38 protein-coding genes and 2 pseudogenes (1 of these 40 running past the window's edge) are annotated in these 57671 nt (G+C 72.5%); 13 read left to right on the forward strand and 27 right to left on the reverse strand.

The window, feature by feature from the left end; all coding sequences use genetic code 11:
* On the forward strand, positions 1 to 2101 hold a 2101-nt coding region (locus tag ABD223_RS38635), incomplete at its 5' end, for a beta-galactosidase small subunit-related protein (RefSeq protein WP_344042400.1).
* Between the two features lie 155 nt (positions 2102 to 2256).
* On the opposite strand, the gene ABD223_RS38640 is transcribed toward ABD223_RS38635, so the two are convergent.
* Entirely contained in the window at positions 2257 to 4983 is a 2727-nt protein-coding gene (locus ABD223_RS38640) for a SpoIIE family protein phosphatase (RefSeq protein WP_344042402.1), read from the reverse strand.
* 835 nt (positions 4984 to 5818) lie between these two features.
* Here ABD223_RS38640 and ABD223_RS38645 point away from each other — a divergent pair.
* Together ABD223_RS38645 and ABD223_RS38650 are read left to right on the forward strand one after the other, a co-directional pair.
* Positions 5819 to 6214: a VOC family protein gene (locus ABD223_RS38645; RefSeq protein WP_344042404.1), complete on the forward strand. Its 396-nt coding sequence runs from the start codon at positions 5819 to 5821 to the stop codon at positions 6212 to 6214.
* Between the two features lie 470 nt (positions 6215 to 6684).
* Positions 6685 to 7428, forward strand: a complete 744-nt coding sequence (locus ABD223_RS38650) for a hypothetical protein (protein ID WP_344042406.1) — start codon at positions 6685 to 6687, stop codon at positions 7426 to 7428.
* Positions 7429 to 7521: 93 nt separating this feature from the next.
* Here ABD223_RS38650 and ABD223_RS38655 read toward each other — a convergent pair whose 3' ends face one another.
* Positions 7522 to 7914, reverse strand: a complete 393-nt coding sequence (locus ABD223_RS38655; protein ID WP_344042408.1) for a MerR family transcriptional regulator — start codon at positions 7912 to 7914, stop codon at positions 7522 to 7524.
* A gap of 295 nt (positions 7915 to 8209) precedes the next feature.
* Here ABD223_RS38655 and ABD223_RS38660 point away from each other — a divergent pair, with 295 nt between their 5' ends.
* Together ABD223_RS38660 and ABD223_RS38665 are read left to right on the forward strand one after the other, a co-directional pair.
* Positions 8210 to 9763 carry an MFS transporter gene (locus ABD223_RS38660; protein WP_344042410.1) on the forward strand — a complete coding sequence of 518 codons (1554 nt, stop codon included), beginning with the start codon at positions 8210 to 8212 and terminating at the stop codon, positions 9761 to 9763.
* A 2-nt stretch (positions 9764 to 9765) separates the two neighbouring features.
* A complete protein-coding gene (locus tag ABD223_RS38665; protein WP_344042505.1) occupies positions 9766 to 11112 on the forward strand; it encodes an NtaA/DmoA family FMN-dependent monooxygenase in 1347 nt (448 codons plus the stop codon).
* Here ABD223_RS38665 and ABD223_RS38670 read toward each other — a convergent pair.
* The 10 genes and pseudogenes from ABD223_RS38670 to ABD223_RS38715 form a co-directional block, all read right to left on the reverse strand.
* Positions 11084 to 11350, reverse strand: a pseudogene (locus ABD223_RS38670) (transposase); the annotation flags it as partial. The gene ABD223_RS38665 and the pseudogene ABD223_RS38670 sit on opposite strands and share 29 nt — an antisense overlap.
* 167 nt (positions 11351 to 11517) lie before the next feature.
* On the reverse strand, positions 11518 to 12537 hold the full coding sequence (locus tag ABD223_RS38675) for a serine hydrolase domain-containing protein (RefSeq protein WP_344042412.1): 1020 nt from the start codon (positions 12535 to 12537) through the stop codon (positions 11518 to 11520).
* Entirely contained in the window at positions 12534 to 13442 is a 909-nt protein-coding gene (locus ABD223_RS38680; RefSeq protein ID WP_344042414.1) for a DUF6895 family protein, read from the reverse strand. Before ABD223_RS38680 ends, ABD223_RS38675 begins: the two co-directional genes overlap by 4 nt.
* Positions 13439 to 14170 carry a hypothetical protein gene (locus ABD223_RS38685; protein WP_344042416.1) on the reverse strand — a complete coding sequence of 244 codons (732 nt, stop codon included), beginning with the start codon at positions 14168 to 14170 and terminating at the stop codon, positions 13439 to 13441. The genes ABD223_RS38680 and ABD223_RS38685 overlap by 4 nt, the downstream gene beginning before the upstream one ends.
* A 64-nt stretch (positions 14171 to 14234) precedes the next feature.
* Positions 14235 to 14420 (reverse strand): hypothetical protein, encoded by a 186-nt coding sequence (locus tag ABD223_RS38690; protein WP_344042418.1) that lies wholly within the window; start codon positions 14418 to 14420, stop codon positions 14235 to 14237.
* Between the two features lie 75 nt (positions 14421 to 14495).
* Positions 14496 to 14795: a peptidase inhibitor family I36 protein gene (locus ABD223_RS38695; protein WP_344042420.1), complete on the reverse strand. Its 300-nt coding sequence runs from the start codon at positions 14793 to 14795 to the stop codon at positions 14496 to 14498.
* A 404-nt stretch (positions 14796 to 15199) separates the two neighbouring features.
* The gene (locus ABD223_RS38700; RefSeq protein WP_344042422.1) at positions 15200 to 16363 is read right to left on the reverse strand and encodes a cytochrome P450; all 1164 of its coding nucleotides are present in this window, start codon (positions 16361 to 16363) and stop codon (positions 15200 to 15202) included.
* 64 nt (positions 16364 to 16427) lie between these two features.
* Positions 16428 to 16637 carry a hypothetical protein gene (locus ABD223_RS38705; RefSeq protein WP_344042424.1) on the reverse strand — a complete coding sequence of 70 codons (210 nt, stop codon included), beginning with the start codon at positions 16635 to 16637 and terminating at the stop codon, positions 16428 to 16430.
* Positions 16638 to 17268: 631 nt separating this feature from the next.
* A complete protein-coding gene (locus ABD223_RS38710) occupies positions 17269 to 18408 on the reverse strand; it encodes an RNA polymerase sigma factor (protein WP_344042426.1) in 1140 nt (379 codons plus the stop codon).
* A 208-nt stretch (positions 18409 to 18616) separates the two neighbouring features.
* A complete protein-coding gene (locus ABD223_RS38715) occupies positions 18617 to 18970 on the reverse strand; it encodes a MerR family transcriptional regulator (protein ID WP_344042428.1) in 354 nt (117 codons plus the stop codon).
* Between the two features lie 121 nt (positions 18971 to 19091).
* Here ABD223_RS38715 and ABD223_RS38720 point away from each other — a divergent pair, with 121 nt between their 5' ends.
* Together ABD223_RS38720 and ABD223_RS38725 are read left to right on the forward strand one after the other, a co-directional pair.
* On the forward strand, positions 19092 to 20060 hold the full coding sequence (locus tag ABD223_RS38720; protein ID WP_380648800.1) for an ABC transporter ATP-binding protein: 969 nt from the start codon (positions 19092 to 19094) through the stop codon (positions 20058 to 20060).
* Positions 20057 to 20923 carry an ABC transporter permease gene (locus tag ABD223_RS38725; protein ID WP_344042430.1) on the forward strand — a complete coding sequence of 289 codons (867 nt, stop codon included), beginning with the start codon at positions 20057 to 20059 and terminating at the stop codon, positions 20921 to 20923. The genes ABD223_RS38720 and ABD223_RS38725 overlap by 4 nt, the downstream gene beginning before the upstream one ends.
* 211 nt (positions 20924 to 21134) lie before the next feature.
* On the opposite strand, the gene ABD223_RS38730 is transcribed toward ABD223_RS38725, so the two are convergent.
* Positions 21135 to 22034, reverse strand: a complete 900-nt coding sequence (locus ABD223_RS38730) for an LLM class F420-dependent oxidoreductase (protein ID WP_344042432.1) — start codon at positions 22032 to 22034, stop codon at positions 21135 to 21137.
* A gap of 34 nt (positions 22035 to 22068) precedes the next feature.
* The gene (locus tag ABD223_RS38735) at positions 22069 to 22497 is read right to left on the reverse strand and encodes a MarR family winged helix-turn-helix transcriptional regulator (protein WP_344042434.1); all 429 of its coding nucleotides are present in this window, start codon (positions 22495 to 22497) and stop codon (positions 22069 to 22071) included.
* Between the two features lie 125 nt (positions 22498 to 22622).
* Here ABD223_RS38735 and ABD223_RS38740 point away from each other — a divergent pair, with 125 nt between their 5' ends.
* The gene (locus tag ABD223_RS38740; protein ID WP_344042436.1) at positions 22623 to 23348 is read left to right on the forward strand and encodes a nitroreductase; all 726 of its coding nucleotides are present in this window, start codon (positions 22623 to 22625) and stop codon (positions 23346 to 23348) included.
* Between the two features lie 539 nt (positions 23349 to 23887).
* Here ABD223_RS38740 and ABD223_RS38745 read toward each other — a convergent pair.
* The 5 genes and pseudogenes from ABD223_RS38745 to ABD223_RS38765 all read right to left on the reverse strand — a co-directional run bounded on the left by ABD223_RS38745 (position 23888) and on the right by ABD223_RS38765 (position 31161).
* On the reverse strand, positions 23888 to 24328 hold the full coding sequence (locus ABD223_RS38745) for a beta-galactosidase (RefSeq protein WP_344042509.1): 441 nt from the start codon (positions 24326 to 24328) through the stop codon (positions 23888 to 23890).
* A gap of 4 nt (positions 24329 to 24332) precedes the next feature.
* Positions 24333 to 24665: pseudogene (locus ABD223_RS38750) on the reverse strand (beta-galactosidase); the annotation flags it as partial.
* A complete protein-coding gene (locus ABD223_RS38755; RefSeq protein WP_344042438.1) occupies positions 24590 to 26620 on the reverse strand; it encodes a cellulase family glycosylhydrolase in 2031 nt (676 codons plus the stop codon). The gene ABD223_RS38755 and the pseudogene ABD223_RS38750, both read right to left, overlap by 76 nt.
* Positions 26621 to 26826: 206 nt before the next feature.
* Positions 26827 to 28275: a cellulase family glycosylhydrolase gene (locus ABD223_RS38760; RefSeq protein WP_344042440.1), complete on the reverse strand. Its 1449-nt coding sequence runs from the start codon at positions 28273 to 28275 to the stop codon at positions 26827 to 26829.
* Between the two features lie 405 nt (positions 28276 to 28680).
* Positions 28681 to 31161, reverse strand: a complete 2481-nt coding sequence (locus ABD223_RS38765; protein ID WP_344042443.1) for a glycoside hydrolase family 2 protein — start codon at positions 31159 to 31161, stop codon at positions 28681 to 28683.
* Positions 31162 to 31398: 237 nt separating this feature from the next.
* Here ABD223_RS38765 and ABD223_RS38770 point away from each other — a divergent pair, with 237 nt between their 5' ends.
* Positions 31399 to 33078: an ABC transporter substrate-binding protein gene (locus tag ABD223_RS38770; RefSeq protein ID WP_344042511.1), complete on the forward strand. Its 1680-nt coding sequence runs from the start codon at positions 31399 to 31401 to the stop codon at positions 33076 to 33078.
* A 253-nt stretch (positions 33079 to 33331) separates the two neighbouring features.
* A complete protein-coding gene (locus ABD223_RS38775; protein WP_344042445.1) occupies positions 33332 to 34522 on the forward strand; it encodes an ROK family protein in 1191 nt (396 codons plus the stop codon).
* Positions 34523 to 34753: 231 nt separating this feature from the next.
* Here the strand turns inward: ABD223_RS38775 and ABD223_RS38780 are convergent, their stop codons facing one another.
* Together ABD223_RS38780 and sbnB are read right to left on the reverse strand one after the other, a co-directional pair.
* Complete coding sequence (locus tag ABD223_RS38780; protein WP_344042447.1) at positions 34754 to 35968, reverse strand: cytochrome P450; 1215 nt, start codon at positions 35966 to 35968, stop codon at positions 34754 to 34756.
* A 23-nt stretch (positions 35969 to 35991) separates the two neighbouring features.
* Positions 35992 to 37026 carry a 2,3-diaminopropionate biosynthesis protein SbnB gene (sbnB, locus tag ABD223_RS38785; RefSeq protein WP_344042449.1) on the reverse strand — a complete coding sequence of 345 codons (1035 nt, stop codon included), beginning with the start codon at positions 37024 to 37026 and terminating at the stop codon, positions 35992 to 35994.
* A 154-nt stretch (positions 37027 to 37180) separates the two neighbouring features.
* On the opposite strand from sbnB, the gene ABD223_RS38790 reads away from it, so the two are divergent.
* The 3 genes from ABD223_RS38790 (at position 37181) to ABD223_RS38800 (ending at position 48649) form a co-directional block, all read left to right on the forward strand.
* On the forward strand, positions 37181 to 42319 hold the full coding sequence (locus ABD223_RS38790) for an amino acid adenylation domain-containing protein (protein ID WP_344042451.1): 5139 nt from the start codon (positions 37181 to 37183) through the stop codon (positions 42317 to 42319).
* 70 nt (positions 42320 to 42389) lie between these two features.
* Positions 42390 to 43475 carry a ketoacyl-ACP synthase III family protein gene (locus tag ABD223_RS38795; protein WP_344042454.1) on the forward strand — a complete coding sequence of 362 codons (1086 nt, stop codon included), beginning with the start codon at positions 42390 to 42392 and terminating at the stop codon, positions 43473 to 43475.
* Positions 43472 to 48649: a type I polyketide synthase gene (locus ABD223_RS38800; protein WP_344042456.1), complete on the forward strand. Its 5178-nt coding sequence runs from the start codon at positions 43472 to 43474 to the stop codon at positions 48647 to 48649. Before ABD223_RS38795 ends, ABD223_RS38800 begins: the two co-directional genes overlap by 4 nt.
* Positions 48650 to 48783: 134 nt before the next feature.
* Here ABD223_RS38800 and ABD223_RS38805 read toward each other — a convergent pair whose 3' ends face one another.
* The 6 genes from ABD223_RS38805 to ABD223_RS38830 form a co-directional block, all read right to left on the reverse strand.
* Positions 48784 to 50136, reverse strand: coding sequence for an NAD(P)/FAD-dependent oxidoreductase (locus tag ABD223_RS38805; RefSeq protein ID WP_344042458.1), 1353 nt, complete (start codon positions 50134 to 50136; stop codon positions 48784 to 48786).
* Entirely contained in the window at positions 50133 to 50408 is a 276-nt protein-coding gene (locus ABD223_RS38810; RefSeq protein ID WP_344042460.1) for a phosphopantetheine-binding protein, read from the reverse strand. Before ABD223_RS38810 ends, ABD223_RS38805 begins: the two co-directional genes overlap by 4 nt.
* A gap of 27 nt (positions 50409 to 50435) precedes the next feature.
* Positions 50436 to 55394, reverse strand: a complete 4959-nt coding sequence (locus ABD223_RS38815; RefSeq protein WP_344042462.1) for an amino acid adenylation domain-containing protein — start codon at positions 55392 to 55394, stop codon at positions 50436 to 50438.
* Between the two features lie 69 nt (positions 55395 to 55463).
* Entirely contained in the window at positions 55464 to 56252 is a 789-nt protein-coding gene (locus tag ABD223_RS38820) for a thioesterase II family protein (protein ID WP_344042464.1), read from the reverse strand.
* 56 nt (positions 56253 to 56308) lie between these two features.
* On the reverse strand, positions 56309 to 57589 hold the full coding sequence (locus ABD223_RS38825; RefSeq protein ID WP_344042466.1) for an MFS transporter: 1281 nt from the start codon (positions 57587 to 57589) through the stop codon (positions 56309 to 56311).
* A protein-coding gene (locus tag ABD223_RS38830) for an ornithine carbamoyltransferase (protein WP_344042468.1) crosses the window boundary here: on the reverse strand, positions 57580 to 57671 show its 3' portion. The gene runs 850 nt beyond the window's last position; 92 of the gene's 942 nt are visible here — the last part of the coding sequence; its start codon lies beyond the right edge, outside the window; the stop codon is at positions 57580 to 57582. Before ABD223_RS38830 ends, ABD223_RS38825 begins: the two co-directional genes overlap by 10 nt.

A 57671-nucleotide genomic window follows, 5' to 3' on the forward strand; every position in this document is an offset into this window, starting at 1 on the left:
CGCCATGGGCAACAGCCTGGGCAACTTCCGCGAGTTCTGGGACGTCATCCGGGCCAACCCGGCCACCCAGGGCGGCTTCATCTGGGACTGGGCCGAGGGCAGCATCCGGCAGGAGGTCCGCATCCTGCCCGACTCGTCCGGGAACAACATCTCCGCGCACCTGTCCGGCGCCCCCGAACTGGTTGACGGCCACCGCGGCAAGGCGCTGTTCATGTCCGGCCTGGACGACTTCGTGGAGGTCTACCGCGACCGCAAGCTCGACATCACCGGCAAGGCGCTGACGCTGGACGCGTGGGTCAAGCCGGAGCGGTGGACCGGTGACTTCCGCATCGTCGGCAAGGGCGACCACCAGTACGCGCTGAAGATGAAGACCGAGAACACGCTGGAGTTCTTCATCCACAGCGGCACCTGGCAGGCGGTGCAGGCGACCGTGCCGGCCGACTTCTACGGCAACTGGCACCGGGTCAGCGGCACCTACGACGGCACGGCGCTGCGCCTGTACATCGACGGCCGCGAGGTGGCGAGCACGCCGTTCACCGGCGCGATCGACCAGTCCTCAGCCGAGGTCAACATCGGGCGCGACTTCGAGACCTCGTGGAACGACCCGAGCAACGTCGGCCGGATGGCGCACGGCGCGGTGGACGACGTCCGCATCTACGACCGCACCCTCACCCCGGCCGAGCTGAACGCGCCGGTGCCGGTGGGCGGCGCGGTGCTGGCCCTGGACTTCGACCGCGTCGAGGAACGCGGCACCCACCTGTCCTACGGCTCCAGCATCTCCGGACTCGACGGCCTGGTCAGCCCGGACCGCGATCCCCAGCCCGAGACGACCCAGATGGCATGGGCGCAGCAGCCGCTTCGATTCGGCTACACCGACGGCGTGCTGTCGGTGCTCAACGAGCGGCAGTTCACCGGCACCGAGGACCTGACACTGCGGTGGCGCGTCACCGAGGGCTCGCGCGTCGTGGCTCGCGGGGACCAACCGTTGCGCGTGGCGGAGAACTCGACGGGCACGATCCGGATCCCCGCACCGCCGAACCCGGCCGACCGGGAACGGTTCCTCACCGTGGAGGCCGTCACCACGTCGGCCGGACCGATGATCCCCGCCGGACACGTACTCGCGCACGACCAGTTCCCCCTCGGCGGCACCAGGATTCCGGGACTCGACCAGGACCGGAGCACTCGCGGCGGCACTGCCGCGATCACGACCGACGACGCGGCGACGGTCACTGCGTCCGCGCAGGGCGTCAGCTACACGGTGGACAAGAAGACCGGGTCGCTGTCGTCGATCAAGGTCCGCGACCGCGAACTGCTGCGCAGCGGACCCAAGCTCGACGCCTGGCGCGCCCCGATCAGCAACGAGACGTTCCGGTGGGGCCGCGCGGAGGGCGAGGACTGGCGAGCGGTCGGACTCGACCGACTCGCCACGACTGTCACCGGCGTCCGGGTCGAACCGGCTCCCACCGGTGCTGTGCGCGTCGTCGTGGACAGCCGGGTGGCCGCTCCCGACGTGACGGGCGCCTGGTTCGACCAGACCATGACCTACAGCGTCGAACGGGGTGGTGTGCTTCGGCTCGGGCACAAGGTCACGCCGCAGGGCGCGATGCGCACGCTGCCCTACCTGCCCCGGATCGGCGTATCGCTGGCGGTGCCGGACAGCTACGACCGGTTCGCCTGGTACGGGCGCGAGGCGGAGAGCTACGTCGACCGCAAGGACGGCACCCCGATCGGCGTTCACTCGTCCACCGTGGACGAGCAGTACGTCGACTACCACCGCCCGCAGGACCACGGCAACCACACCGACAGTCGATGGGCGCTGCTTACCGATGGCAAGACTGGCGGACTGCTCGTGGCAGGTGCGAAGGACGTCAGCGTGACGCCGTACGACGACCTCGACCGGGCCGCCTACCCCTTCCAGCTCCAGCGCAACAAGGGCTGGGTCACCCTGCACGCGAGCCACGCCGTCACCGGCGTGGGCGACACACCCAACCCCGTACGGACCCGCAGCCAGGTCCGACCCGACAGCACTTACGAGTACACGCTGACCCTGCGGCCGTTGAACGCCCAGGAAGCCCGCTCGGGGGCGCCTATGGGTGGATGACCACGGCAGGTGGGCAGCGGGGCCCGGTTCGCAGGAGCGCGCACTCCTGCGAACCGGGCCCCGCTTCACGATCAGCTTCGGAACCCGGCACGGCCGAACACCGGGCTGACCGGCATGACGCTGCCCGGCATGACATCGCCACCGGCTGGTGGTCGTCAGTTCCGGCGGATCACGAGCGATCCAGCCGAGTCCAATCCGTGCAACCCGGACAGGGACAACACCCGGTCGGGCGCGGCCCCCTCGGCGACCACGACGGTCACTGCTCGGCCGGCTCGGGTGGCCGCCGCGGCGGCGTCGAGCAGCAGCGCTATGCCCGAACTGCTGAGGTAGCGCACGTCGGTGAGGTCGATCTCGACGGCGCGGTCACCGGTGCCGGCGACCCGGGACATCACCGAAGCGTGCAACTGTCCGACGGTGGCGGTGTCCAGGTCGCCGGTCAGCCGCACGCTCGCGGTACTGCCGCCCGGATCGGCGAGCAGGCTCGCAGCCCCGTGCCCGGTCGGCGCGATCGGCACTCGTCGCGCGGGGGCGTCGGCCTGTGGGGCGAGGTGGAAGTCGACAGCGGTTCCGTCCTCGCCGTGGTCGAAGCTGACCTGCTCGGCCAAGGTCCGGATGATCTGCATCCCCCGTCCCCGGTAGCCGGGATCCGCGGGGACCGGCCGCCACCGACCGTGGTCGCGGACGGTGACGTGCACGCCGGTGGGGGTGGTGGCCAGCCTGTACTCCACGTCACCGCTGTCCTGGCCGTAGGCGTGGTCCACGACGTTGGCCGCCGCTTCGCCCAGGGCCAGTTGCAGGTCGTCCAGCAGGTCGGCGGGCAGCCCGGCGGTGCTCGACCACGCGGTGACTTCCCGGCGCATGACGGCCAGCGAGGACGGCTGCGCCGGCAGGGTGGTGTGCAGCGGGGCGGGCAGGCGGCGGGCGATGACGAGAGCCACGTCGTCGCTCTGGCCGTCGGAGAGCAGCGCGTCGGTGACGGCGTCGGCCAAGGCGTGCGGCGCTGCGCCGGCCGCGTCCTCGACGACGGTGAGCAAGCGGGTCAAGCCCTGGTCGATCGGGGTGTCGTGGCGTTCCACGAGTCCGTCGGTGTAGAGCAGGACCGTCGCGCCTTCGGGCAGCTCGTCGTCCTGATCGAGGTAGGGCCGCCGCCCCGGTGTGCCCAGCACCGCTCCCCCGCCGCCGGACAGGTACCGCGCGGACCCGGTGTCCACGACCAGGGGCGGCGGGTGCCCGGCCACCGCCCACCTCAGCACCCCGGTGGTGTGGTCGATGGTCAGGCAGGCGCAGGTGCTGCCGGTGGCGCCGTTGACCCGCCGGGCGAACAGGTCCAGGCGTTCCAGCGCCGCGGCTGGCGAGTGCCCGTCGAGCAGGTAACCGGCCAGTGCGGTGCGCAGCTGCCCCATCACCGCCGCCGCGGACGGGCCCTTGCCCACGACGTCGCCCACGCACAGCGCCACCGTGGTCGCGTCGAGCTCCAGCACGTCGTACCAGTCCCCGCCGATCTGCGCGTGCGTCGACGCGGGCAGGTAGCGAGACGCGGTCGCCAACCGGTCCAGGGACGGCAGCTCCCGGGGCAGCAGGCTGCGCTGAAGCGCCTCGGCGATCTCGTGCTCACGCCGCAGCAGCAGCTCGCGCTCGGCCTCGGCGCGCTGCCGCTCGGTGACGTCGCGGCCGATGGCCTGCGCCCCGGCCGGGGTGGTCTGGACGCTCAGCTCCAGGGCGATCACGGTCCCGTCGCCGCGACGCACCCGCCACACCTCGGTGACCACGCGCCCGGCTGTCGGATCGGTGTCGTGACCCGGCGCGCCGGCATCCCGACCGGACACCACCAGGTCCGCGACGCTTGTGCCGAGCAGCTCCTCGCGGGTGCGGCCGAGCAACGCGCACGCGGCGGGGTTGACCTCGACGAACCGGGAGTCGCGGTCGAGGATCCAGATGGCGTCGGTGGCCTGCTCGACCAGCAGCCGGTGGCGCTGCTCGCTCTCGCGCAGCGCCCGGTCGGCGTGCACCCGCTGCAACGACTCCCAGCACCGACCGACCACCACGGAGATCACCTCGACCTCGGCGGGGGTCCAGTGGCGGGCCGAGGCCTGGTGCAACGCCAGACCGGCGACGAACCGCCCGTCGCGCAGCAGCGGCACCGACACCACCGCTCGGATACCGGTCTGCTCGTAGGTGTCGCGGTCACCGCTGGTCAGCCCCGGGTGGTGCGCGGCGTCCGCCACGATCCACGGCTGTCCCGCCCTCATCGTCCGCAACGCGTCCTCGCCGAACGCCGACATCGCGAACCTGCCCCGCAGCGACGGCAGACCGGTGGCGTGGTCGCCACTCATCACGAAGTGGTCCTCGTCTGCTTCCACGCGGGCGTAGGCGCACCGGTCGGCCGCCAGGTGCTCCCGCAACAACCGGGTGACCGTCGCCATGACCTGCTCCGCGTCACCCAGTCGCTGCAACCGCTGCTCCAGGTCGGCGAGGAAGCGGTCGTGCTGTTCCGCGTCCCGGCGCCGGGTGACGTCCGCCAGCATCCCGCGCCCCCGCACGGGCAGACCGCGCTCGTCGCGCACGACCCTGCCCCGGCATCGCAGCCACCTCACCCGCCCGTCCGCGGCGGTGACCCGGAACTCCAGCTCGAAGTAGTCCTGCTCGACGCCGATGCGCCACCCGCGCAGGATCTCGGACCGGTCGGCGGGGTCGACCAGCTCCACCAGGCTGTCCCACCCGTCGAACCAGCGGTCGAGCGGGTAGCCGAGCAGCACTTCGGCGTAGCGGGAGACGAAGGTGAAGCGACGCGTCGCCACGTCCGCTTCCCAGACGGCCACACCCAGGTCGTCCACCAGGCCCGGCAAATCGAACCTCTCCGGTGCGGCGTCTCCCACCGTCACCGAACGCTCGCGCTTCACATCCCCCGCCGTCACCGTCGGTGAACAGTGGCGTATCGGTGGGCCGCAGCAGGGCGTGGCTGGGCCGCGGAGCAGTGCGAATGGGCAACACACCTTGTCACATCGCGTAACACTACTCGCTCAAGGCACACCGCTCCCGTCCGGCGATCTCCACGCGACCAGGTCGCAGTCGGACTCCAGGCCGCACGGTAGGTGCTCGACGTCCTCACCCGGCTCGGACTGGCGAGCACCAAGCACTTCCTCGCCGCGTTGCGCGTCAGCAGGGACACGCTGATCGACGGTGTCCACACCGGTCAATTCCCGGCCGACCAGGTGCTGCTGTCACAACGACGCGGTGTACCACGCTGCGGTCCGCGCCATGACTGCCGCGAGGCAACAACGTGCGAGCCCTCGAAAAGGAAGGCGGCCAGACCCCCTAACCATCCGATCGGGAGCCGGGAGGTGGAGCGGGTTGGGCGGTGCGGATGCCGACACAGCTCCGATCGCACACCAGCTCGACAGCCTCGTACCCCGGCGACGTCAGAATCGTGGCACCGGTTGCAGCCACGACGGGCGTGCCGGGGATGACGGAGAGCGCGATATGTTCCAGAAGGCGATCTTCACGCCGGTACAGTGGCTTGGGCCCGTCAGTTCGCCGCGGACGGGCGCTGCTGTAGCCGTGACGACACCGGTAACCGGGGTGGGGTCGACGTGATCGGCTACGTGGTCGACAACGGCATCAAGTGGCGGGCCCTGCCCGGCATGCACGACCGCGACCCGGCCGCCAACTCGGCGTTCCGGCTACGCCGGACCCCCGACAGGCCTAGAGTCTGGCGACATGCCCGAGATCACCACGCTGCTGATGTTCCAAGGCCGAGCCGAGGAGGCGATGACGCTCTACACGTCGCTCCTGCCCGACTCGGAGGTCCTGACGATCACCCGCTACGGCCCCGAGGGTCCGGGGGCGGAGGGCTCGGTCGTGCACGCGACCTTCACCCTGTCCGGTCAGCGGTACGCGTGCATGGACAGCTCCCAACCGCACGACTTCACCTTCACCCCGTCGACCTCGCTGTACGTGAACTGCGAGACCGAGGAGGAGTTGGACCGCCTGTACGCGGCGCTGTCCGAGGACGGCCAGGCGCTCATGCCGCTCGGCGACTACGGCTTCAGCCGCAAGTTCGGCTGGGTCAACGACCGGTTCGGCGTTTCCTGGCAGCTCAACCTGCCCGCGTGAGATATTGAGCCGAAAGTGTCCGGTTGCCTGCATGGTGGCGCAGCGGACGCGCGGGGCGTGGAAGCAGCCGCGGACGATGTGCGGCTGCCGCTGCCGGTAGGCGCGCCACCGGGTTCCCGCCGACCGAGCAGGGACCCCGGACACCTCCTGCTCCGCAGGGGACGACCGGTGCGCACCCCCGACCTCGACCACGCACGTCAAACCACAGGCAACCGATCACTTTCGACTCGATAACCGCGCCAAGCATTGTTGCGTCCGCCCAACAATGCCACCACGGCCACCATCACCGCCGTCAACCGCGTGACCGTCGCCATGTCGTACGACGCTAGTAGCGTATCGCTGCTTAGTTGTGGTGCTTGTGGCTGAGAGGCTGTTGTCCGGCAGGTCCTTCTCCCTGCCGGACAAGGACTGTTGACATGGCGTCCCGGTTGAAGCGGCCGGTCAGGTTGTCAGCGCGGGATCGTGAGGAGTTGATCCGGCTGATCACCACGGGTGCGCATCCGGCGTCGCCGATCAGGCGGGCCCGGGTCCTGCTCGATCTGGACACCTCGGTGGGCCCTGAGGCCGTGCGCTCCTACACCTCCGCCCTGCCGGTCGCGTTCGCCGGCGTCGCCGAGTTGAACGAGCCCGGCCCAGCCCGCGAGCGGTTGCACACCGACATCCGCACCGCGTGGGGGCACCGGCAGCCGGCGACGTTCAACGCCAAGCGCGCGGCCGTGGCGTCCGCGTTGGCGTACTTCGTCGAGCAGGAGTGGATCGGTGACGCCGAGGCGGTGCTGCACGGGCTGCGCCGCGAGCACCAGCCCACCGACAGCCGAGTGCGGCCGCGCGCCGAGATCGACCAGCTGGTCATCGACCGCCGGTGGCCGCTGGAGGACCGGACGCCGTGGTCGATGCTCTACGCCACTGCGGCCCACGCCGAGGAGGTACTGCGCCTGGACGTCGAGGACCTCGCCCGCGCCAACCGTCGCGCCCGCACGAAGCACAAGGGCGGCAAGCCGGAGGGCCGCACCATTTGCGGTGTTCGAGGTGGAGCGGGTCGCCGACACGAGCCTGCTGGCGTGCGCCGAGCACCTTGGTCCGCTTCTTCAGCATGGCGCCAACGTGCTGTGGCCTCCGGCGGTGAAGTGGTGGGCGAAGGGCCGAAGCCTGCCCATGCCGTGGCTGCCGGCGCGGAGGCCGAGGAGCGCGAGCGGCGGGCACCGACCGGGTGAAGTCGAGGCTTTTGCGGACCGCCCGCGTGGTGGAGAGCAACTGGTCCGGGTCGATATCAAAGCAAGGTCGCTCCGGTCACCCCAGGTCGAGAATCATGTCGGTACGCGGGCCGCAGTCGTCGCAGCGGTGGATCGGTCCATGGCGGCGATGTACCGGGTGAGGGCGTGGCGGTGGTGCTCCAGCAGGGCGATGCGCTCGGCCATCCGGTCGCGCTCACGCACGAGCATCTCGCGCAGCTCAGGATCGGGATCAGCGACAACGATCTCCTGCGACTGGTTGAGGCACGGCAGCATGTCACCGATGATGCGCGTGGGGATGCCGGAGTCGAGCAGGCCGCGAATCTTCTTCACCCGATCCACCAGGTATTCGTCGTACTCTCGGTAGCCGTTCTGCTGCCGCCGGGGCGTGATGAGCCCTTGTTCCTCGTAGTAGCGCAGCATGCGCGCCGGGACCTCGGTGCGTTTCGCCAGTTCACCGATCTTCATGACCACCTCCTCGGCACCTGCGCAACGTTACAGCCGTGTCAAGGTTGACGGGGTGTGAGCGACCCCTCGTCCTTCAGGGTTGACATTCACATGATGTGAAGGTTGCACGATGGTCGCATGGTCCGGGCCAACGACCTCCCACAATGCCGCCCGCAGAGCGCGACACCGCGGACGATGCGGCGCACCCATGTGGGCTTCGCGACGCGTCCCGGACCTGACTCCTGAGCGCCGATGACTTCGCACGTCGCACCGTTTGATCTTCCTCTTCCGGCTTCCTGAGACAGCGAGCACGCACATGAGCACCCCATCAGAATCTGACGTCGCCGCTCCGGCACCGGCGGTCCCCTCCGACGACCGGCTTCCGCCGGGCGTCGCCCTGGTCATCGGGATCCTGATCGTCTCGACGTTCATCGTCTTCCTCAACGAGTTGCTCCTGGGAGTCGCGCTCCCGACGCTGATCGAGGACTTCGGGGTCACCCCGAGCACCGGGCAGTGGGTCACGACCGGATTCCTGCTGACCATGGCCGTGCTGATCCCGGCCAGCAGTTTCGTGATGCGGCGGTTCCCCGTGCGAGCGGTCTTCCTGGTCGCGCTGTCGCTGTTCATCGTCGGGACGGCACTCGCCGCGATCGCGCCGACGTTCGGCGTCCTGGTGGCCGGCCGCGTCATCCAGGCCTCCGGCACCGCCGTCTTCCTGCCCCTGTTGATGACCACGACCATGCGCCTGGTCCCCGTCGCTCGCCGAGGCCGGATGATGGCGATCACCACGGCCGTCCCGGCCGTGGCGCCGGCGGTCGGGCCGGCACTGTCAGGTCTCGTGCTGTCCACGCTGAGCTGGCGCTGGCTGTTCATCCTGATGCTGCCGTTCGCGGTTGCCGCGCTGGCGCTGGGCGCGTGGAAGTTGCGCAACACCACCACCCCGGAGCCGGTGGCTTTGGACGTGCCGTCGCTGCTGCTGTCCGCGCTCGGGTTCGGCGGCCTGGTCTACGGACTCTCCCTGATCGGCGAGGCGTCCTCCGGGCACACCTCTACCTCGCCGTACCTGCCGATCACCGTGGGCCTGGTGGGCCTGGTGGCGTTCGTTCTGCGGCAGATCCCCCTGCAGCGTCGCGACAGCGCGTTCCTGGACATGCGGATCTTCCTCCGGAGGTCGTTCACCGCACCTCTGGTGGTGATGCTCTTCGTCGCGGGCAACGGGATCGGACTGCTGGTCGTGCTCCCGCTGGTGCTGACCCACGTCACCGGCCTGAGCACCCTGCAGCTCGGCCTCTTCCTGATCCCCGGCGGGGCGGCGATCTCGATCGTCGCGGCTGCGAGCGGCCGGGTGTACGACCGCTTCGGCCCACGCCCGTTGATGATCCCCGCCGCGATCGTCTGGCTGGCCGTCCTGTGGTTCCTCAGCCGGGTCGACGAGAGCACGAGCGTGGTCACGCTGATCGTCGCGTGGCTGGTGTTCACCAGTGCGCAGGCCGCGATGTGGGCGACGCTGACGACGAGTGCGATGGGCGGCCTGCGCCCCGAGCTCTACCCGCACGGCGCCTCGGCCTTCGCCACCGCCCAGCAGCTCGCCGGCGCCGCTTTCGGTGCGGTGTTCATCTCGACCTACACCATCGGTTCCGGTGCTCGGGACGCCGGCGTGCTCAGCACGGACCAGGCCACGTCCGCCGGACGCGCCGCCTTCCTGACCGCCTGGGCCATCGGCCTGCTCGTGCTGGTGGGCGCCTTCTTCGTCCGTCGGACACCGAGTCACGCCGCCGACGTGACGGTCGCGGCCGTGCCGGTCAGCGGCGAGGCGGTGGCCGGCGCACCGGCCACCGACGCAGCGGTCGGCGAGACGGTGGCCCGGTGACCATGACGGACAAGCAGCTCATCCTCGGCATGGGGCTGATCGACGGGTACGGTGGCCTGCACGGCGCCTGGCGCGCCCCGCACGTGGACCCGGGTGCGTACGCCGATGTCGACGCCACCGTGCGTCATGCCAGAGCCGCCGAGCGCGGCAAGTTCACCTTCCTGTTCACCCCCGACTTCCCCGCGGTGCGCGGCGACGTCGAGCACTCGACGATCAGCAACCTCATGGACCCGCTGATCCAGCTGTCCGCCGTCGCGCGCGAGACGACGAACATCGGCTTCGTCGCCACCGGGTCGACGACCTTTCAGGAGCCGTTCAACACGGCACGCCAGTTCAAGGCCCTCGACGTCCTGAGCCACGGCCGCGCAGGCTGGAATGCCGTCACGACGAGCGATCCGGCCGTCGCCGCCAACTACGGCAGACCCGTCGCCGACCGCGACGAGCGTTACCGGCGCGCCCACGAGGCGATCCGGATCGTCCAGGCGCTCTGGGGCAGCTGGCAGCAGGACGCATGGGTCAAGGACCAGGAAGCGAACCGCTTCATCGACCCGTCGAAACTCCGACCGATCAACCTGAAGGGCCGGTACCTCGCATCGCGAGGCCCCCTGGCGATCCCCCCGTCGGAACAGGGCCAGCCCGTCGTCTTCACCGCCGGCGGACCCAGCCCGCACCTGCTGTCGATCGCGGGCCGCTACGCCAGCGGCTTCATCGCCGAGGTGTGGACGATCGAGGAGGCGCGCGCCCAGCGCGAACTCGTGCGGAACGCGGCACGCGAAGCCGGCCGCGACCCCGACGAGATCAAGTACATCCCCGGCATCATAACCACCGTCGCGCCGACCGTGCGCGACGGCCTCGACCGGCGCCTGAAACATGCGGGCGACGTCATCGAGGCCCGCCTGCCCCACCTCGGTGCGATGCTCGGGATCCGGATTCGCCCGGACCGGTACGACGAGCCCCTCACCCCGGAGCAGCTCGCCTCCGCGCACGCCTCACCGAGGGACCCGCGCTCGTCGAACACTCTCGCGGTGGCACGCCAGGGATGGTCCCCGCGCGACGTCCTGGCCCACGGCGTGATCGACTTCCACCCCACGGTCGTGGGCCCGGGACAGCTGCACGCCGACCACCTGCAGGAGTGGTTCGAGGCGGGAGCCGCCGACGGCTTCTGGGTCACACCCGACATCTACGAGGACGGCGTCGACGCCTTCGTCGACGAGGTCGTGCCGATCCTGCAGAGACGCGGCATCTACCCCACCGAGTACCCGGGCACGACGTTGCGCGCGAACCTCGGCGTGCCCCACCAGTACGGACTCGACCCGCGCATCACCGAAACGGCGTCCGCGGTCGGCTGACGGCCGCCGCCCCGCATCGACTCGGCCTCGTGAACAGAAACCGGTGCGCGACCGCACGTTCGCCGCCGGTGCCCATCCACAGCCCGAGCACGTCCTTGCGCCCGTCCACCGTGGCACCGATCGCGGTGTGGACCGGACGGTTGGCGAGCTGGCCGTCACGCACTTTGACGTGGATGGCGTCGGGGAACACCGCCGCGTACACCGCGTCGAGCGGCCGGGCGGCCCAGTCGTTCATCTCCGGTGTCCTCCTTCCGTGCGATCACAAGCTCAGCTGTCATCACTAACAGTGCCCATCCCACCGGACCCCAGGCCCGGCGTGTCGGGCCGAACAGACCGATCTTGAAACAGTCTCCGGGTCAGGCCCAGTGTTGGCGTGTCTGTAGGCAGTGGCCGTTCGACAGCGCGTCACTTGATCGCGGCGATGGCTCTGAGCGTCTCGTAGGAGCGTTGGATGAAACTGCCGCGCAGAGTCCCCCCGGCGTTGGTCAGAGCCACCAGCGCGGTGCCCGATTGAGGGCTGAATCCCACGAAGGCGGTGAACCCGCAGGTTCCGCCCGAGTGGAATAGCAGGTCATGGCCGGGCCTCACCCGGCGGAACCACACGAGGCAGAGGTCGGCCGTGTCCGTCAGCGGGATGCGGGGGCGGGTGGTGTCGGCGAGTGCCGAGGCCAGTGGCGTGGCGTCGGGAGTGAGGTGTGCGGTGAGGTAGGTCAGCATGTCGTGGACGGTGGAGCGGAGTAGTCCGGCAGCGGGCAAACCGGGAATGTGCCACGGTGGCAGAGGTCTGCCGCGCCAGTGGCCGACGGCTTGGGGGCTTGGGGTGCCGCTGGTGCTGGTCAACCCCAGGGGCCGCAGGACGCGTCGGTCGAGCAGGTGCTCGAACGGGAGGTCGGCTGCTTCGGCGAGCAACCAGCCGAGCAGTCCGACGCCGATGTTGGAGTAGCGGAACTGCGAGCCCGGTGCCGATCGCAACCGCGCGAGGGCCAGCCCGGCTCGGACCTGGTCCGGGCCGAGGGCCTGGTAGGTGTTGGTGAACAAGGTGGGCAGCACCCTGGGCATCGCTGCGAGCGGTAGTTGTGGCAGGCCGGAGGTGTGGGTGGCGAGGTGCTCCAACGTGATGGGGGCAGGACGTCGCAGTCGCCATCCCGGTGGGAGGTAGTCGTCGACGGGGTCGTCGTAGCGGACCTCGCCGCGTCGCACCATCTCGGCCAGCAGCAACGCGGTGAACGTCTTGGTGATCGACCCGATCTCGAACCGGGTTTCCGGTGTGATCGGCTGTGTCCGGTCGTGAGCGGTGAAGCCGCTCACGCGAAGGGTTGTCCGCTCGCCGCGCACAGCCGCCACCGTCGTGCCGGTCGAATGGGGCGCGCCCGAGAGCAACGGTCGGATCAGCTCGTCCAGGTCGGGAGCGCCGATCGCGGTCATCGGCCGTTGCCCAGCAGCCGGGACACCGCCAGCGTGCCGGCGATCGCCGCGACGGTGGTGGAATGGTGGTGGTCCCAGAAGCGCTGGACCCGGTCGTCGTCGACGGGCGCGCCGTCGCGTGGCATCAGGCCGTCGCTGTGCTGCACGGAGGCGATTCGCGTCCACACGTCGAGGTCGAATCGCGGTTCCGGCAGGCAGGCGTCCACGACCAGCAGTTCGGCGACGAGGTCCCAATCGCCGACTTCGGACCACACGTCCGTCCACACCGGCAGCCAGTTGCCGAGGTAGTCGGCGATGTCGGGCGGCAGGTCATGGGGTCTGCCACCCCAGTCGGTCACGTGGAAGACGGTGTGGGTCACGCTGTACGCGGTGTCCCAGTCGATGGCCCAGGGCGGTGGTGTGGCGCCCAGCCAGGTCGCCCGCAGCAGGGATCCCCAGTCGTCATCGGTGGGTATGCCGCATGTCCGGTAGGCGTTGGCCACCGCGAGCCGGCGGTTGGGGTAGACCTCGGGCGCCGAGCGGACCGCGGCGTTGTGCACCGCCAACCGCTCGAATCGCTCGTGGTGGTGGCCGCCGTGGATGAAGTGGCAGTACACCTCGATCGGGTCGGTCAGCAGGCAGTTGCGCACCTGGCGTTCGTAGAGCAGGTCGCCCTGGCGCAGCCGGTGCCAGGTGAAGTCGATCAACTCGCGCGCGGCGTGCAGTTGTGCGGTGCCCCCCACCCCCTCGCGCAGCACCAGGGCCGCGGCCATCCCGATTTCGGCGATGGGCTTGTAGACGGTGTCCGAGTCCTCCGGCTCGATCGGGATGTCGTCCGGGAAGACGTCGGCGTCCCGATGGTCGTGCAGGTACGTCAGGGCTCGGTGGGCGACGTTGTGCGCGATCGAGGTCAGCGAGGTCGTCATGCCGGTTCCGATCGGAGCAGCCGGCGGGCGATGGCCAGGTCGAGTGACAGCCGTGAGCCGGTGCCGCCGTACAACCGGACGCGCTCGACGAGCAAGGCCGGATCCAATGGCTGTCCCACGCCGCTGCTGCTCGACAACGCCATCCACCGGATCAACCGCGCCGCGGTGACGAAGTCCCGGCGCAGCAGCGCACGGGTGACTCCTCGTGCCAGTGGGCGTGCCCCTTCGAACACCGCCGCCGCGATCGGACCGCCCAGTCCCGGCAGCGCCAGTGGCGAGAGCTGCGCTGCGTTCGCCGACCACTCCTGCCAGGTCTTCGCACCGTCGAGCAGCGCCGTTGCCGTCTCCGGCGCCGCCGTCGGGGCGAGGCCCGGTTCGGCGGACGCCGGGTCGGCGGCGCAGGCCAACAAACGGCCTGTCGCCCAGTCCCGCCACGCGACGACCTGCTGTCGGCGGGTGCCGGCCTGTCCGGCCGGGGGGAAGGCGGCGAAGGAGCGGGTTATGACCGCCGCGTCGGCGTGGTGCACGGGGCGGTCCAGCAACAGGTGCGGAGCGAAGATGTCCGCGCCGATCAGCCGGACCGCCCCCAGGGCGGTCTTCAGGTCGGCACTGGTGTCCACGTAGTCGGCGAGCCCGATGTCCTCGGCGCCGCGTACGGCGCCGAGGACACGGGCGGCGACCTCGGCCGCCGCGTCCGTCAGCGACACTTGCAACCGTTCACCGTTCACCGGTACCTACCAGCCCTTCCACTCGTCCTCACGCCTGCCCCGACCCTCCGGGCCGGGAGCCCTGCTAGTCCTTCGGCTCCTTCGGCAACGGCGGCGACAGCTTGAGCTTCAGCAGCAGCAGCGCCTTGGGCATCTCGACATAACGCGGCACGTCGCTGACACCGGCCTCGGGCTCCGTCATCAGGATTTCCAACGCGCTCCGCTCCTCCGCGGCGGCCACCGCGGGAAGGGACGTGTGCTGAACGAACATCACAACCTCCTTGATTCATCGGAAATCGATGTCGATCGGATGGGTCGACCCGGTCCGGTCACCCGGACGGTCCTGTCAGATGGGGAGGAACCGGACGCTGTAGTGCGGCAAGGCCTCGTTGATGAAGCCGCGAGGGAGGAGCGTGGTGAACAACAAGCTGCTGCAGTTCGGGGCGTTGTAGACCATGGCCGTGTACAGCGTGTCGTTCACGAACGACCTTCGCGCCCCATCGAGGTTGTAGCAGCGACTGGCCTCGGGGTCGACCAGGTTGTAGACGTCCCCCTTCGCGTAGGGCTGCTCCCAGGCGCAGAACGTCGGGATGCTGATGCAGCCCTGAGCCGCCATGGCCGAAGGGGCCGCCACGGTCAGCGACAACAGGACCGATGCTGCCGCGACAACGGCAGCGGCTCGTCGCCTTCTCCACCAATGCATGTTCTCTCCTCGTCCTTGCGGTGTCGCGCCTGTCCGGTGTGGACGGACGACATAGGGGTGTTCCTCGATGACTGCCCGGAAGGGACTGCCACGGCATGTGCGGTGCGTCCCTTCACCCTGTAGACGTCCGAGCACGGCCCACTACTCAGATGTTCATCCGATCGGCCCAGTGCGACGGTTGGCGCCCTGCTGCGCGGGGCCGACGACTGCGACTTCGCCTTCCCCCAGGACGTCGGCGACCGCGCGGGCCGCGGCGGAGCACGCCGGCAGGCCGGCGTACGAGGACGCGGTGTCGTCGTACGCCGGCCTGGACCGCGAGGGTCTGCGGCTCGCGGCGCCGGCGGAGGTCAGTCCACGACCCGCAGCGGCAGCGTGCTCACGCCCGTCAGCTCGGGCGAGGGCATGAACGTCGGCGGCCGGTCCTCGATCGTGCGCAGCAGGGGGAACCGGTCGAGTAGCAGGTTCAGCACGATCCGACCCTCGAGCCGCGCGAGTGGCGCGCCGAGGCAGAAGTGCGCGCCTCTGCCGAACCCCAGGTGCGGGTTGGGTTGCCGGCCCGCGTCGAACCGGTCCGGGTCGGCGAACACGCGCTCGTCCCGGTTCGCCGCGCTGAGCCACAGCATCAGCATCTGGTCCGCCGGGACCCGCTGACCGCCGAGCTCGACCGCCGTCTCCGTCGCCCGCGCGAGTATCGCGGACGGCGTGGACACCCGGAGCGACTCCTCGATCGCGGTCGGCGTCAGCGTGCGGTCCGCCCGCACCCGCGCGGCCTGCTCCGGGTCGCGGTCGAGGCAGAGGACCGTGTTGCCCAACAGCATGGTCGTCGTGATGTGCCCGGCAACGAGCAGCAGGCTCACGAAGTTCACGACCTCGTTGTCGGAGAGGCGCTCCCCGTCGACCTCGGCCTCGACGAGCTGGCTCAGCAGGTCCTGCCTCGGCCGCCGCCTGCGTTCCGCCGCGTGCTCGTGGAGGTAGTCGAACATCGGCTGCACCTGCGCCAGCTGGGCGGCGACCTCGCGCTTCAGCTCCTCCGGGTCGTCGTTCATGGGCAGCTCGTCGAAGTTGATCATCTTGTCCACCCACTGCTTGAACAAGTGGCGGTCGCCGCTCGGCACTCCCAGGAGCTCAGCGATGACGATCACCGGCAGCGGGGAGGCGAGGTCGGCGACCAGTTCGAGCTCGTCGCGCCCTTCGACCTCGTCGAGCAGCTCCGTGGCCAGGTCGCGGATCCGCGGCTCCAGGTCGGCGACGATCTTCGGCGTGAACGCGTGGTTGACGAGCCTGCGCAGCTTGCGGTGCGGTAGGCCGTCCATCCGCACGAGGTTGCCTTCGCGGTACGAGTCGTCCATGACGCCGGGCATGAGCCGGCCGGTGTCGGACGTGTACGTCGCCGGATCAGTCAGCACCTGGAGCGTCTCGGCGTGGCCGTAGACGTTCCAGACCCCCCGCTCCTCGTCGAGTTCGACGGGCCGCCCCGGCCGTTCGCCGGGCAGCCAGAACCGGTCGCTCATCGCGTGCCTCCCGTGGCGGGACGGTTGAGGGCCCTGCGTGCCCACGAGTAGCCGGTCAGCGTGATCACGACGCACCAGCCGAGCGCCGGCACCGCTCGTGCCCGATCGGCGGCGTGTTGCTCGCCTGCTCCGGATCCTCGGTCACGAGCCCGGACGCGGCGGCCGGCCAGGTGAGCGCGAACGTGAGCAGCCCGAGCAGCCCGATGACCGCGAGCCACTCCAGCGCCGTGGCGTCGGGCCGGAAGCCCATCGCCGGCGCGATGTAACCGTTCACCGGCACCTACCAGCCCTTCCACTCGTCCTCGCGCCTGCCCCCACCCTCCGGGCCGGGAGCCCTGCTAGTCCTTCGGCTCCAGCGAACTGGGCTCAGGGCCGTTCAGAGTGCGGACGTCCCCTTGCACGAAGGGCTGCTCCCACGCGCAGAACGACGGGAAACCGGTACAGCCCTGAACCGCCACAGCCGAAGACGCCGTCACGGTCAGCGACAACAGCACCGATGCTGCCGAAACAACGGCAGCGGCCCGTGGGCTTCTCCACCACGCATGTTCTCTCCCCGTCCGGAGGGCGCCACAGCCGTCCGGTGTGGACGGGCAACGACATAGGGGTGCTCGTCGATGACTGCCTGGAAGGGACTGCCACGGCATGCGCGGTGCGTCCCTTCACCCTGTAGACGTCCGAGCACGGCCCACTACGCAAATGTTCATCCGATCGGCCCAGTGCGACGGATTGATCGTCCCCTGGTTGTACGGGGTCGCGTCGCCCGGTGGCCACTCGTCTCAGCAGCCCGGGGACAAGCCCACGATGCCCGGCGCCGACAACACCGAGTTGGTCGCCGCGTGTCGCCGGATCGCCGACCGGTGCCCGGCCCATCGCGGCGGGGCGATCCGCCTGCGCCTGATGCCGGTCTACGGCTCCGAACCCGTCGGGAGATCCGTGGTCGCGGAGCCGGTGGAGGACGACGGCGTCGTGGGTGCTGCCGGCGGGTGGCTGGGCAGCACGGGGGCCGGACAGGACGAGGAGCCCGGCGGGGTGTCGCTGACCGAACCGGTCGGCGCGGTGGGATCGGGCGGGTGCACGGGACAACCTCGTGCGGACGTGGCGATGGACCGCTGCGACCCGGAGGGCAGCCGTGGCGCGGTGGACGGCACGGGCGTGATCGTGGCGGTCGACCGCGCCGAGCCGGTGTCGGCCTTCGGGGACGCCGGTGTGGTGGCGACGGGCCGGGAGGTCGTGGACGGCATGGCCGTGCCGGGGTGGGTGGCGTCGGCGGGTCGTTGGGTGGTCGGGTGGAGGTCGACCAGCTGCGGCTCGGTGGTGTGTCCGTTGTCGCGGGGGGTGGTGGACGCGATGTCCGGGATGGTGGCTGTGGTGAACGGGCCGTGCCGGTCCGGTGTGCCGCCTGTGCGGGGGGCGTGGATCGCGACGGGCGGCGGTGCCTCGTGCGGCAGTGGTGAGTGGTGCGGTAGCAACGTGACCGCGCCGACGGTGGCCGCGGCCAGCGGGACGACCGCCGCGGTGGCGGGGCGCAGGAGTGTGACGCCGGCCGCGGCGAGGCCGGCCGCGGCGCCGGCTGCCAGGTGGCGCAGCAGGCGACGGGCCCGGGTCAGGTGTGATTGGACCGCCCTGGGCGTGACCCCCAGCGACCGGGCGGTCTGTTCCACGTCCGCGCCGGCGGCGGTCAACTCGCACACCCGTCGGGTGGTCCCGGGCAACTGTTGCAGTGACCGCGTCAGCCACGCGGCCAGCGCCCGCTCGGTCACCGTCTCGGCGGGATCGGGCTCGTCAACGGGACGACCTTCGACTCGGGACATGGCCCGGTGCTCCCGACCGGTCTGTCGCAGGTGGTCGAGGAATTTGCGGTGCGCGACCGTGGTCAGCCAGGCCCGCACCGACGTCACGGGCGCGGCGTCCGGGTCGCTCTGGCGGATGAGCAGGGTCAGCAGGGCCTCGTGCACGTAGTCCTCGGCGTCGGCCCGCGACAACCCCGCGCCCTGACAGCGTCGCACCGCCTGATCCGCGGCCTCGGCCAGATCCCCGGATTCCATCACGGACCTCACCACCGGATTCCCTTGTGATGGGCTCCGCAGGGCAGACCCTCGGACACGCCGACCACATAGGCTATATCGTCGCCATGGCCACATCCGTAACCATCGAATGGTCCGTGCCACCCATTCGTGTGTAATCAGGACGGGGAGGTTTATCGGTGCCAAGGATGAAATCCGGACCTTCCTCGCCATCGCCGCGCTCCTTCGCTCACGAACGGTGGATTTTTCGACGATGTACAATACTTGAGGTCTGTGGATCAGCCGGCGAGAAGCGCGCCTCCCTGGTGATCGAGTAGCCGATTTCAAGCAGGTCCGCGTTGGCGCGTCCGCCGGGAGGGCACACCTGTGCCCACGGTCGCCCCCGACCCCGCATCCGGCGATGCTGCACGCCGGAGGTGAGCAGGACTTGGCGGTGGCGCTCCTCGAACCGGCGGTAGCCGAACTCGGACCGCTCGGCCGGGGGCAGCACCCCCGCGTCGAGATGGTTGCGGACCCGCCGGGTCGAGATGCCGGCCGCCCGCGCCGGATCGACCGGGCGCAGCGCGGTCCCGTCCTTGCCCACCTCACTCCCCCTGACCGGGTCGGTTCAACACCGATTCGAAGGTTGGCGCAGCACCGACTCAGTCGATCAGGCAGAACTCGGAAGAAGTACCAACGTATTGTTCAATGATATTCTTCAACACATGGACGGCAACGACGTTCCTCCACCGCGCGCGGATCCCGCCGATATCGGCACCGCGCCGATCATCGAAGTCCACGACCTGCGCATGCGCTACGGGACCAAGGACGTCCTCACCGGGATGCACTTCACCGTGCGACGCGGAGAGGTCGTGGCGCTGCTGGGCCCCAACGGCGCGGGCAAGTCCACCACGATCGAAATCCTGGAGGGCTTCCGCAAGCGCTCCGCCGGTCGGGTCGAGGTGCTCGGCGTCGACCCGGACCACGGCGACGAGGCGTGGCGCGCCCGCCTGGGCATCGTCCTGCAGTCCTGGCGCGACCACGGCCGCTGGCGGGTACGCCAACTGCTGGCCCACTTCGGCCGCTACTACCGCCCCTACGGCACCCCCGACCGCCCGCGCCCGTTCGACGTCGACGACCTGATCGCCATGGTCGGGCTGACCGAGCAGGGCGGGAGCCGCATCGGCGCGCTGTCCGGCGGCCAGCGGCGGCGGCTGGACGTGGCCATCGGCCTGGTGGGGCGTCCCGACCTGCTGTTCCTGGACGAGCCGACCACCGGTTTCGACCCGGAGGCCCGGCAGGACTTCCACCACGTCGTACAGCGGTTGACCGCAGCCGACGACATGACCGTCCTGCTCACCACCCACGACCTGCACGAGGCGGAGAAGCTTGCCGACCGGATCCTGATCCTGGCGGGCGGCGTCGTCGTCGCCGACGGCAGCCCGGCGCAGCTGGCGACCCGGGTGTCCAGCAAGGCCGAGGTGCGCTACAGCATCGACGGCCGCCCCGAGGTCCGATCCGTCGACGACGCGACTGCGTACGTGCGAGAGCTGTTCGAGCGGCACGGCCGCGCCGTCGGGAACCTGGAGATCCGCCGGGCGAACCTGGAGGACGTCTACCTGACCATGGTCCGCAACGCCGTCACCGGCCAGGGGACCGGGGTACCACGCGAGCTGAGCGGAGCGAAGTCATGATCGGCGGTGCGGTGGGCAAAGGCGCGGTGACGCTGCGCGCGGGTTTGGACCGGGCCTGGATCGAATTCCGGCAGACCGCCACCAGCGTGGTGGAGCTGGTCTCCTGGCTGTGGATCCCGTTGGCGGCGCTGCTCATCATGTACTTCGTCGGCGACGCCCCTGTGCCCGGCACCGGGGTCACCCTGGGCGCTCAGGCCATCCCCGGCATCCTCGGGATGAACGTGGTCTTCACCGCGTTGTTGGGGTTGGCGATGGCGCTGACCGCCGACCGCGAGGACGGCACCTTGCTCCGTGCCAAGGCCACGCCGCACGGCATGTCCGCATACCTGGTGGGGAAGGTGCTCAGCAAGGCCGGCATGACCGTGGCGACCGTGGTGATCTTGTTGATCCCCACGACTTTCCTGTTCGACGGGTTGCAGGTGGACCGCGTGTCCTCATGGGTGGACTTGGTTCTGGTGTTGCTGTTGGGGTTGGTGGCGACGCTGCCGATCGGCGCGGTGCTCGGGTCACTGTTCTCCAACGTGCAGACGCTGGGCTTCATCACCCTGTTCCTGATGGCCCTGGTGGCTGTGTCCGGGGTGTTCTACCCGATCACGGCGCTGCCAGGATGGCTACAGCTCGTGGGCCAGATGTTCCCGGTGTACTGGCTGGGGCTCGGGCTGCGGTCGGCTCTGCTGCCCGACGACCTGGCGCTGGCGGAGATCGGCGGAACCTGGCGAGGGTGGGAGGTGGTGGGTGTGCTGGGGCTGTGGGCGGTCGTCGGGTTCATGCTTGCGCCGGTGGTGTTGCGGCGAATGGCCCGCCGGGAATCCGGCTCCGCGGTGGCGGCTCGCCGGGAACAGTTGATGCAGCGCGCCGCGTAGTGGTGAGCTGAGAGTGTTCGGTTGCCCGCACGGTGGCGTGGCGGACGTGTGGTGCCCGGAAGTAGCCGCGGACGATGTGCGGCTGTCGCCGGCGGCGTCTCAGGAATCGGCGGGTCTCACGGGCGACGCGGTCGTTGCCACAAGCCGACGCCCTGCTCGGTACCCGACCGCGAGCGGCGGTCCGGCGCGGCTGGACGCAGTATCGCTCCCGTCACAGCTGAAGAGCTCCGGCGAGTTCGCGCAGCTCGGGCAGCGGGTCGGTGGTCGGTGACTCGACGGCGATCTGCACCACGACGTGGTCGGCGCCGGCGTCGAGGTGTGCGGTCACCGATGCGGCCGCCTCCGCCGGCGATCCCATACCGACCAGCGCGCGGGCCAGCCGCTCGGATCCGCCGATCACCAGATCGGACTCGTCGAATCCTTGTCGCAGCCACGAGTTCCGATAGTTGTCCATCTGTGAGTAGAACTCGAGGTGACTGTGCGCGCGCCGGAGTTGGTCCCGCGCGTCGCCGCCGATCGCTACGGCCTGCTCCGAGATGACCCATTTGCCAGGTCCTAGGATCGCTCGGGTTGCCGCGGTCTGTTCGGGCGTGACGAGGTAGGGGTGGGCGCCGTCGGCGAGTTCACCGGAGAGTTCGATCATCTTCGGTCCGAGGGCGGCCAGCACGCGGGCGGGTCGGGCGCCCTCTTCGATTTCCGCGGGTACCGAGTCCATCCGTTGCAGGTAGGTGCGCATTGTGGCCAGCGGCTTGCCGTAGGTGCCCTTCATGGTTTCCTCCACGAAAGGTGCGTGACTGACGCCCAAGCCGAGGACGAACCGTTCGGGATGCAGGGCGGCGAGGGTGCGTGCACCGGTCTCGGCGGGGATGGGCATCCGGAAGTGGATGTTGGCGATGCCGGTGCCGACGACGAGCCGGTCGGTGGCTGCCAGGAAAGCCGCTGACTCGACAAGCGCGTTCTTGCCGCCGCCCTCGGGCATGAACAGCGACCCGAACCCCAGGGCTTCAATCTCGCGGGCGATGTTCTGCGCCTCGCGGATCGGCCAGGGTTCGCTGTTCCAGAACACACCGACGCGGCCCGGAAACGCAATGGCCACGGTCTTGTCCGTCATAATCGCTCCCATCCGAGAGTTGGTTGAGCGGTGATCAGTCGGCCGCGGGGTGGGCGAGTCCTTCAAGGGTGTGCCGAAGGTCGTCCACGTTCTTCGAGGTGAGCCGACAGGCCGTCTTGATCTTCGCGTTGATTCCGTGAAGATCTGCCTCCAGCGCGCGACCCTGATCCGTCAAATCGACCAGCACGCGACGTTCGTCCGTTCGATCGCGTACGCGGGTGACCATCCCGGCGGCTTCAAGGCGCTTCACCAGGGGTGTGATGGTGCCGGTGTCCATGTCCAGGCGGGCACCCAGCGCACCCACGGTCTGCGGCGCGCCGTCCAGCAAGGCGAGCATCGCCAGGTACTGGGGGAACGTCAGTCCCAGCGGCTCCAGGAAAGGCTTGTGCAACCGGATCACCCGGTTGGCGGCGCCGTACAACGCGAACGACAACTGCCGCCCGAGCTCATCCGTGTTGGTCACTGTGACTCCACCCCCATTGCCTCGATCACTACTGAACAGTACGCTAGACTCTAGCACGCTAGAGAAGTTGCACCGGCATCCCCGGCGATCCCCCTTCGACGAACCGTCCAGAACGAGGAGCTCCGATGGCCACTGCCACCACACCACTCGTCGAGTTGCTGCGGTCGCGGTACTCCGTGCGGAAGTTCCTGCCCGCCCCGATGTCGGCATCCGACATCCAGGGCGTGCTGGAAGATGCTCAGACCTCCCCCTCCAACAGCAACACCCAACCGTGGGCTGTGCACATCGCTTCGGGAGCGGCGCGAGATGCGATCAGCGAGGGAATGCTGACGGCCTACGGCGAAGACCGGACGTCCGCGGACTTCACCTCCGGTTACGGCGACGGCCTCTACGCCGAGCGGGCGCAGCGCCACGGCGCCACTGTCTACGAGGTTTGGGGAGTAGCGCGGTCCGACACCGAGGGCAGGGACGAAGTCGTCCGCGACAACCTGCGCTTCTACGGTGCACCGCACGCGGCATTCCTGTTCATGCCCGTACTCGGTGACGGGGTGCGCACCGCCGGCGACATCGGCATGTATGCCCAGACCTTCCTGCTGTCGCTGACCGCGCGGGGGTTCCACGGCATCCCGCAGACAGTGCTGGGGATGTATGCCGACGTGGTCCGAGAAGTGCTTGGCGTGCCCGAGGACCTGAAGCTGCTATTCGGAATCTCCTTCGGCACAGCCGATCCAGCCGCGAAGATCAACGACCTTCGCATGCACCGGCTTCCGGTCGAGCAGAGTGCGACCGTGCACGAGATGCCTGCTACCGGTAGTTCGTTGACGGCGGATCGTGAATGCGGCAAGCCCTGAGGGGTAGGGGTTTCATGCCTGTGCGAGGTGCGTCATGACCGCATGTCCTCCGTGGCCGTCGGTTCCGGGTCCGTGGGAAGGCCGTGCGGCCCGTGTCGACGACCTGTTCGGCACGCTCGCCCGGCGTCGGCGCTTCCGTGAGCACCTGACAGGTCTGCTTGCCCCGCGGGATCGGAACAAGACGTTGACCTCGCCGGCCGGGTAGATGACCCTTCGACCGAGAGCAAGGCCATCGCCAGGAGCTTCGTGTGCTTGCCTGCCCACCCGCGATCGACCTGAGGTTGTCCCTGGGAACCGGACACCGGATTTCATGCCACGAGGGTGCGGCCTTGACGGTATCCGACGCGGGCTTCGTGCGGGGCGCGGTAGTCGAATGTAGACGGTCGTGGTAGGCGAAGATGTCGCGTCGGGCGTGGTCGCAGGTCAGGCCGCGTCGGGCGGCGAGGTCGACGGCGTCGCGGACCAGTTCGGCGCGCAGGTGGTCGGCCATCGCGTGCCCGAAGACCGCTCGCGTCCGCGCGCGGGTGGCCAGGGACCGATCACGTCACCGATGTCCGCGGTGATGGTGATGGCCACGCCTCTTGCCGCTCCTTCGTCTGTCTTCGGACGAATGTTCGACGGCCGGCGCCCAGCTCCCGCACCTCGCGGCCGGTCTTGGAGTCGGGACCGGCGTGCGGCACCATGCCCTGGAAGAACTGCTCGGCACCCCGCGACGAGGCCCGCCACTGGAAGAACAGCGCACCGTCGGCGCCGCGCGCGACGTGCCCGAGGCTGTCCCGGATCAGCTCGCGGGGCGCCTTGGCCCGGTTGACGCGGTTCCAGGCGCCGCCGCTGACCGAGTGCTCCATGAGCAGCAGGGGCCGCGACCGGGGGACATGCCGCGCAACCGGTCCGCGGAGAAGGCGATGTCCTGCTCCGACAGCGGGTCGTCCGGGATGGTGTAGTGGTCGTTCGCGACCACGTCCACGTGCTGCGCCCAGCCCGGCAGGATCTCCCGGGGTGGGCGGCGTGCAGCCACAGCGGCGGCGAGGCGGTGGGCGTGGCGAGGTCGACCGAGGTCCCGTTGCGGTGCAGCAGGTCGATGACGCGGTCCAGCCACGCCCACTCGAACACGCCGTCGGCCACCTCCAGGGCGCCCCGGCTGAACACGCCGAGGGTCACGATGTTCACGCCCGCCTCGGTCATCAGGCGCACGTCCTCGTCCCACACCTCCGGCGACCACTGCTCGGGGTTTCGAGCAACTAGCTCCTGTTCGCTGTGCCGGTGACCGAGGCACCGGATTTCGTGACGACGTAGGTGATCCGCGCGCCGCTCCAGAAGTGGAAGGTGAGGGTGACGGGTGCGCCATCGGTGACTTCGTCGAACAACGCTTGCTTCAGCAGGATGGTGCCGGAGCCGTGGTCCGGTTGGAACGTGGCGTGGAACTCCTTGAAGGAGGTCCAGTCGTGCGGACCGGCGTTGCTGCCGTCCGCGTACTCGGCCTCCATGGTGGCGAGCTGGTCGCCGCGGAACTCCGTCGGGATCGCGAACGAACCGGTCGAGCCGGTCGCGTCGGTCAGGGACGGCGTGTCGTGGCTGATGATGCCGATCCGCCACGGCACCCCCGTGGAGAACCGGGCTTCGACGGTGGTGTTGACCCCGTGCGCGCGGTCACCGACCAGCCGCGTCACGGCCGCGGCGGTGAGCGTCAGCACGGTGCCCGACAGGGTGTAGTCACGGCCCTCGACCAGCTCGGTCGAACCGTGGCGCAACCCCTGGAAGTCCGTGCCGTTGAGGGTGAGGGTGAGCGACTCGGCGGTGATCGCGCCGGTGCGGGACACGTACACCTGGTCCGAGGACGCCGTGCCGGAGCGCGCGGTCCAGCTCGACTTGATCTGCGCGAACAGGTCCGGCTCCCGCCACGTCAGCGTGGTGCGGTTCAGGAACGAGCCCGCGTCCCACAGCATGGTGGTGATGTTCCTGCTCCGCGCGTGGTGGCCGAGGGCCTCGAAGAACTTCAACACCTCGCCGCGCTGGAGGACGCCCGGCCGGTTGTGGTCGAGGCCGAGCAGTCCGTACTCGCCCAGGATGACCGGGATGCCGTTGGTCACGAACGTGGCGTGCGCGCGTTCGAGGGTGCCGACCAGGTCCTGCTCGACGGCGGCGTCGTAACGGGTGTGCCCGGCGACGTTGACCGCGAACGGCCAGAACCCGTAGTAGTGGACCGTCGCGGCGAGGTTCGGATCGCGCAGCCGGTCGAAGGTGGCCTTCAACGCGTCCAGCCGCCCCTGGTCGGCGTTGGTGAACAGCGTCGGCAGCACCAGCAGCCGGGTGGCGTTGGCGCCGCCCGAAGCCCGGACCAGCCGGTGGAACGAGGTGTTCAGCTCGTCCAGCAACCCGTAGCCCTGCTCGTCCCCCGAGCCGCCGGCGAACAGGGGCTCGTTGACGCTCTCGAACACCAGTCGCGACGAGTGGTCCCGGAACGCGCCCGCGAGCTGGGACCACAAGGCGTTGTACCGGTCGAGCACGTTCGCGCGGTCGGCGGGCATGGTGTTGATCCACTGCCACGAGTCGTGGTGGAGGTTGATCATCACGTAGAAGCCGTCCGCCAACGCCCAGTCGACGACCTCGCGGACCCGGTTCAGCCACGCCGCGTCGATGGTGTGGTCAGGTGCGGGGCCGTGCCGGTTGCTCCAGGTCACCGGTATCCGGATGCTCTTGAAACCCTGGGCGCGCACGTGGTCCAGCAGGGTCTCGGTGACCCGCGGGTTGCCCCACGCCGTCTCGTCGGCGCCGATGGCGTCGAGCGAGTTCCCGAGGTTCCAGCCCGGCTGCATCGCGGCCACGGTCTCCATCGCGTCACGCGGCAGCGGGGACACCTCGCCGGTGCACGCCGTGCCGTTGAGCGCGAACGACCTGGGCGCCGGGTTGGACGCGCCCCACGAACCGACGAACCCGATCGTCGTCGAGGCGTTGGTGCCCAGCGAGCCGTTCCAACCCGTGCCCGCCGCGGTGACCCGGGCGCCGGACTGCGCCCACGTCGCGCTCCACCCCTGGCTCACCCGCTGACCGGCGTCCGGGAAGTCGAACGCCAACGTCCAGCCGGACACCGGCGAACCGACGTTGGTGATCGACACCTGGGCGGTGAACCCGCCCGGCCACCGGCTCTGCACCGCATAGCTCACCGAGCACCCGGCGGTGTCCGCGGATGCGGGCGGCGCGACCGCTGCGAGGCCCGTACCGATCACCGCCGCCGTGATGACGGACGCCAGCACGGTGGGACGACGTTTCATGGGTATCTTCCTCCACGCTGAGGAGCACCATCGCCGGGAGCGCTCCGCACAAGTTGGTCGGCTGAAGTCAGGGGAACCTGCGGTCGGTGATCGCGGGTGGAGCGGTCCGGTGGAGTGGCCTGCCGGCGGAGCCGCCCCGACCGGGCCCTGTTCGGACCGGCGGCCGGGGCGGCTCGACGTGCGGGTAGAGCTGTCCGGGTGATCGGTCAGCGGGTCGCGTAGGGGTCCTGGGTGAGCAGGTGGGCCTTGTAGCCTTCGCCGATGCCGGGCTCGGGTGTGCCGTTCCAGTCCTTGATGAGCACGGCGCCGGTGACGCAACCCCACGGGGTCCAGGTCCACGGCAGGTAGCTGATGTGGTGGGCGTCGGCCCAGTCCACCACCCGCTGCATGTAGTCGAAGTTGCAGTCGTCCTGACCGAACTCACCGAGCACGATCGGGACCTGCCGGGCGAGCGGGGCGGCCTGGCTGTCCCAGCACGCTTCGGTGGCGCAGGCGTTGAAGCTGTAGGCGTGCCAGGAGACGGCGAGGTTGTTCAGCGGGTCGACCGGCTTGTGCGTCAGCCACTCGCGCAGGTCGTTGGCCCACTCCAGGCCGCCCAGCATCAGGATGTTGGTGGCACCGGTGGAACGCACCGCGTCGACCAGGTCCTGCATGCCGGCGACCTCGTAGGGGATGCCGGTGCAGGTGCCGCCGTCGCGCCAGCACTGCCAGCCCAGGGTCTTGTCCCAGTTGGCGGCCATCTCCGGGTACGGCTCGTTGAACAGGTCGAACACCACCGCGTCGTTGCCCTTGAAGGTGTTGGCGACGCCGGTCCAGAACTGCGGGGAGTACTTCGCGTCGGTCATCGGCTTCTGGCACACCGCGTGCTCGTCCTTGCAGTGCCAGTCCGGGCCGGTCGTGTAGGCGCCCCAGGTCCAGTGCAGGTCCAGGATCACGTTGATGCCGTTGGCCACCAGCAGGTCCACGTAGTCCTTGACGGCCTGCTGGTAGGGGGCGCCACTGGGCGAGCCGTGGACGCCCAGCCAGCACTCCTCGTTCAACGGGACCCGCACCGCGTGGATGTTCCAGGTCTTCATCGCGTCCACCGACGCCTGGTCCACCGGACCGCCGTCCCACATGCCCTTGCCCTGCACGCAGGCGAACTCGGCAGTGGAGCGATTCACGCCCAGCAGCCGGTACGGCCTGCCGTCCGCGGTGACCAGCTCGTTCCCGGACACGCGCAGCTCCGGCGCCGGCCCGTCGACCGGCGGAGTGGTCGTGGTGGTCGTCGTGGTCGTCGTGGTCGTCGTGGTCGTCGTGGTCGTCGTCGGGTCGACGCCGGTGCACGCGGCGCCGTTGACGGCGAAATCCGTCGGCTTGGCATTGGTGCCGCTGTAGGAGAAGTTCGCCCCCGCCGAGACGCTGCCCCCGGCCGGGATGGTGCCGTTCCAACTCGCGCTGGTCACGGTGACCTGCTTGCCCGACTGGGACCACGCACCGCTCCAGCCGTGCCGCAGGGTCTGGTTGCCGGCGTAGCTGTAAGTCAGCTTCCAGCCGCTGACCGCCGACGACCCGAGGTTGGCGACGGTCACGTTGGCGCCGAAACCGCTGCCCCAGTCGTTGGTCGAGTAGTCGACCCGGCACGCGAACGCAGCCGCCGCGTTCGCATCACCCACCCACGACCCACCCACCGCCGTCAACAAGGCCGTGCTCGCGACGGACACCACGGCGCCCAAAGCGGCGAACGCGGTACGACGTTTCCTGACTCTTCCCAACATCGGCACTCCTTTGTGCGAATGACGTCCGGCCCGCTGCCGTGCCCACGATTCGGTTCGGCGGTCGAGAGGACCGGTGAGGTGGAGACGGGCCGCTCCGGGATGAGGGGCTCCATAATCCTGGGAGCGCTCCCAGAGCGACCGTAGCGAAGATGTCGCAAAACCTGAAGACCTTGAGCGTGAAACAGCACGGGAGTTCCGTGTCGGGCATTTTCGAAAATTGGTCGTCAAATTCCGGAGTCGTGGCCCGATCACCTCATCGGCCTCTGTCGACTCCGGACTGCGATCCCGGTCGAGCGGGCGACCCTAACGGTCGGGCGAGTTGGTCCGGCGCGTGGTGGACGAGCCTCCCGAGGTGAACGTGTTGGCGCAGCCGAGTACCCGCGGGTGCAGCAGGGAGGTCGGTTCGCGCAATTTTTCCGAGGTGAGGACGAGGAAGTGGTGCGTTTCTCCTGCGGTGAGCGAGACGAGCATGTCGTCGACGACCGCGTCGGCGGCGACCTTGTCGGCGAGCAGGGTGAGGTCGCGGACGTAGGAGCCGGCCCGGACGTCGACGCGGTATCCGCCGGTCACGGGCGTGACGTCGGCGGTGAACGGTTCGGGGTGGTAGTCGAGGTCGAGGTCTTCGCGGAACAGGTGGTGGGTGCGGATGCCGCCGGCGGTGGCGACCAGCACTTCGCGCCTCGGGTCGGCGGGTTCGAGGAGGTCGTCGGGCAGGTCCGACGACGCGGTGGAGCGGGGCGGCACGTCGAGCGGCAGCACGGCGGTGGCCAGCACCTCGCCGGCGAAGTCCTGCCGGGTCACGTGCACCGCACCCGTCCAGTGCTCGTCGTGGTCGTTGACCGCGACCAGGGTGGGACTCCCGTCGCGGGGCTGGACGGTGAGCAGGCGTGGGGCGAAGGCGTGCTTGAGGGCGTAGTAGAGGGGTTTGGGGCGTTCGTCGCTGTCGATGGCGGCCCAGGAGATGGCCGGCCAGCAGTCGTTGAGCTGCCAGACCAGGGCTCCGGCGGTGCGCGGCCACCAGGAGCGGTAGTGCTCGATGCCGAACGCCACGGCACGGGCCTGGTTGAGCTGGGTCGCTCGGTGCCACTGCTCGAAGTCGGTCGGGACCGGCAGGTGGGGCGTGAGGCCGCGGTCGAGGTTGGCGTTGCCGTTGACGGCTTTCTGGTGGCGCAGGAAGGCGGGCGAGGTGGGCGTCAGCGGCTCGTCGTGGATCCACCGGGTGAGGGTGGTCCAGGTGGGCGGCCCTTGGAAGCCGAATTCGGCGCTGAAGCGGGGGACGTGGTCGCGGTAGTGGGTGTAGTCCAGGGAGTTCCAGACGTCCCAGTCGTGGCGGGTGCCGTGGTGGGCGTCGTTGGGCGGCAGGTCGCCGGGGCTGTACGGGCTGCCCGGCGCGTACGGGCGGGTGGGGTCGAGTTCCTCGACGATCTTGGGCAGCAGGTCGTGGTAGTAGCCGTTGCCCCAGCTCCGTCCCTCCAGGCTGTCCTTCCACCCCTCCCAGTCCGTGTAGGCGGGCAGGTTCTCGTTGTTGCCGTTCCACAGCACGAGCGACGGGTGGTCGACCAGGCGGACGATGTTCTCGCGGGCCTCGGCCTCGACCTCCCCGCGCAACGGCTCTTCCTCTGCGTAGAAGGCGCACGCGAAGGGGAAGTCCTGCCACACCATCACGCCGCGCTCGTCGCAGAGGTCGTAGAAGTCGTCGGTCTCGTAGATGCCGCCGCCCCAGACCCGCAGCATGTTCATGTTCGCGCCGACGGCCTGGTCCACCCGACGGGCGAGCCGCTCGCGGGTGACCCGGGTGAGGAAGTGGTCGTCCGGGATCCAGTTGGCGCCCTTGGCGAACACGCGCTCGCCGTTGACGACGAAGGCGAACGGGGTGCCGTGCTCGTCCGGTTCGGTGTCCACGGTGACGGTGCGGAACCCGACCCGGCGCCGGACCGCGTCCACCTGTCGACCATCGGCCAGCAGTGCGACGGTCAGGTCGTAGAGCGGTTGGTCGCCGTGACCCACCGGCCACCACAACCGGGCGTCCGGCACGAGCACGGTGACGTGCGCGGTGTCGCCGGTGATCGCCAGTGCTCCCGTGCGGTCGCCGACCGTGACCAGCACGGTGTAATCGCGATCCGCGGCGCGGTCCAGTGCCAGGTGCACGTCGACCCGGCCGGCGCCGTCGGGGTCGACGGTGACGAGCGGGCGCACCTGCGACAGGCGGGCGGTGTCCCAGCGTTCCAGCCGCACGGGTTTCCACAGGCCGGCGGTTTGCAGGTCGGGCCCCCAGTCCCAGCCGAAGGAGCAGGCCATCTTGCGGATCGCGTTGTACGGGTGCGGGTACGCGCGCTTGCGCCAACCGAGTTCGGCCTCCGCCTGCTCGGCGTGGGCGAGCGCGGACCTCAGCGTCACGGTCAGGTCGTTGTCACCGTCGCGCAGCGATCCGCCGACGTCGAAGCGGTAGCCGCGGTGCATGTTGGCGGTGTGGCCGAGCACCCCGCCGTTCAGCTCGACGGTGGCGACGGTGTCGATGCCCTCGAAGACCAGCTCCACCCGTTCGCCGGCCCGCGGCGCCTCCGCCCGGAACGTCGTCGAGTACCGCCAGTCGACGCGGTGCATCCAGGACAACGCCGCTTCGTTGCCGTCCGCGCACGGGTCGGGGATCAGGCCGGCGGCCATCAGGTCGAGGTGGTTGCTGCCGGGCACCTGCGCGGGCACGTCCCGGTCGACGAGATCGGCGGGCACCGGGCCTCCCACGGCGCGCAGACGCCAGCCGTCGTGCAGGTTCGAGCGCGTCATGGCGGCCTTCTTCCTCGGTGGTCCACGCGACGACGATGCGCATCGAGATGGTTACTCAGATAGGTGAAGTAAGTCAATACTCGGCCGTGCGACTGTCGTAACGCTCCGTGGAGACCTGGTGATGATCCAGCGAAGATGGCCTGTTGACGACTTATTTAGAGGACTTAATAATGGCCGGGCGTAGGGCGGGCAGCGTGGCGCGTCCCGCGACCGCACGTCAAGGAGGACGTCGTGGTGATGTCGAGGAGCCCCGGCGCGCGGGTGCGCGCCGCAACCGCCTTGCTCGTCGTGGCGGTCGCGGCCGCGGGGTGCGGACCGTCGGACCCGTCGGCCGAGGCCGGGAGTTCCACCTTGGTGGCCTACACCGGCCAGTCCGGCGACTACCAGATCAACTTCAACCCGTTCGCGCCGACCAGCATCGGCGGAGGCGGAACGATCTTCCAGACCTTGTTCTTCTACAACGTCCTCCGCGACGCCGAACCGACGCCCCGACTGGGCGCCGAGTTCGCCTGGAACGAGGACGGCACGCAGCTGTCCATCACCCTTCGGGACGGCGTGACCTGGTCGGACGGCGAGGAGTTCACCGCCGACGACGTGGTGTTCACCCTCGACATGATCGCGAAGCACCAGGGCATGAACAGCACCGGCTACGCCGGTCGCGCCGAGGCGGTCGACGACACGCACGTGGTCGTCAGGTTCGACCGGGCGTCGTTCCTGGACGGCCCGTCGGTCCTCGGCAGGACCTACATCGTGCCCGAGCACGAGTGGAAGGACATCGCCGACCCGGCGGTCGCCGTGGTGGAGGACCCGGTCGGCACCGGCCCGTACCTGCTGGAGGAGTTCAAGCCGCAGGCGTTCACGTTCAAGGCGAACCCGACCTACTGGGGCGGTGAGCCCGCCGTCAAGAGAGTCCGGTACCTCTCGCTGTCGGGCAACCAATCCGGCACCGCCGCGCTCGGGGCCGGGCAGATCGACTGGCAGACCGGGCCCGTGCCGGAGGTCCGGGACGTCGGGAAGAACTACCCCGGCTACCGGGCCGGCATCACCCACGCGAACCAGATCGCACTGGTCACGTGCAGCAGCACCGCCCTGGGCTGCCGGGGACCCCAGACCGACCCGGCCGTGCGGCAGGCGATCTACCACGCCATCGACCGCGCCCAGACCAACGCGCTGGCGTTCGAGAACACCGGCAGCGACATCTCCCCGGGCTTCCTGCTGCCGGACCGGGACGGTGACCTCATCTCCGACGACCTGCGGAACCGGACCGCCCCGATGCGACCCGACCCGACCAAGGCGCAGCAGATCCTGGAGGGCGCCGGCTACGCCAAGGGCCCCGACGGCATCTACGCCAGGAACGGCGAACCGGTGTCGCTGACGCTGAGCACCGTCGCCGGCTGGACCGACTACATCACCGCGGTCGACGCCATCGGCCGGCAGCTGCGACAGGTCGGCATCGAACTCACCCAGCAGCAGGTCTCCTGGAACGAGTTCGTCGACTCCCGGGACCGCGGCGCGTTCGAGCTGATCATCGACTCGCTCTACCAGGGCCCCGCACCGGACCCGTACTACCTCTACAACTACTTCTTCAGCACCGCGCAGACCGCCGCGGTCGGCGCCAAACCCGGCCCGAACGCCGGCAGGTTCTCCGACCCGCAGGTCGACCAGGCCCTCGACGCGCTCAAGCTCCTCGACCCCACCGACACCGCCGCCCGGCAACCCCACCTGGACACGATCCAGACCCGCATCGAGCAGGTGATGCCCTACATCCCCGTCCTCACCCAGGGCACGATCAGCGTCTACCACGACGCCAAGTTCACCGGCTGGCCGACGGACCCCGACCTCTACGCCTCCCCGGCGGTCTGGGCTCACCCCGACAACGCGGAAGTCCTCCTGCGCCTCCGCCCCACGGGAAAGTGACTCCCCGCTGCACCTGACACCGACTCCGCGCGCTTCGCGCCCGCCACCCGGGCTGACGGGGCGGCCGCACCCTCCTTTCTTAGTCTCTCGTTGAAAGCGAACGCACTGATGAGGACACCTGAGGCGGGTGACGGTGGTTGACCTGGCGGGCCGGGGAAAGGCTAAGTGAAGTAGCCTGGCGAAAGGGGCGGCAAAGGAGGGAATCGTGGCGAGGAGCCCGGTCTGGGCAGCAAGCCGGCCGAGGACGCGAGGCGTGGTCCTGGACGTGATCAGGGCGGCGCGCTCGATCAGCCGGGTGGAGCTCGCGACGGCGACCGGTCTCACCGGGGCGACGATCTCCGACGTGGTGCGCGAGCTGCTGGGGGACGGGCTGGTCGTCGAAGCCGGTCGTGGTGCGCCGACGGGCGGCAAGCCGCGCACGATGGTCCAGCTCAACCCGCCGGCCCGCTACGGCGTGGGGGTGCAGCTGGAGCGCAACGCCTGCGTCATCGTGGCCGTCGACCTGGCCGGGCGACCGGTGGCCCGGACCTCGTTCCACGGCGTGTCGTCGATGCCGCCGGAGCAGGCACTCCCGCTGGTGGCGTCGCGGGTGGACGCCCTGCTGACGACGGCCGGCGTCGACCGCGAGAAAGTGCTCGGGGTCGGCCTGGTCACCTACGGTCCACAGGACCGGCGCGCGGGTGTGCTGTTGACGCCGCAGCCCACCGAGGAGTGGTACGACCACCCGGTCGCGCCACGCCTCGCGGAAAGCCTGGGCCTGCCCGTGCTGCTCGACAACGACGCCGCGGCGGCCGCGATCGGCGAGTACTGGATGGGTGCGGTGGACCCGCACAGCACCTACGGCTGCTTCTACATGGCCACCGGCATCGGCGGCGGCGTGGTGGTCGCCGGCGAGGTGTACCGGGGCAGCTCCTCGAACAGCGCGGAGATCGGCCACATCTCCATCGACGTCCACGGCGACGACTGCCCGTGCGGCAATGTCGGGTGCCTGGAGAACTACGCCGGCCCGTCGGCCCTGGTCCGCCAGGCGCTGGCGATGCCGGACCTCGCCCGACGGCTGGCGCTCGACCCGGCGGCCGACGACTTCCTGACCGAGTTCGCGCGGATCGCGGCCGCCGCGAACGCCGGCGACCCCGAGGCCCGTGGACTCGTCGAGCGGTCGGCGCGCTACATCGGGCACGCCGCGGTCACCGTGGCGGTCCTGTTCGACCTGGACACGATCGTCCTGGCCGGACAGAGCTTCGCCGTGGCGGGCTCGATCTACCAGGCGGTGGTCCAGCAGGAGCTGGACCGCCGGTTGTTCGCCCGCAAGGCGCACCCGGTTCGCGTGGTGCCCTCGGTCAACGGGTCGGACGCGGCGGCGATCGGCGGGGCGATCCTCGTCCTGCAGAGCGAGCTGATCCTCGGCCACGGCCGCCCCGAAGACGGGACACGGCCGGTGTGACCGGCGGTGCCGCGCCACACCCGGGCTGACCGGCGGGCGGTCCACCTGGATCACAACGCCACCACACCGGTCGACCCACGCGTCGTCGAGGTGATGCTGCCGCACGTCACCGGGTTGTTCGGCAACCGTTCCAGCGGCCCCTGCGCCGAAGTGCCCGGCGGGCATTGTCCGAGGCACGCACCCAGGTCACCTCAGGTTGGAGACCGGGATGACCCCGGACGACGCCGGTTTTCAGGCGGGGAGCAGCCTCACCGGGAGCGAGCACAGGCCGGTCATCAGGTTCGAGTGGATGCGGCGCGGCTCGCCGACCAGCTCGATGCCCCGGACCTGCTCGCGCAACGCGTCCAGCACCTCCCGGACCTCCACGCGGCCCAGGAAGGCACCCAGGCAGAAGTGCGGGCCGTAGCCGAAGGCGACGTGCTTGTTGGGGGTCCGGCCGAGGTCGAAGGTGTCGGGGTCGGGGAAGACGCGCTCGTCGCGGTTGGCCGAGGCGTTCCACAGGGTGACCACCTCACCGGGGGCGATGTCCTGCCCGGCCACCCTGGTCGCGGTCACCGCGGCGCGGCCGAAGTGCATGGCCGGGGTGGCCCAGCGCAGCACCTCCTCGGTGGCGGTGTCCAGCCCCACCTCACCGCCGCGCAGCCTCGCCCACTGGTCGGGGTGCCGGGTGAAGGCGTGCACCAGGTCGCTCGTGGTCAGCCGGCTGGTCTCGTCGCCGCCGAGCAGCAGGCTGTAGCAGTTGAACACCACGTCGTGGTCGTCGAGCGGCGCGCCGCCCACGTCCGCGGTCACCAGGGAGCTGATCACGTCGTCGCCGGGTGCCGCGCGGCGGCGGGCGACCAGGTCGCCGAAGTAGGCCAGGATTTCGTTGCGCGAGGACCACTGGTCCTCGGCGGACCGCCCCGCCTCGTCGGCGCTGAGCGCAGACCTGGACAGCTCGAACAGGTGCGGGCGGTCCTCCTGCGGGACGCCCAGCAGGTCGGAGATGGTGGCCATCGGGACGTGCGCGGCCACCGCGGTGGCGAAGTCGACCTCCTCGCGCTCCACCGCCGCCGCCACCAGGCGGCGGGCCCTCTCGCGCACACCCTCGGCCACCCTGGCCAGCGCGCGGGGTGAGAACGCCCGCAGCATCACGTTGCGCAGGTCCTTGTGCCGCTCCCCGTCGGTGACCGCGAGCATGCTGCCCGCCGCGGCGTCCCCGCCGGCCAGCAGGGTGACCAGCACGTTGCCGCGCTCGGAGGTGAAGTTCCGGTCGTCGCGGTAGACCGCCAGCACGTCGGCGTGGCGGCTGACCACCCAGAACCCCGGCACGTCGCCGCGCGGCGGGTGCCAGTGCACCGGGCGCTCCGCGCGCAGCGCCCGCCAGTAGGCCGCCATGTCGCGGTTGAGGTAGGTGTCGGGGTCGACCAGGTCGACGGTCTCGACGTCGTCCGGTGCGGTGCTCATCAGGTGTCGCCCTCCCGCACCGCTCAGCCGTGCCTGCTCAGGTCGTGGAAGAAGCCGTCGACCTCGGTCAGCCCGCCGGAGCGCGCCAGTTCGTCGTGGACGTACCGGCCCAGCACCAGGTCCAGCACGCCGAGGCCGAACGGGGAGAACACCACCGGCCGGTCGGCGGGGAGCCGCACCCGGCCGGTCATCACGTCCGCGAGGGTGCCCGCCAGGAAGTCGCGGCTGCCGGTCCGCTGCTCCACCAGGTGCGGCGAGGTGTCGGCCTTGAGGCAGTGCTCGACGTCGTCGACGATGTTGACCGCGTTCAGCAGCACGTCGGGCGCCAGGTCGCGCAGCGACAGGTGCAGCACGACCGGGGCGTGCGCGAACAGGTCCGGGTCGTGCACGTGCGGCGTGCCCGCCACGGTGGCGAACACGATCAGGTCACTGGCGCGGATCAGGTCCTCGACGCGCTCGTGCACCTCGACCGGGGTGTCGCCGACCAGGTCGCGCAGGTGCCCGGCGAAGCCGTCCGCGCTGGAGCGGGACAGGTCGTGCACGCCGAGGCGGTCGAACCGCAGGCCGGTGCCCGCCAGGTAGGTGTGGACGTAGCGGGCGATCAGCCCGGCGCCGACGAACCCGACCCGGCGCGGGCGGGGCCGGTCCCGGGTGAGCCGGTCGGCGGCCAGCGCGGCGGACGCGGCGGTGCGGGTGGCGCTGATGATGGAGCTCTCCAGGCAGGCGAACGGGTAGCCGGTGACCGGGTCGTTGAGGATCAGCACCGCCGAGGCCCTGGGCAGCCCGTGCGCCACGTTGGCCGGGAAGCTGGAGATCCACTTCACACCGTCCACGGCGGACTCGCCGGAGACCGCGGCGGGCAGCGCGATGATCCGGGCGCCGGGGCGGTCGGGGAAGCGCAGGAAGTACGAGGGCGGGTTGACCGTCGCGCCCGCGTCGTGGGCGAGGTAAGCGGCCTCCACGAGGGCGGTCACCGCCCCCTCCCGCCCGGTGAGCACGCGGTGCACGTCGGTTCCGGGGATCACGGCGAACGGCGGCGCCTCGAGGGCTTTGGACACGGTCGGCTCCGATGCGGTCGGGACGGTGCGTCACCGGTGAAGCTGCCGGGTCCGGCGATATTCCGGCTATACGGGCGGACGAGCGCGCCGGGTACGGAGGAAATATAGGCGCCGCAAGCACGGTCCCCCGGTACCCACACCAGAGGGAGGACCGATGGCCCACCAGCGGCACCGGGTCCCGACCGCGCCGCGCGCCGGCGACGACGTCGGGCCGACGGCGACCGGGAACGCGGTGCTGCTGCCGCTGTCCACCGCGCAGCGCGGGCTGTGGGTCGCCCACCAGCTCGACGCGACCGGGAACGCCTACAACTGCGCGGTGTACCTGGCGATCGGGGGCCGGCTCGACCACACCGCACTGCGCGAGGCGTGGCGGTTGCTGCGGGTGGAAGCCGACGTGCTGCGGGTGTCGGCCATGGTCGAGGACGACACCGGGCTCCGCCAGGTCGTGGTCCCCGCCGAGCAGGACGCGGACCTGCCGGTGGTCGACCTGTCCGGCGCGCCGGACCCGGTCGCCGAGGCGGACCGGTGGGTGCGCGCGGACGCGACGAGCGCGGTCGACCTCACCGCCGGGCCGGTGTCGCGGTTCGCGCTGCTGCGGCTGGCCGAGGATCACCACCGGGTGTACTACCGGCTCCCGCACGCGCTCGTCGACGGGTACGGCATGAGCCTGCTCGGGCGGCGGCTCTCCGAGCTGTACACCGAGGTCGTCGGCGGTCCGCCGGGCACGCCGCTGGCGCCGCTGCCGGTGCTGCTGGCCGAGGACGCGGACTACCGCGCCTCGGCCGGGTTCGACGCGGACCGCGACTACTGGCTCGACCGGTTCGGCGACCGCCCGGAACCGATGCGCCTGCCCGGCAACCGGTCCGCGGCGCACGACGAGCGGCTGCGCCGCGACCTCCCGTTCGACCCGGCGGTCCGGGCGCGGCTCGGCGCGATCGCGGCCGGGCACGCCACCACCTGGCAGGTGGTGTTCCTGGCCGCGGTGGCCGCCTACCTGCGCCGCGCGACCCTGCGCGAGGACGTGGTGCTGGGCATGCCGGTCAGCGGGCGGCGCGGTGCGGCGGCGCGCCGGGCGCCGGGCATGGCCACGAACACCGTCGCGCTGCGGGTGGCCGTGGCCGGCTCGGCGACCCTGGCCGGGCTGGTGCCCGCCGTGGCCGCCGAGGTGCGCGCCGCCCTGCGGCACGAGCGCTACCAGCTGCCCGACCTGCACCAGGACCTGGGCCTGCGCGGCGGGGCCAACGCGCTGGTCGGCCCGGTGGTCAACTTCATGCCGGACGAACCGCCGCTGCCCTTCGGCGACCTCGCCGCGACCGCGCACAACGTGCTGGCGGGCGAGGTCCTGGACCTGGCGGTGACCGTCCGCGAGGCGGGCACGGCAACGGCGCTGCTGGACTTCCAGGCCAACCCGGAGCACCACGACCTCGCCGGCCTGGAGCTGCACCGCGACGGGTTCGCCGCGTTCCTGGCCGCCGCGACCGCCCACCCCGACCGGCCGATCGCGGCGCTGGACGTGCTCTCCCCCGCGCTGCGCCGCGAACTGCTCGTCACGCGCAACGCCACCGAACGCACCTTGCCCGCGACCACGGTGCCCGAACTGGTCGCCCGGCAGGTGGGGCTGGCGCCCGACCGGGTGGCCGTGCTCGCCGGCGGGACCACCTGGACCTACCGGGAGCTGCTCGACCGCGCCGACCGGCTCGCCGCGCGCCTGGTCGACCTGGGCGTCGGCCCGGAGGACCGCGTCGCGGTCGGTCTGCCGCGCTCCCCCGAGCTGGTGGCCGCGCTGCTGGCGGTGCTGCGCGCGGGCGCCGCGTACGTGCCGGTCGACCTGACCTACCCGGCGGACCGGGTGCGGTACATGCTCACCGACCTGGCCGCGCCGTGCGCCGTCACCGACGGGACCACCGAGCTGCCCGGGGCGACCACCGCGGTGCCCGTGGACGGACCGGCCGGCGCCGTCGCCGTGCCCCGCGTCCCCGACCCGGCGCACCCGGCCTACGTCATCTACACCTCCGGCTCGACCGGGCGCCCCAAGGGCGTGGTGGTGGCGCACGAGGCGCTGCTGAACCTCACCCTGGACTGGGCGGCCCGGTTCGACCTGGGCCCGGGTAGCCGCGTGCTCCAGTACATGTCGCCGAGCTTCGACCCGATGACCGGCGACGTGTGGCCGACGCTGATCTCCGGCGGTGCGCTCGTGCTCGCCCCCGACGGCCAGTCCACCTCCGGCGCGGACCTCGTCGAGCTGATCCGCGCGCGCCGGGTGACGCACGCCTGCGTGCCGCCGGTCGTGCTGGCCCAGCTGCCCCGCGCCGACCTGCCGGACCTGCGGTTCGCGCAGACCGGCGGCGAGGCCCCGAACCCGGCCGTGCTGAGCCGCTGGGCCGAGGGCAGGCGCGGGTTCAACCTCTACGGGCCCACCGAGGTCACGGTGATGAGCACCGCCTGGGAGGTGACGCCGGGCGCGGGCGCGCCGCCGATCGGCCGGCCGATCGCGAACACCCGGGTCTACGTGCTCGACCGCGACCTGGCCCCGGTCCCGCCCGGCCTGCCCGGCGAGCTGCACCTCGCCGGCGCGGGACTGGCCCGCGGGTACCTGCGCGACCCCGGTGCGACGGCCGCGCGGTTCGTGCCGTGCCCGTTCGGCCCGCCCGGCGACCGCATGTACGCCACCGGCGACCTGGTGCGCTGGCGCGCGGACGGCCAGCTGGAGTACCTGCGGCGCGTCGACCACCAGGTGAAGCTGCGCGGGTTCCGGGTCGAGCCGGGCGAGGTCGAGGTCGCGCTGTCGGCGCACCCCGGCGTCCGGGCCGCGGTCGCGGTGGTGCGCGAGGACCGGACCGGGGCGCGGCAGCTCATCGCCTACGCGCAGCGCGCGGCCGGCGCGGCGCCGACCCCGGCCGGGCTGCGCGAGTTCGCCGGCACCCGGCTGCCCGAGTACATGGTGCCCGCCGCCGTGGTGGTGCTCGACGAGCTGCCGGTCACCCCCAACGGCAAGGTCGACCGCGCCGCGCTGCCCGCACCCGGGTTCGCCGCCGAGGTGCCGCACCGCGCGCCCGCCGACGAGGTGGAACGCCTGCTGTGCGGGTTGTTCGCCGAGGTCCTGGGGGTCGAGCGGGTCGGTGTCGACGACTCGTTCTTCGACCGCGGCGGCGACAGCATCAAGGTCCTGCGGCTGGTGACGCGGGTACTGGCCCAGGCCGAGGCGGCCGGACTGCGGCTGACCCCGCGCGACGTGTTCGCCAACCCGACGGTGGCCGGTCTGGCCGGGGTCGTCCGCGCGGCGGGTGTTGCGGCGGCTCCGGTGATCGGTGGAACCGGGTCGGCCCTTGGGTCGGTGTCCGGGGCGGCGTCCAGCGCGGCGTGCGGCGCGCACCCGGTGGACGAGCGGGAAGACGTGTGGGCCAAGGCCCTGCAAATCCCCGACCCCGAGCTCGGCCCGCGCACGGGGATCACCGCGCGCCTGCGGGTCGACCTGCCCGCAGCCGACGCCGCCGCGATAACCCAGGACCTGCCCCGGCTCTACGGCGCGACCATCGCCGAAATCCTGTTGACCGGCTTCGCGTCGGCGTTCGCCCGCTGGCGCACGGCCCGCACCGGTCACCCCGGCGCCGCCGTGCTGTGCGAGGTGCACCGCCCGGGCGCCGGGTCGCACCCGGTGGGCGTCGAGCCGGGCGAGCTGCCGGGCCCGGCGCTGGAGCTGGTCAAGGAACGGGTCCGCGAAGCGGGCGGGCTCGACTACCGCGCGATCCACCCGGGCGCACCGGTGCCCCAGGTCGGTTTCGGCGAACTGGCTGACGACGCCACCGAGCCGTCCCCGCACGCGGTCGAGCTGCGCTTCGCCGCCCGCGACGACCGCGTCACCGCGGAACTGCGCTGGGACACCGGCACTTGCGACGAGCGCGGGGCGCACGAGCTGGCGGAGCTGTGGCGGGCCTCGGTGGCGACCCTGGCCGCGCACGCGTCCGAGCCGGGCGCGGGCGGGCTGACGCCGTCGGACGTGCCGCTGGTGCGGCTCACCCAACCGCAGCTGGACGTGCTCACCGCGCGGTACCCCGACGTGGTCGACGTGCTGCCCCTCTCGCCCCTCCAGGCCGGGTTCCTGTTCCACCACCTCGTCGCCGACGGGCGGCCGGACGCCTACACCTCGCAGATCCGGTTCGACCTGCGCGGCCCGCTGGACCCGGTGGCGCTGCGCGGTGCGGCCGAGGAGGTGGTGCGGGCGCACCCCAACCTGCGGGCCGGTTTCCACCACGACGACGTGTTCCCCGAGCCCGTGCAGGTGGTCCACGCCGACGCGATCCCCGACTGGGACCAGCGGACGACGCGCGACCACACCGCCGAGGAGGCCGCCGAGGCCGCCGCGCACGAGCGGCAGCGCGGTTTCGACCTGCGCACCGCCCCGCTGCTGCGGTTCCTGCTGCTGCGCCTGTCTCCCGACCACCACCGCCTGGTGCTCACCGCCCACCACGTCCTGTGGGACGGCTGGTCGACCGCGCTGCTCGTCCACGAGCTGTTCAGCCGCGCCGCGGGCGGCCCGCCGCCACCGCGCGCGGACTACGCCGACTACCTCGCCTGGCTGGCCGCGCAGGACCACGAGGCCGCCGCGGCGGCCTGGGCCGAGGCGCTGTCCGGGCTCCCCCGCCCCTGCCTGGTGGCGGGCGGGCCGTCGGGGCACGGGGACACCGCCCAGCGGCACCTGGAGCACGAGCTGGACGAGGGGGCCACCGCCTCGCTCGCCGGGCGGGCCCGCGCCGCCGGGGTGACGGTGTTCACCGCGGTCCAGTACGCCTGGGCCCGGCTGCTGTCCCGCGTCACCGGGTCCGACGACGTGGTCTTCGGCGTCTCGGTGTCCGGCCGGCCCGCGGAGCTGGCGGGCGCCGAGCACGTGGTGGGGCTGCTGACCAACACCGTGCCGGTCCGGGTCCGGATCGGGGCGGGTGGGTCCGCGCGGGACGACCTGGTCCGGCTCCAGGCCGAACAGGTCGCGCTGCTGCCGCACCACCACGCCGGCCTGGCCGAGGTCCAGCGGCGGGTGGGTCGGGGCGAGCTGTTCGACACCGCGATCTCCTACCTCAACGACTCGCTCGACATCGCGGGCCGGGCGAGCGTGCCGGGCGGTCCCCTGGTCGACCGGGTCGAGGTGGACGACGGCACGCACCACGCGCTGCGGCTGGCCGTGGTCCCCGGGCCGCGCACCGCCCTGCGGCTGGGCTACCGCACCGACGCGTTCAGCCCGGCCGAGGCGGCGGCGCTGCTGGCGGCGCTGGTGGCCGAGCTGACCGCGGCGGACTGACCGAGCGAACCGACCCGGTGGCCGGCCGAACGGCGGCCACCGCCCGATCCGAGCTGCCCAGGAGACGAGTGTGCGCACGTCCGGTGTTTTCTTCCAGGGACTCGGCGTCCACCTGCCCCCGACGGTGACCGTCGAGGAGGCGGTGGCCGCCGGGTGGTACCCGGCCGAGGAGGTCGAGCTGCACGAGCTGGCGGGCGTCGCGGTCGCCGGCGAGGTGCCCGCGCCGGAGATGGCGCTGGCCGCGGCCCGCACCGCGTGCGAGCGCGCGGGCAGGCGCCCCGAGGAGGTCGGCCTGCTGCTCTACGCCGACTCCTGGCACCAGGGCCCGGACGGCTGGCAGCCCCAGTACCACCTCCAGCGCCACCTCACCGGCGGGGACGCGCTGGCCGTGGAGGTCCGCCAGGGCTGCAACGGCATGTTCGGCGCGCTCGAACTCGGCGCGGCCCACGTCCGCGCGGGCGGGGGCGACCGGCCGGGCACCGCGCTGCTCGTGGCCGCCGACAACTTCGGCACCCCCATGCTGGACCGCTGGCGGATGGGCCCCGGCTACCTGGCCGGCGACGGCGCGAGCGCGGTCCTGCTGGCCGGCGAGCCCGGGTTCGCCGAGCTGCTGTCGGTGCGCTCGCTCGCGGTGCCCGAGGCCGAGGGCATGCACCGCGGCGACGAACCGCTGTTCCCGCCGGGCCCGACGGTGGGCAGGCCGCTGGACTTCGCCGCGCGCAACCGCGACTACAAGCGGGCCGCGCTGGGCGACGGGCGCGGCACGGTCGCGCTGGTGCGGGTCCACCAGCGGACGCTGGAGGTCGTCGACCGGGTGCTGGCGGAGGCGGGCGTCGACCTGGGCGAGATCACCCGGGTCGCCTACATGAACTACTCGCGGGAGATCGTCGAGCAGCGCTGCACGGCGCCGCTCGGCCTGCCGCTGGCCCGGTCCACCTGGGAGTTCGGGCGCACGATCGGCCACCTGGGCGCCAGCGACCAGGTGGTGGCCCTCGACCACCTGCTGGCCGCAGGCGAGTTGGTCCCCGGCGACCACCTGCTGATGCTCGGCGTCGGGCCGGGCGTCACGGTGGCCGCCGCCGTCGTGCGCATCCTGCGCCCCGCCCCTTGGCGGGCCGCCGACGCGTCCCGAGAACGCCGAGGAGACAGCGAATGAGCACCAGCACCGAACCAGCGGGCACCGAGTCGCAGGGCACCGCACCGGCGGCCACCGGGTCACCGGGCGCCGCACCGCCGGGCACCGGGTCGCAGGGCACCGAGTCGATCGACGCCGATCCCGGCGAGCCCATCGCCGTCGTGGGCGTGGGTTGCCGCTTCCCCGGCGGGGCCGACTCGCCCGAGGCGTTCTGGGACCTGCTGGCCTCCGGCCGCGACGGGATCGGCCCGGTGCCCCGCGACCGCTGGCTGGAGTACCGGGACCAGGGGCCCGAGCACGCCGCGGCGGTGCGCCGGGCCGACCGGGCGGGTGGTTTCCTGACCGGTGTCGACGGGTTCGACGCCGCGTTCTTCGGCCTGTCCCCGCGCGAGGCGGAGCTGATGGACCCGCAGCAGCGGCTGCTGCTGGAGGTGTCCTGGGAGGCGCTGGAGGACGCCGGGATACCGCCGACCTCGCTGGCCGGCGGGACGACGGGCGTGTTCGTGGGCATCGGGTCCGACGACTACGGCAGGCGGCTGCTGGAGGACCTGCCCGGCATCGAGGCGTGGACCGGCATCGGCGCCGCGATGTGCGCGGCGGCCAACCGCGTCTCGCACGCGCTGGACCTGCGCGGGCCGAGCCTGGCCGTGGACACGGCGTGCTCGGCCTCGCTGGTGGCCACCCACCTGGCGGTGCGCGCGCTGCGCGCGGGCGAGTGCCCCGTCGCACTGGTCGGCGGGGTGAACCTGATGCTCGCCCCCGGCCTGCCGCTGACCCTGGCCGCCGCGGGCGCGACCGCCCCGGACGGGCGCAGCAAGCCCTTCGACGCCGCCGCCGACGGCTACGGTCGCGGCGAGGGCGCGGGTGTGCTCGTGCTCAAGCGGCTCTCCGACGCGCGCCGCGACGGCGACCGGGTGCTGGCGCTGGTGCTGGGCGGCGCGGTGCGCCAGGACGGCCGGACCAACGGGATCATGGCGCCCAGCGGCACCGCGCAGCGGGACCTGCTGGTGGAGGCCTGCGCGCGGGCCGGGGTCGACCCGGCGTCGGTGGACTACGTGGAGGCCCACGGCACCGGCACCCCGCTGGGCGACCGGCTGGAGGCGGGCGCCCTGGCCGAGGTCTACGGCCGCGACCGCCCGGCGGGCCGGCCCTGCCTGATCGGCTCGGTGAAGGCCAACATCGGCCACCTGGAGGCCGGTGCGGGCGTGGCGAGCCTGATCAAGGCGGCGCTCGTGCTGGCGCACCGGGAGATCCCGCCGAGCCTGAACCACACCACGCCGACCCCGGCGGTGGACTGGGCGGATTCCGGGTTGCGCGTGGTGACCGGGCGCACCCCGTGGCCCGCGCGCGAGCACCCGCGCCGGATCGGGGTCTCCGGGTTCGGCTACGGCGGCACCATCGGGCACCTGCTGCTCGAACAAGCCCCCGAACCCGCCACCGAACCCGCTGCCGAGCCCGCCGTGGCGCAGCCGGCCGGCCCCCGGCTGTTCCCGCTCTCGGCCGCCTCCCCGGAGGCCCTGGCCGAGCAGGCCGGCCGACTGGCCGACCACCTGTCCACACCGGGCGCACCGACCGCCGACCTGGCCGCAGTGGGGCGGACGCTGGCGGCGCGGCGCGCGCACCTGCCCCATCGCGGCACCGTGGTGGCCGAGGACCGCGCCGAGCTCGTCGACCGGCTGCGGTCGCTGGCGCGGGGCGACCGCGGCCGGGAGATCGCGACCGGTCTCGCCGCACCGCGCCGGGTGGTGTGGGTGTTCTCCGGGCACGGCTCGCAGTGGGCGGGCATGGGCCGCGCGCTGCTGGCGGGCGAACCGGCGTTCGCCGAGGTGCTGGCCGAGCTGGAGCCGGTGTTCGCGGCCGAGATCGGCTTCTCGCCTCGACAGGCGCTGTTCGACGGCGACTTCGCGACCGTGGACCGGGTGCAGGGCCTGATCTTCGCCGTGCAGGTGGGGCTGGCCGCGGTCTGGCGGTCGTACGGTGCCGAGCCGGACGCGGTGATCGGGCACTCGGTCGGCGAGCTGGCCGCCGCGGTCGTCGCGGGCGAGCTGTCCCCGGTCGACGGCGCGCGGCTCAGCTGCCGCCGGTCGGTGCTGCTGCGGCGGGTCGCCGGCGCCGGCGCGATGGCGATGGCGGGGCTGCCCTTCGACGAGGTGGCGGTGCGGCTGGCCGGGCGCGCCGACGTGGTGCCCGCGATCGCCGCGGCCCCGTCGTCCACCGTGGTCTCCGGCACGCCGGAAGCGGTGGACGCGCTGGTCGCGGCGTGGCGCGCCGAGGAGGTCGTGGTCCGCCGGGTCGCCTCGGACGTGGCCTTCCACAGCCCGCAGATGGACCCGCTGGCCACCGAGCTGGCCGCCGCGGTCGCCGACCTCGAACCCCGCGCCGGGCGAATCCCCCGGTACAGCACGGCGGCCGAGGACCCCCGCGCGGGCGGCGTGCCGGACGGCGCCTACTGGGCGGCCAACCTGCGCGCGCCGGTGCGGCTGATGTCCGCCGTGCGGGCCGCGCTCGACGACGGCTACGACGCGTTCGTGGAGATCTCCGCGCACCCGGTGGTGGCTCACTCGATCGACGAGGTGCTGGCCGAGGCGGGCGCGGACACCGCGTTCGTCGGCTGGACCCTACGGCGCGACCAGCCCACCCCGCACGCGGCGCTCGGCGCGGCGCACTGCCGGGGCGTCCGGCTCGACTGGGACCGGCTGCACCCGCAGGGCGGGCACGCCGCGCTGCCCGGGGTGGCCTGGCAGCACCGCTCGCACTGGCACGGGACCGGCGCGGGCCGGGGCGCGGGGCTCGGCCACGACGTGGACGCGCACGCCCTGCTGGGCCCGGAGGTGCCGGTCGCGGGCCGGTCGCTGCGGCTGTGGCGGACCCGGCTCGACGACACCCGCCGGCCCTACCCGGGCAGCCACACCGTCAACGGCGTGGAGATCGTGCCCGCCGCGGTCCTGCTGACCACGCTGCTCGGCGCGGCCGGCGGCGCGGACCTGGCGCGGGTGGCGCTGCGGCTGCCGCTGGGCACGGCCGAGGAGCGCGAGCTCCAGGTCGTGCGCGACGGCGACGAGGTGCGGCTGGCCTCGCGCGCGGGCGAGGGCCCGTGGTCGACCCACACCACCGCCGAGGTCGTCGCCCGCACCACCGCCGACGGGGACTTCCCCGACCCGGCCGACCTGGCCCCGGCCGACCCGGCGGAGGTGACCGGCTACCTGGCCGCGGTGGGCGTGCCGACGATGGCGTTCGGCTGGGAGGTCGAGGAGTTGCGGCGGGGCGACGGCGCGGCGTGGGCGCGGGTGCGCCCGGTCCACCCCGAGCACGCGCCGCCGACCTGGGCCCCGCTGTTCGACGCGGCGCTCTCCCTCGCGCCGTCGGTGTTCCCGGGGGAGCCGACCTTGCGCGTGGTGGCCGGGTTCGGTTCGGTGCGGGTCGACGGACCACCGCCGACGACGGCCGAGCTGCTGGTCACCACGGGCGAGGACGGCACGGCCGAGGTGCTCGTCACCGACGGGACCTCGCGCGCCCGGCTGGGCGCGGTCGCCTTCGGCTCGCTGAGCGGCTGGGCGCCCCGGGACTTCGCGCACCGGATCGCCTGGCGTGACGTCGTCCCGGCGGACGACGGCTCCGCGCGCGACGTCGTGCTGGTGGGTCCGGCGGACGCGCGGGCCACCGCGCTGCGGGACGCGCTGCGCGCGGCCGGGGCGCGGTGCCGGATCGCCGCCGACCCGGCCGACCCGGGCACCGCGACCGACGTCCTGGTGCTCCCCGCCGCCGAACCGGGCACGACCGTCCCGGACGCCGCCGCGTCCGCGGTGTGGCTGGCCACGCGCACCGCGCAGCGGCTGGCCGAACAGGACGGCCCGGCCCGGCTGTGGCTGCTCACCGCGGGCGCCCGGGAGGCGGCCGACGGGCCCGCCGCGGCCCAGTCCGCGCTGTGGGGCCTCGGGCGGGTGATCGCCGTCGAGCACGAGGAGCTCTGGGGCGGCACCGTCGACCTGCCCGCGCGGGAACCGGAGCGCGAGGCGGGCGCACTGCTCGCCCTGCTGCGCTCGGGCGGCGGGGAGGACGTGGTCGCGGTGCGCGCCGGCGCGTGCTCGGCCGCCCGGGTGGCGCCGGTCGACCGCGAGCCGACCGGCGCGCCGCTGACCTGCGCGCCCGACGCGACCTACCTGGTCACCGGCGGGCTGGGCGCGCTGGGCGCCGAGGTCGCCCGCTGGCTGGCCGGGCGCGGCGCGCGCCGGATCGTCCTGGCGGGCCGCCGCGGCCTGCCCGCCCGGTCCACCTGGGACGGTCCGCTGGAGGCCGGCGAGCGGCTCGCGGTGGACCGGGTCCGGGAGCTGGAGGCGCTGGGCGTGACCGTGCGCGTGGTGGCGGTCGACATCGCCGACGCCGTGGCCGCGGCGTTCGACCCGGACGCGCTGGGCCTGCCGCCCGTGCGCGGCGTCGTGCACGCCGCGGGCGTGCTGGACAACCGGATGGTGCGGTCGGTCGACGAGGCCTCGGTCCGCGCGGTGCTGCGCCCGAAGGTCGACGGCGCCTGGGTGCTGCACGAGCTGTTCCCCGAGGGGACGCTGGACTTCCTGGTGCTGTTCTCCTCCTGCGGCCACCTGCTCGGCATGCCGGGGCAGGCCACCTACGGCGCGGCCAACGCGTTCCTCGACGGGCTGGCGGCCCTGCGCGCGGACACCACCAGCCTCGGCTGGACCTCGTGGCGGGGCCGGGGCATGGCGGTCGACGACGCGGTCGACCGCGAGCTGGCGGCCCGCGGCGTCGGCGACATCCCGCCCGCGGTGGCGTTCGAGGTCTGGGACCTGCTCTCGCGCACCGGCCCCGGCCACTACCCGGTGCTGGCCGCCGCCGGCACCGGCTCGGTGGCGGTCCCGGTGCTGGCCGAGCTGACCGCGCCGAAGCCGGAGGCCGAGCCCGACGAGTCCTTCGGCGGGCTGAGCGAGGACGAGCTGCGGGAGCGGCTGCTGGTCGAGGTCGGCTCGCAGATCGCCGGCGAGATGCGGATGGCGGCCTCGGCGCTCGACCCGCGGCGGTCCCTGGTGGAGCAGGGCCTGGACTCGGTGATGACCATCGTCGTCCGGCGCAGGCTGGAGCAGCGCTTCGGGCACAAGCTGCCCTCGACCCTGCTCTGGCACCGGCCCAGCGTCACGGCGATCGCCGACCACCTGGTGGAGGCCCTCTCCCCCGCTTCCTGACCCGCTCCCCCTCCCAGACCTCCGCCCCCGGTGCCGCTTCCCGACCGGGGGCGGAGGTCTGCCCGGAGGCCCGCCGGGCCCGCGCACGCGGAAGGCCCCGCACGGGGCGGGGCCTTCCGGGTCGGTTCGGCGGGTCAGAAGGACGGCGCCGAGGTGGGCGCGCGCAGGGTCCCCAGGTAGGGGTGCCAGAGGTGGTCCGGGTTGTTCTCCACCGCGGCCACCACCTCGCGCATGGCCACCAGCGCCTTGGGCTCCTCGCCGTCGTACACGTCGCCCTGAAGCATCTTCAGCACGTCGATGCGGTAGCGCGGGTCCTGCACGAACGCCGTGAACAGCACGTTGAGGCGGTAGTAGATGGAGATGAACTCGTACCAGTACTTCACCGCCCGCCGCAGCTTCGTCTCGTAGTTGGCGAACCGGGCCCGGCCGAAGTCGCCCGCCGCGTGGGCGGCGACGATGTCGGCGGCGGCGATGCGGGCGCTGTTGAGCGCGACGCTGACGCCGCTGGAGAAGATCGGGTCGACGAACCGGGCCGCGTCGCCGATCAGGACGAAGCGGTCGCCGCAGATCTGCTCCATGGCGTAGCTGTAGTCGCCCTCGGCCTTGAACGGGCGCAGCCGCCTGCTGTTCTTCAGCGCGTCGGCCAGTTCGGGGCGGCTGCCCACGAACTCCCAGAAGAACTTCTCGCGGTCGCCCTCGGCGGCGGCGAAGCGCTTCTTCTGGGTGACCACGCCGACGCTGGTGACGGTGTCGGTGATGGGGATCTGCCAGACCCAGGTGTCCTTGATCGGCAGGAAGTGCACGAAGATGTGGTCGGCCTCCTCCGCGCTGGTGGCCAGCAGGTTGCGGTCCAGGCCCTCGAACCAGGTGTGCACCGCGTACTGGTCGAACACGGGGTCGGTCACCTTCACCTTGAGCTTGCGGCCCAGCAGGGTGTGCCTGCCGGAGGCGTCGACCACCATCCGCGCGGTGAATCCGACCGTGCGCGGGCCCACCCGGCAGGACAGCCGGACCGCGGCCGGGTCGTCGAAGTCCACGTCCAGCACCCGGACGCCGTTGAACACCGCCGCACCCTGCTCGGCGGCGTGCCGCAGCAGGATCGCGTCGAACCGGCCCCGGTCGACGTGGAAGGTGTGGTCGCGGTCGACGCCGGGCTGGTCGCGCTCGACGAACTGGATCTCCGCCGCCCAGCCGTGGCTGAGCCCCCGGTAGCCGAGGGTGGGGATGTCTCGCGACTCGGCGGAGGTCCAGGAGGCGCCGTACTTGCGCGGGAAGCCCGCCTCGTCGATCTTCTCCAGCGCGCCGATCTCGGACAGCACCGGGGTGGTCGCCGGGACCAGCGACTCGCCGACGTGCTCGCGCGGGAACACCTCCCCCTCGAACACCGCCACCGACAGCCCGGCCCGGGCCAGGTAGGAGGCCACGGTGGAGCCGGCGGGCCCGCCGCCGATGACAGCCACGTCGTAGTCCACGCCGTGCCCGCTCATGCCCGCTCCCCCGCCACCGGCACCGCGTCCACCAGCATCCGGGAGATCGTGGCGATGTCGGCGAACCCCCGCGCGTCCATGCGCTCGAACGGCACGTGCACCCCCAGGTCGTCGCGGATGTGCGTGAGCAGGACCGCGACCCGCAGGGAGTCCAGGATGCCGGACTCCATCAGCGGCGTGGTCGGCGTCAGCTGCGCGCGCTCGGCCGCGGGGAGGAACTCCGCCCCGATGAAGCCGACCAGCGCCTTCTCGTACTCCTCGATGGTTCTCATGCCACCCTTCCTCGGTGCCTGGGCGTGTCAGTGCCGGTGGAGCCGGGCCGACTCCGCGACCAGGTCCGCGTCGGGGATCAGGTCGACCTCGGCGCGCACCTGCCTCTCCACCGCCGCGGCCAGCTCGGCCACGGTGGCGCCCTCGAACACCGCCCGGACGGGCAGGTCGATGTCGAAGGCCGACTGGACCGCGGCGATCAACCTGATCGCCAGGATCGAGTTGCCGCCGCTGCCGAAGAAGTCGTCGTGCGCCCCGACCTCGACCCCCAGCAGCCCGGCGAAGATCTCCGCGATCCGCTCCTCGACGACCCCGTCCGGCCGCTGCCGCGCCCCGGTGGGCGCGGTGACCTCGGGCAGCGCGGCCCTGTCGAGCTTCCCGTTGGCGGTCAACGGGATCGCGGGCAGTTCCGCGAACGCGGCGGGCACCATGTAGCCGGGCAGCCGCGCGGCGCAGTGCGCGACCAGGTCCGCCTCGGTCGCGGCGGTCTCGCCGGCGACCCAATGGGCGACCAGGCCCGGCGCCCCGCTCGCGTCCGGGCGCACCACGACGACGGCCTCGCGCACCCCGGGGTGCTCGGCCAGCACCGCCGCGACCTCGCCCGGCTCCACCCGGTGGCCGCGGATCTTGACCTGGTCGTCGAGCCTGCCCAGGAACTCCACGGCGCCGTCGGGCAGCAGCCGCGCCAGGTCGCCGGTGCGGTACAGCCGGGACCCTGGCTCGCCGAAGGGGTCGGGCACGAAGCGCTCGGCGGTCGGCCCCGGCCGGTTCGCGTAGCCGCGGGCGACGCCCGTGCCGCCGACGTGCAGCTCACCGGCCGCGCCGACCGGGACCGGCCGCAGCCGGTCGTCGAGCACGTGGACCGAGATCCCGGGCAGCGGGTGCCCGATGGGGACGGCCGCCCGGTCCAGCGGCACCCGGACGGGGTGCACGCAGGCGCCCACGGTCGTCTCGGTCGGGCCGTACTCGTTGACCAGCCGGCCCTCGCCCAGGGCCGACGCCCAGGTCTCGGCGAGGGCGGGTGGCAGCACCTCGCCCGCGACCACGACCACCTCGGCCAGCCCGGCGCGCCGGGCCGCGGGCACCTGGTGGGTCAGGACCTCCAGGTGCCCGGGCGTCAGCTTGAGGAACGCGAACGGCGCCGCCGCCAGCAGCGACCGGCCCAACGCGCCCAGGTCCAGGTCCTGCGGCAGCAGGTGGGTCGGCCGCCCGGCCAGCAGCGGCGCCCACAGGTTGGGCACCACCAGGTCGAAGGCGACCGAGGAGAACACCGCGCCGCCGCCGGTGCCGCAGTTCGCCAGCTCGGCCACCGCCCAGCGCACGTGGTTGGCCAGGCCCCGGTGGGGGACCTGCACGGCCTTGGGGCGGCCGGTCGAGCCGGAGGTGCAGATCAGGTAGGCGAGCGAGTCGAGGTCGGCGGACCTCGGCGGCGCGGAGTCCGGGCGCACCGCGATGGCGATGCTGTCGGGGTGCGCGTCGGTCAGCACCACGATGCCGTCGAACGCCGCGCCGCCGGTGGGTTCGTGCGCCTTCTGGGTGAGCAGGATGCGGGCGCCCGCGTCGGCGAGCACCGCGCCGACCCTGGCGTCGGGCAGGTCGGGGTCGAGCGGCAGGTAGGCCCCGCCCGCCTTCCACACCGCCAGCAGCGCCACCACCAGGTCGGCGCCGCGGTCGTGGCGCACGCCCACCACCGACTCCGGGCCCGCGCCGAGCACCAGCAGGTGGTGGGCCAGCCGGTTGGCGCGGCCGTCGAGCTCGCGGTAGGTCGTCGTCCCCCGCTCCGCGACGAGCGCGACCGCGTCCGGCGTGGCGGCGGCCTGGCGCTCGAACCCGTCGAGCACGGACTCGGTGACCGGCGGGGCCGGCGCGTGCCGCCACCGCGCCTGCTCGGCGGCCTCGGCCGGTGGCACGGCGTCGAGGTCGGCGAGCGCGTCGGTCGCGCCGCGCGAGAGCAGGTCGAGCAGGTGCGTGAACTGGTCGGCGAACCGCGCCACGGTGTCCTCGCGGAACAGCGAGGTGGCGTACTCCAGCACGCCGTGCGTCGACCCGTCGGCCAGGTCGCGCAGGTACAGCGTCAGGTCGGTCTTGGCGACCCGGGAGACCCGGGCCAGCTCCTCGCGGCCCTCGGCGTCGGCGGGCGAGCCGGTGAACACCTCGTCGTGGAGGTCGAAGGCGACCTGGTAGAGCGGCGTGCGGGACAGGTCGCGCTCCGGGGCGAGCTCGGCGACCAGCCGGTCGAAGGGCAGGTCCTGGTGGGCGAACGCGTCACGGCAGGTGTCGCGCACCGCGGCCAGCGCGGTGTCGAAGCCCGTTCCCGGGTCGAGGGCGCAGCGCAGCACCACGGTGTTGAGGAAGAAGCCGACCACGTCGTCGAGCTCGCGGCGGTCGCGCCCGGCCACCGGGGTGCCGACCACCACGTCCCAGCGGCCGGTGTGCCGCGCCAGCAGCACGGCGAACGCGGTGAGCAGGGTGGCGAACGGGGTCGCGCCGGCGCGGCGGCCCAGCTCCCGGAGCGCGGACATGACCGGCGCGGGCACGGTGAAGGGCACCACCGCGCCCCGGCCGTCGCGCACGACGGGGCGGGCGTGGTCGGCGTGCGGGGTGGTGGGCGCCGCGCCGTCGAGCGCGTCCCGCCAGTACCTCAGCTGGTCGGCGAGGGCGTCCTCGGTGAGGCGGCGCGCGCTCCAGGCGGCGTAGTCGGCGTATCCGATGGGCAGTGGCGGCAGGACCGGGGCCCGGCCCCGGTGCCGCGCGCCGACCAGCTCGGCGAACTCGCGCTCCAGCACGGCGGCCGACCAGCCGTCGCAGGCGATGTGGTGCACCAGCAGCACGACCTCGGGCCGGGGCCCGGTCACCAGGGTGGCCCGCAGCAGCGGTCCGGTGACCAGGTCGAACCCCCGCTCGGCGTCGGCGTCGAGCACCTCGCCCGGCCGGTGGCGGTCGCCGTCGACCACGCGCAGGGCGACCGGTCCGGGCGGGTCGACCACCTGCGCGGGTTCGCCGCCGTGCTCGGTGTAGCGGGTGCGCAGCGCCTCGTGCCGGGCGACCAGGTCGGTCAGCGCACCCCGCACGGTGGTCGCGGTCGCGCCCGCGGGGACCGGCAGTAACAGGCCGGTGACCCACTCGCGGGACCGCGGCGTGATCCGGTCCAGCAGCCACAGCCTGCGCTGCCCCGGCGAGAGCGGCAGCGGTCCGGTGCGCGGTACGGGCGGGATCGGGGCTTCCGGCGCGTCCGCCCGGTGCGCGGCGAGCAGGGCCGCCTGGGCGGCGACGGTGGTGGCGGAGACCAGCGCGGAGAGCGCCACCGGCCTGCCGGTGGCCGCCCGCAGCCGCGCGGCGACCCGGGCGAGCTGGAGCGAGGAACCGCCCAAGCGGTGGAAGTCGGCGCCGGTGTCGGCGTGCGCGTCGACCTCCGGGCCGAGCACCTCCGCCCAGGCCCGGGCGACCAGGCGCTCCTCGTCGGTGGCCGGCTCCCGGCGCGGGCCGGGCGTGGCGTCCGGCGCGGGCAGCGCGGCCCGGTCGACCTTGCCGGTGGCCGTGGTGGGGAACGAGGTCACCGGCAGGTACGCGGCGGGCAGGTGGGTGGCGGGCAGCCGCTCGGCCAGGAAGGCGCGCAGGCCGGCCAGGACCCGCTCGTCGCGCACCCGGACGTGAGCGGCCAGCCGCAGCCCTCCCGCGGCCGACCGGAACGGCACCACGACGGCGCCCAGCACGCCGGGGTGGCCGGCCAGCGCGGCCTCCACCTCGCCCGGTTCGATCCGCACGCCGTCGACCTTGACCTGCTGGTCGAGCCGCCCGACGTACACCAGGGTGCCGTCGGCGCGGCGGGTGACCAGGTCGCCGGTGCGGTACAGGCGCGCGCCGGGCGGGCCGACCGGGTCGGGCAGGAAGCGCTCGGCGGTGAGGTCGGGGCGGCCCAGGTAGCCGCGGGCCAGCCCGGCACCGCCGACGAGCAGCTCACCGCGCTCTGCCGGGTCGCCCGCCTCGTCGAGGACCAGGACCCGGGTGCGGTCGAGCGGGGCGCCGATCGGGACCGGGCCCGAGCGCTGCACCGGGTCGTACTCGTGCGCGGTCACGTCGATCGAGCACTCGGTGGGGCCGTAGGTGTTCCATACCCGCACCGGTCCGGGCACCAGCCCGAGGAACTCGCGCACCAGCTCCGCGTGCAGCGGCTCGCCCGCGCTGAACAGCGCGCGCAGCGCCGTGCAGCCGGCCCAGCCGGGCGCGGTGACCAGCTCACGCAGCACCGACGGCACCACCTGGAGCACGGTGACGGCGTGCTCGGCCACGTCACGCACCAGGGCGGCCGGGTCGCGCTCGGCGCCGGGCGCGGCCAGCACCGCGCTGCCGCCGCTGACCAGGGGGGCGAAGACCTCCCAGCAGGCGGCGTCGAAGGTCATGGTCGTCTTCTGCAGCACCCGGTCGGCGGCGGACAGGTCCAGCACGCGCACGGCCCAGTCGATCCGGTTGCCGATGCCGCCGTGGTCGATCACCACGGCCTTGGGCGTGCCGGTGGACCCGGACGTGTGCACGACGTAGGCCGCGTGCGCGGCGGTGACCTCCACCTCGGGCGCGGTCGTCGGCCCGCCCGAGCCCGCGTCCGGCGACACCGGCTCGACACCGGTGTCGCCGCCGGTCCAGCGCCGCGGGTCGTCGGTGAGCACGACCGGGGCGCCGCACCCGGCCACCAGGGCCTCGGTGCGCGCCCTCGGGTGGTCGGGGTCGAGCGGCACGTAGGGCGCGCCGGCCTTCCAGGCCGCGAGCAGCCCGACCACCAGGTCGGGCGAGCGCGGCAGGCACACCGCCACCGGGCGGTCGGGGCCGGCGCCCGCCGCGATCAGCCGGTGCGACAACGAGTTCGCCCGCCGGTCGAGCTCGCGGTAGGTGAGCGCGCGGGCACCGGCGACGGCCACGGCGTCGGGCGTCCGGGCCGCCTGGCGGGAGACCAGCTCCGGCGTCGAGGTGAATGCTGTGGACACACCGCTCATCGGGCTCTCCCCCAGGGTGACGAATCCGGACCGGGCGCGGTGAGCGTCGCGGGACCACCGATACCGGGCCTATATTGCGTCGCGCCCACCGTCCACAACGGACGGTTCAGGTGTGCGCGACCGGGGTTCGCCGAGGCCCGCGGCGAGCACGCGCACCACCGCCGGGAGGTCCTCCTCGAAGTGGAAGTGGCCGCCCGGGAGCACGTGGTGGTCGGTGGGGGCCAGCGAGAGCTCGCGCCACGCCCGCATCGACGCCGGCGGGGCGTACTGGTCGCGCTCGCCCGCGAGGGTGGTGATCGGCACGGCCAGCGGCGCGCCCGGGTCGTACCGGTAGGACTCCATCAGCCGGAGGTCGCCGGCGAGCACCGGGCGCACCAGCTGCCAGAGGTCGTCGTCGGCCACCGCCTCGCCACCCGCGCCGCCCATCGACCGGACGTAGTCGCGCAGCTCCCCGTCCTCGAAGCGCAACCCGCGCGGGCGCAGGGCGGGAGGCGCGGCGCACGCCGAGACGAACAGCCGGGCCAGCGGCGCCGGGAATCGGGGCCGGAGCCTGCGGGCCACCTCGAAGGCGACCACGGCGCCCATGCTGTGCCCCAGGAATGCGGTGGACCGGCCCGCCAGGGGCCGGAGCGCGGCCGCGAGCCGGTCGGCCAGCGCGGGCAGGTCCGGCGGCAGGTCCTCGCCCGCCCGGTCCTGCCGGCCCGGGTACTGCACGGCGATCAGCTCGACGTCGTCGGGCAGCAGCGCCGCCCAGTCGCGGAACGCGCTCGCCGCGCCGCCCGCGAAGGGGAAGCAGACGAGCCGCGCGCGGGCGGCGGGCCTGGGCAGGGGGGCGCGGAACCAGCGGTCGGAGGCCATGGGTCCACCGTGTCGGCCGGCCTATATTCCCTCGGCCACCAACCTATACCCGGCGCTCAGGCCGGATCCGCGGGTCCACCGGCGGCAGCCGGGGTGATGCGGGCACGGCGGACCACGGGCAGCGCGGCGGCGAGCACCGCCACCCCGGCCATCACCGCGCCCGCCACCAGCACCGTGCGCGTCGTGCCCAGGCCGGCCAGCAGGAAACCGGCGGCCAGGGCACCCAGCGAGTTCGTCCCGGAGGTCATCAGCGCCGCGACGCCGCCCACCCGGCCCTGCAGCGCGTCCGGGGTGACGCGCACCTGGTACAGGCCCGCGGTCACGTTGGCCAGGCCGCCCGCGAAGCTGATCCCGGCGAACAGCGCGCCCAGCGCGACCGGGTTCGCGGTCAGCGCCACCGAGGACATCAGCGCGGCCCACACCGCGAAGACGCCGATCACCGTGGCGCCCAGCGGGACCCGCGCGGCGAACCAGGACCCGGACAGCGCGCCGAGCACCCCGCCGACCCCGGCCGCCGCGCCGATCAGGCCCACGGTCACCGGCGACGACCCGGCCTCCCGCACGATCAGCACCAGGGACAGCGACAGCACCTGGAACAGCACGTTGGTCACCGCGGTGAGGGTGAGCGCCACGCGCAGGAACCGCTGCCGCAGCAGCCACCGCACACCCTCGGCGATCTCCGAGCGCAGCCGCGCCCGCGCCGCCCGCGCCCGTGCCGCGGCGAAGTCCGCCCGGATCGGCGCCAGGGTGGTCAGCGCGACCGCGTGGCAGACCGCGGTGAACAGGAACGGCGCCCACGCCACCAGGGCGAACAGCGCGGCGCTGACCGGCTGCCCGACGAGCCCCGCGGCCCGGCCCCGCGCCTCGTTGCGGGACAGCGCGGTCATCAGGTGGTCGGGGTGCACCACGTTGGGCACGGCGGCGCGCTCGGCCAGCCGGTAGGTGATGGCCGCCGAGCCCTCCAGGAACGCCGCGGCCATCAGCAGCGGCACCCACAGGTGCCCGGCCAGCAGCAGCGCCACCACGCCGGCCACCGCGACCAGGGCCAGCACGTCGCACCAGATCATCGTGCGCTTGCGGTCGAGCCGGTCGACCAGCGCGCCCGCGGGCAGCTGCACCAGCAGCAGGGGCAGCAGGGCGGCGAACCCGACCAGGGCCGCGCCGACCGCCGAACCGCCGTGCCACACCAGCAGCAGCGGGTAGGCGACCGCGCTGACCCGGGCACCCAGCACCGAGAACCCGGCACCGGTCCACAGCAGCCGGAAGGCCCGGTTGCGGCGCAGCGGGGGTGCGGCGGTCGCCGGTCCGGTCGCCGCACCCCCGGTGGTCACGTCCACGTGTGCCCCGTGCGGCAGAAGTCCAGCACCGCGAGCGCGCCGCTGAGCTTGTGCCCGGCCTGGTCGAGCACGGCGCTCGCCG

Source organism: Saccharothrix xinjiangensis, assembly GCF_039527585.1.
GTDB lineage: Bacteria > Actinomycetota > Actinomycetes > Mycobacteriales > Pseudonocardiaceae > Actinosynnema > Actinosynnema xinjiangensis.

Excerpts from the sequence above, each read along its gene's own strand:
- ABD223_RS38645 (WP_344042404.1), top strand. The coding sequence starts at position 5,819 with ATGCCCGAGATCACCACGCTGCTGATGTTCCAAGGCCGAGCCGAGGAG.
- ABD223_RS38655 (WP_344042408.1), bottom strand. The coding sequence starts at position 7,914 with ATGAAGATCGGTGAACTGGCGAAACGCACCGAGGTCCCGGCGCGCATG.
- ABD223_RS38660 (WP_344042410.1), top strand. The coding sequence starts at position 8,210 with ATGAGCACCCCATCAGAATCTGACGTCGCCGCTCCGGCACCGGCGGTC.
- ABD223_RS38665 (WP_344042505.1), top strand. The coding sequence starts at position 9,766 with ATGACGGACAAGCAGCTCATCCTCGGCATGGGGCTGATCGACGGGTAC.
- ABD223_RS38675 (WP_344042412.1), bottom strand. The coding sequence starts at position 12,537 with ATGACCGCGATCGGCGCTCCCGACCTGGACGAGCTGATCCGACCGTTG.
- ABD223_RS38680 (WP_344042414.1), bottom strand. The coding sequence starts at position 13,442 with ATGACGACCTCGCTGACCTCGATCGCGCACAACGTCGCCCACCGAGCC.
- ABD223_RS38690 (WP_344042418.1), bottom strand. The coding sequence starts at position 14,420 with ATGTTCGTTCAGCACACGTCCCTTCCCGCGGTGGCCGCCGCGGAGGAG.
- ABD223_RS38700 (WP_344042422.1), bottom strand. The coding sequence starts at position 16,363 with ATGAGCGACCGGTTCTGGCTGCCCGGCGAACGGCCGGGGCGGCCCGTC.
- ABD223_RS38710 (WP_344042426.1), bottom strand. The coding sequence starts at position 18,408 with ATGGAATCCGGGGATCTGGCCGAGGCCGCGGATCAGGCGGTGCGACGC.
- ABD223_RS38720 (WP_380648800.1), top strand. The coding sequence starts at position 19,092 with ATGGACGGCAACGACGTTCCTCCACCGCGCGCGGATCCCGCCGATATC.
- ABD223_RS38725 (WP_344042430.1), top strand. The coding sequence starts at position 20,057 with ATGATCGGCGGTGCGGTGGGCAAAGGCGCGGTGACGCTGCGCGCGGGT.
- ABD223_RS38730 (WP_344042432.1), bottom strand. The coding sequence starts at position 22,034 with ATGACGGACAAGACCGTGGCCATTGCGTTTCCGGGCCGCGTCGGTGTG.
- ABD223_RS38740 (WP_344042436.1), top strand. The coding sequence starts at position 22,623 with ATGGCCACTGCCACCACACCACTCGTCGAGTTGCTGCGGTCGCGGTAC.
- ABD223_RS38755 (WP_344042438.1), bottom strand. The coding sequence starts at position 26,620 with ATGAAACGTCGTCCCACCGTGCTGGCGTCCGTCATCACGGCGGCGGTG.
- ABD223_RS38765 (WP_344042443.1), bottom strand. The coding sequence starts at position 31,161 with ATGACGCGCTCGAACCTGCACGACGGCTGGCGTCTGCGCGCCGTGGGA.
- ABD223_RS38770 (WP_344042511.1), top strand. The coding sequence starts at position 31,399 with ATGTCGAGGAGCCCCGGCGCGCGGGTGCGCGCCGCAACCGCCTTGCTC.
- ABD223_RS38780 (WP_344042447.1), bottom strand. The coding sequence starts at position 35,968 with ATGAGCACCGCACCGGACGACGTCGAGACCGTCGACCTGGTCGACCCC.
- ABD223_RS38790 (WP_344042451.1), top strand. The coding sequence starts at position 37,181 with ATGGCCCACCAGCGGCACCGGGTCCCGACCGCGCCGCGCGCCGGCGAC.
- ABD223_RS38800 (WP_344042456.1), top strand. The coding sequence starts at position 43,472 with ATGAGCACCAGCACCGAACCAGCGGGCACCGAGTCGCAGGGCACCGCA.
- ABD223_RS38805 (WP_344042458.1), bottom strand. The coding sequence starts at position 50,136 with ATGAGCGGGCACGGCGTGGACTACGACGTGGCTGTCATCGGCGGCGGG.
- ABD223_RS38810 (WP_344042460.1), bottom strand. The coding sequence starts at position 50,408 with ATGAGAACCATCGAGGAGTACGAGAAGGCGCTGGTCGGCTTCATCGGG.
- ABD223_RS38815 (WP_344042462.1), bottom strand. The coding sequence starts at position 55,394 with ATGAGCGGTGTGTCCACAGCATTCACCTCGACGCCGGAGCTGGTCTCC.
- ABD223_RS38820 (WP_344042464.1), bottom strand. The coding sequence starts at position 56,252 with ATGGCCTCCGACCGCTGGTTCCGCGCCCCCCTGCCCAGGCCCGCCGCC.